Source organism: Novosphingobium sp. FSW06-99 (assembly GCF_001519065.1).
Classification (GTDB): Bacteria; Pseudomonadota; Alphaproteobacteria; order Sphingomonadales; family Sphingomonadaceae; genus Novosphingobium.
Genome location: NZ_KQ954258.1, coordinates 170,632 through 228,302, shown reverse-complemented (window position 1 = coordinate 228,302; position 57,671 = coordinate 170,632). Strand labels below are relative to the sequence as shown.

The 57,671-nt window shown below is 65.6% G+C and carries 47 protein-coding genes (2 of these 47 only partly in view); 21 read left to right on the top strand and 26 right to left on the bottom strand.

Features of this window, described 5'->3' with window-relative positions:
• Positions 1-968: the 5' portion of an ATP-binding cassette domain-containing protein gene (locus tag AQZ49_RS22930; RefSeq protein ID WP_067617095.1), read on the bottom strand. Its footprint begins 607 nt before the window's first position; the window shows 968 of its 1,575 coding nt (coding positions 1-968); it begins with the start codon at positions 966-968; its stop codon lies beyond the left edge, outside the window.
• On the bottom strand, positions 965-2,398 hold the full coding sequence (locus AQZ49_RS14915; RefSeq protein ID WP_231739251.1) for an ATP-binding cassette domain-containing protein: 1,434 nt from the start codon (positions 2,396-2,398) through the stop codon (positions 965-967). Before AQZ49_RS14915 ends, AQZ49_RS22930 begins: the two co-directional genes overlap by 4 nt.
• 325 nt (positions 2,399-2,723) lie before the next feature.
• Between AQZ49_RS14915 and AQZ49_RS14910 the strand changes: the two genes are divergently transcribed.
• Genes AQZ49_RS14910 through cydX form a run of 3 tightly spaced genes read left to right on the top strand, consistent with a single transcriptional unit; the run spans position 2,724 to position 5,590 of the window.
• Positions 2,724-4,301: a cytochrome ubiquinol oxidase subunit I gene (locus AQZ49_RS14910; protein ID WP_067617092.1), complete on the top strand. Its 1,578-nt coding sequence runs from the start codon at positions 2,724-2,726 to the stop codon at positions 4,299-4,301.
• A gap of 14 nt (positions 4,302-4,315) precedes the next feature.
• The gene (cydB, locus tag AQZ49_RS14905) at positions 4,316-5,464 is read left to right on the top strand and encodes a cytochrome d ubiquinol oxidase subunit II (protein ID WP_067617089.1); all 1,149 of its coding nucleotides are present in this window, start codon (positions 4,316-4,318) and stop codon (positions 5,462-5,464) included.
• 15 nt (positions 5,465-5,479) lie between these two features.
• Positions 5,480-5,590, top strand: coding sequence for a cytochrome bd-I oxidase subunit CydX (cydX, locus tag AQZ49_RS21910; protein WP_082701806.1), 111 nt, complete (start codon positions 5,480-5,482; stop codon positions 5,588-5,590).
• Positions 5,591-5,922: 332 nt separating this feature from the next.
• On the opposite strand, the gene AQZ49_RS14900 is transcribed toward cydX, so the two are convergent.
• The 5 genes from AQZ49_RS14900 to AQZ49_RS14880 all read right to left on the bottom strand — a co-directional run bounded on the left by AQZ49_RS14900 (position 5,923) and on the right by AQZ49_RS14880 (position 14,764).
• Positions 5,923-7,482, bottom strand: a complete 1,560-nt coding sequence (locus tag AQZ49_RS14900; RefSeq protein ID WP_067617086.1) for a tryptophan halogenase family protein — start codon at positions 7,480-7,482, stop codon at positions 5,923-5,925.
• Complete coding sequence (locus AQZ49_RS14895) at positions 7,479-8,198, bottom strand: SapC family protein (RefSeq protein ID WP_067617083.1); 720 nt, start codon at positions 8,196-8,198, stop codon at positions 7,479-7,481. Before AQZ49_RS14895 ends, AQZ49_RS14900 begins: the two co-directional genes overlap by 4 nt.
• The gene (locus AQZ49_RS14890) at positions 8,195-9,250 is read right to left on the bottom strand and encodes a cupin-like domain-containing protein (protein ID WP_067617080.1); all 1,056 of its coding nucleotides are present in this window, start codon (positions 9,248-9,250) and stop codon (positions 8,195-8,197) included. The genes AQZ49_RS14895 and AQZ49_RS14890 overlap by 4 nt, the downstream gene beginning before the upstream one ends.
• A gap of 63 nt (positions 9,251-9,313) precedes the next feature.
• Positions 9,314-12,262 (bottom strand): TonB-dependent receptor, encoded by a 2,949-nt coding sequence (locus tag AQZ49_RS14885; RefSeq protein ID WP_067617077.1) that lies wholly within the window; start codon positions 12,260-12,262, stop codon positions 9,314-9,316.
• Between the two features lie 69 nt (positions 12,263-12,331).
• Positions 12,332-14,764 carry a glycoside hydrolase family 3 protein gene (locus AQZ49_RS14880; RefSeq protein WP_067617074.1) on the bottom strand — a complete coding sequence of 811 codons (2,433 nt, stop codon included), beginning with the start codon at positions 14,762-14,764 and terminating at the stop codon, positions 12,332-12,334.
• Between the two features lie 162 nt (positions 14,765-14,926).
• Between AQZ49_RS14880 and AQZ49_RS14875 the strand changes: the two genes are divergently transcribed.
• From AQZ49_RS14875 to thiS, 4 genes are read left to right on the top strand one after another with little or no spacing between them, the layout of a single operon-like run.
• The gene (locus tag AQZ49_RS14875) at positions 14,927-15,970 is read left to right on the top strand and encodes a LacI family DNA-binding transcriptional regulator (protein ID WP_067617071.1); all 1,044 of its coding nucleotides are present in this window, start codon (positions 14,927-14,929) and stop codon (positions 15,968-15,970) included.
• Positions 15,967-17,193: an MFS transporter gene (locus AQZ49_RS14870; protein WP_067617068.1), complete on the top strand. Its 1,227-nt coding sequence runs from the start codon at positions 15,967-15,969 to the stop codon at positions 17,191-17,193. Before AQZ49_RS14875 ends, AQZ49_RS14870 begins: the two co-directional genes overlap by 4 nt.
• A 44-nt stretch (positions 17,194-17,237) precedes the next feature.
• Positions 17,238-18,989 (top strand): chloride channel protein, encoded by a 1,752-nt coding sequence (locus AQZ49_RS14865; protein ID WP_067617066.1) that lies wholly within the window; start codon positions 17,238-17,240, stop codon positions 18,987-18,989.
• 45 nt (positions 18,990-19,034) lie between these two features.
• A complete protein-coding gene (gene thiS / locus AQZ49_RS14860; RefSeq protein WP_082701805.1) occupies positions 19,035-20,021 on the top strand; it encodes a sulfur carrier protein ThiS in 987 nt (328 codons plus the stop codon).
• On the opposite strand, the gene AQZ49_RS14855 is transcribed toward thiS, so the two are convergent.
• The 12 genes from AQZ49_RS14855 to AQZ49_RS14800 all read right to left on the bottom strand — a co-directional run bounded on the left by AQZ49_RS14855 (position 20,018) and on the right by AQZ49_RS14800 (position 32,224).
• Positions 20,018-21,031 carry a hypothetical protein gene (locus AQZ49_RS14855; protein ID WP_156428322.1) on the bottom strand — a complete coding sequence of 338 codons (1,014 nt, stop codon included), beginning with the start codon at positions 21,029-21,031 and terminating at the stop codon, positions 20,018-20,020. The genes thiS and AQZ49_RS14855 overlap by 4 nt on opposite strands.
• A 27-nt stretch (positions 21,032-21,058) precedes the next feature.
• A complete protein-coding gene (locus AQZ49_RS14850; protein ID WP_067617061.1) occupies positions 21,059-22,465 on the bottom strand; it encodes an MBOAT family O-acyltransferase in 1,407 nt (468 codons plus the stop codon).
• A 3-nt stretch (positions 22,466-22,468) separates the two neighbouring features.
• On the bottom strand, positions 22,469-22,714 hold the full coding sequence (locus tag AQZ49_RS14845; RefSeq protein ID WP_067617058.1) for an acyl carrier protein: 246 nt from the start codon (positions 22,712-22,714) through the stop codon (positions 22,469-22,471).
• Positions 22,715-22,725: 11 nt separating this feature from the next.
• Complete coding sequence (locus tag AQZ49_RS14840; protein ID WP_067617055.1) at positions 22,726-24,492, bottom strand: HAD-IIIC family phosphatase; 1,767 nt, start codon at positions 24,490-24,492, stop codon at positions 22,726-22,728.
• A 356-nt stretch (positions 24,493-24,848) separates the two neighbouring features.
• Complete coding sequence (gene rfbA, locus AQZ49_RS14835) at positions 24,849-25,727, bottom strand: glucose-1-phosphate thymidylyltransferase RfbA (protein WP_067617052.1); 879 nt, start codon at positions 25,725-25,727, stop codon at positions 24,849-24,851.
• Complete coding sequence (gene rfbD, locus AQZ49_RS14830; protein ID WP_067617049.1) at positions 25,724-26,620, bottom strand: dTDP-4-dehydrorhamnose reductase; 897 nt, start codon at positions 26,618-26,620, stop codon at positions 25,724-25,726. Before rfbD ends, rfbA begins: the two co-directional genes overlap by 4 nt.
• Positions 26,617-27,672, bottom strand: coding sequence for a dTDP-glucose 4,6-dehydratase (gene rfbB, locus AQZ49_RS14825; protein WP_067617046.1), 1,056 nt, complete (start codon positions 27,670-27,672; stop codon positions 26,617-26,619). The genes rfbD and rfbB overlap by 4 nt, the downstream gene beginning before the upstream one ends.
• A 4-nt stretch (positions 27,673-27,676) precedes the next feature.
• Positions 27,677-28,240: a dTDP-4-dehydrorhamnose 3,5-epimerase gene (gene rfbC / locus AQZ49_RS14820; RefSeq protein ID WP_067617043.1), complete on the bottom strand. Its 564-nt coding sequence runs from the start codon at positions 28,238-28,240 to the stop codon at positions 27,677-27,679.
• A gap of 220 nt (positions 28,241-28,460) precedes the next feature.
• Positions 28,461-29,282 carry a class I SAM-dependent methyltransferase gene (locus AQZ49_RS14815; RefSeq protein WP_156428321.1) on the bottom strand — a complete coding sequence of 274 codons (822 nt, stop codon included), beginning with the start codon at positions 29,280-29,282 and terminating at the stop codon, positions 28,461-28,463.
• A gap of 112 nt (positions 29,283-29,394) precedes the next feature.
• Positions 29,395-30,501, bottom strand: a complete 1,107-nt coding sequence (locus AQZ49_RS14810; RefSeq protein WP_067617037.1) for an ABC transporter ATP-binding protein — start codon at positions 30,499-30,501, stop codon at positions 29,395-29,397.
• A complete protein-coding gene (locus AQZ49_RS14805) occupies positions 30,501-31,355 on the bottom strand; it encodes an ABC transporter permease (protein WP_067617034.1) in 855 nt (284 codons plus the stop codon). The genes AQZ49_RS14810 and AQZ49_RS14805 overlap by 1 nt, the downstream gene beginning before the upstream one ends.
• Positions 31,355-32,224 carry an ABC transporter permease gene (locus AQZ49_RS14800; protein ID WP_067617031.1) on the bottom strand — a complete coding sequence of 290 codons (870 nt, stop codon included), beginning with the start codon at positions 32,222-32,224 and terminating at the stop codon, positions 31,355-31,357. The genes AQZ49_RS14805 and AQZ49_RS14800 overlap by 1 nt, the downstream gene beginning before the upstream one ends.
• A 164-nt stretch (positions 32,225-32,388) precedes the next feature.
• On the opposite strand from AQZ49_RS14800, the gene AQZ49_RS14795 reads away from it, so the two are divergent.
• The 4 genes from AQZ49_RS14795 (at position 32,389) to AQZ49_RS14780 (ending at position 36,311) form a co-directional block, all read left to right on the top strand.
• Entirely contained in the window at positions 32,389-33,759 is a 1,371-nt protein-coding gene (locus tag AQZ49_RS14795) for a glutamine synthetase family protein (protein WP_067617028.1), read from the top strand.
• Between the two features lie 25 nt (positions 33,760-33,784).
• Entirely contained in the window at positions 33,785-34,141 is a 357-nt protein-coding gene (locus tag AQZ49_RS14790; protein ID WP_156428320.1) for a c-type cytochrome, read from the top strand.
• Between the two features lie 13 nt (positions 34,142-34,154).
• On the top strand, positions 34,155-35,063 hold the full coding sequence (locus tag AQZ49_RS14785) for a LysR substrate-binding domain-containing protein (protein WP_082701804.1): 909 nt from the start codon (positions 34,155-34,157) through the stop codon (positions 35,061-35,063).
• Positions 35,064-35,285: 222 nt separating this feature from the next.
• Positions 35,286-36,311, top strand: a complete 1,026-nt coding sequence (locus tag AQZ49_RS14780) for an aspartate-semialdehyde dehydrogenase (protein ID WP_067617025.1) — start codon at positions 35,286-35,288, stop codon at positions 36,309-36,311.
• 17 nt (positions 36,312-36,328) lie between these two features.
• On the opposite strand, the gene AQZ49_RS14775 is transcribed toward AQZ49_RS14780, so the two are convergent.
• Both AQZ49_RS14775 and AQZ49_RS14770 read right to left on the bottom strand, forming a co-directional pair.
• On the bottom strand, positions 36,329-37,690 hold the full coding sequence (locus AQZ49_RS14775; protein WP_067617022.1) for an omega-aminotransferase AptA: 1,362 nt from the start codon (positions 37,688-37,690) through the stop codon (positions 36,329-36,331).
• Positions 37,691-37,792: 102 nt separating this feature from the next.
• Positions 37,793-38,749 (bottom strand): LysR substrate-binding domain-containing protein, encoded by a 957-nt coding sequence (locus AQZ49_RS14770; protein WP_231739250.1) that lies wholly within the window; start codon positions 38,747-38,749, stop codon positions 37,793-37,795.
• 100 nt (positions 38,750-38,849) lie between these two features.
• Here AQZ49_RS14770 and gabT point away from each other — a divergent pair, with 100 nt between their 5' ends.
• Positions 38,850-40,166, top strand: a complete 1,317-nt coding sequence (gene gabT, locus AQZ49_RS14765) for a 4-aminobutyrate--2-oxoglutarate transaminase (RefSeq protein ID WP_067617019.1) — start codon at positions 38,850-38,852, stop codon at positions 40,164-40,166.
• A complete protein-coding gene (locus AQZ49_RS14760; RefSeq protein WP_067617016.1) occupies positions 40,163-41,638 on the top strand; it encodes an NAD-dependent succinate-semialdehyde dehydrogenase in 1,476 nt (491 codons plus the stop codon). Before gabT ends, AQZ49_RS14760 begins: the two co-directional genes overlap by 4 nt.
• Before the next feature lie 60 nt (positions 41,639-41,698).
• On the opposite strand, the gene AQZ49_RS14755 is transcribed toward AQZ49_RS14760, so the two are convergent.
• On the bottom strand, positions 41,699-42,034 hold the full coding sequence (locus AQZ49_RS14755; RefSeq protein ID WP_067617013.1) for a hypothetical protein: 336 nt from the start codon (positions 42,032-42,034) through the stop codon (positions 41,699-41,701).
• Positions 42,035-42,042: 8 nt separating this feature from the next.
• Complete coding sequence (locus AQZ49_RS14750) at positions 42,043-42,648, bottom strand: TetR/AcrR family transcriptional regulator (RefSeq protein WP_067617010.1); 606 nt, start codon at positions 42,646-42,648, stop codon at positions 42,043-42,045.
• Positions 42,649-42,765: 117 nt separating this feature from the next.
• On the opposite strand from AQZ49_RS14750, the gene AQZ49_RS14745 reads away from it, so the two are divergent.
• The 3 genes from AQZ49_RS14745 to aguA are packed head-to-tail and all read left to right on the top strand — an operon-like array spanning position 42,766 to position 46,207.
• On the top strand, positions 42,766-44,211 hold the full coding sequence (locus AQZ49_RS14745) for a purine-cytosine permease family protein (protein WP_197411061.1): 1,446 nt from the start codon (positions 42,766-42,768) through the stop codon (positions 44,209-44,211).
• Positions 44,199-45,089 carry an N-carbamoylputrescine amidase gene (gene aguB, locus AQZ49_RS14740; protein WP_067617006.1) on the top strand — a complete coding sequence of 297 codons (891 nt, stop codon included), beginning with the start codon at positions 44,199-44,201 and terminating at the stop codon, positions 45,087-45,089. The genes AQZ49_RS14745 and aguB overlap by 13 nt, the downstream gene beginning before the upstream one ends.
• A gap of 2 nt (positions 45,090-45,091) precedes the next feature.
• The gene (aguA, locus tag AQZ49_RS14735; protein ID WP_197411060.1) at positions 45,092-46,207 is read left to right on the top strand and encodes an agmatine deiminase; all 1,116 of its coding nucleotides are present in this window, start codon (positions 45,092-45,094) and stop codon (positions 46,205-46,207) included.
• A gap of 78 nt (positions 46,208-46,285) precedes the next feature.
• Here aguA and AQZ49_RS14730 read toward each other — a convergent pair whose 3' ends face one another.
• The gene (locus tag AQZ49_RS14730) at positions 46,286-48,742 is read right to left on the bottom strand and encodes a TonB-dependent receptor (protein ID WP_082701814.1); all 2,457 of its coding nucleotides are present in this window, start codon (positions 48,740-48,742) and stop codon (positions 46,286-46,288) included.
• A 250-nt stretch (positions 48,743-48,992) separates the two neighbouring features.
• On the opposite strand from AQZ49_RS14730, the gene AQZ49_RS14725 reads away from it, so the two are divergent.
• Positions 48,993-51,023, top strand: a complete 2,031-nt coding sequence (locus tag AQZ49_RS14725; RefSeq protein ID WP_156428328.1) for a tetratricopeptide repeat-containing sulfotransferase family protein — start codon at positions 48,993-48,995, stop codon at positions 51,021-51,023.
• Here AQZ49_RS14725 and AQZ49_RS14720 read toward each other — a convergent pair whose 3' ends face one another.
• Positions 51,024-53,012 carry an NAD(P)/FAD-dependent oxidoreductase gene (locus tag AQZ49_RS14720; RefSeq protein WP_067617202.1) on the bottom strand — a complete coding sequence of 663 codons (1,989 nt, stop codon included), beginning with the start codon at positions 53,010-53,012 and terminating at the stop codon, positions 51,024-51,026.
• Positions 53,013-53,184: 172 nt separating this feature from the next.
• Between AQZ49_RS14720 and AQZ49_RS14715 the strand changes: the two genes are divergently transcribed.
• The 3 genes from AQZ49_RS14715 to AQZ49_RS14705 all read left to right on the top strand — a co-directional run bounded on the left by AQZ49_RS14715 (position 53,185) and on the right by AQZ49_RS14705 (position 56,006).
• Positions 53,185-55,095 (top strand): NAD(P)-binding protein, encoded by a 1,911-nt coding sequence (locus AQZ49_RS14715; protein ID WP_067617002.1) that lies wholly within the window; start codon positions 53,185-53,187, stop codon positions 55,093-55,095.
• A 12-nt stretch (positions 55,096-55,107) separates the two neighbouring features.
• On the top strand, positions 55,108-55,569 hold the full coding sequence (locus AQZ49_RS14710; RefSeq protein WP_067616999.1) for an SOS response-associated peptidase family protein: 462 nt from the start codon (positions 55,108-55,110) through the stop codon (positions 55,567-55,569).
• Positions 55,570-55,820: 251 nt separating this feature from the next.
• Positions 55,821-56,006: an SOS response-associated peptidase family protein gene (locus AQZ49_RS14705; RefSeq protein ID WP_067616996.1), complete on the top strand. Its 186-nt coding sequence runs from the start codon at positions 55,821-55,823 to the stop codon at positions 56,004-56,006.
• Between the two features lie 17 nt (positions 56,007-56,023).
• On the opposite strand, the gene AQZ49_RS22600 is transcribed toward AQZ49_RS14705, so the two are convergent.
• Positions 56,024-56,284, bottom strand: coding sequence for a hypothetical protein (locus AQZ49_RS22600; RefSeq protein WP_197411071.1), 261 nt, complete (start codon positions 56,282-56,284; stop codon positions 56,024-56,026).
• On the opposite strand from AQZ49_RS22600, the gene AQZ49_RS14700 reads away from it, so the two are divergent.
• Positions 56,262-57,671, top strand: the 5' portion of a protein-coding gene (locus tag AQZ49_RS14700; RefSeq protein WP_231739249.1) for a DegT/DnrJ/EryC1/StrS family aminotransferase. 1,038 nt of this gene lie beyond the right edge of the window; only the first 1,410 of its 2,448 coding nucleotides appear in the window; it begins with the start codon at positions 56,262-56,264; the stop codon falls past the right edge of the window. The two genes, AQZ49_RS22600 and AQZ49_RS14700, sit on opposite strands and share 23 nt — an antisense overlap.

Here is a 57,671-nt window from a genome sequence, read left to right as displayed (position 1 = left end):
GCGGCGATCGCGGTCACGGCGCGCGGGGCATGATCGCCCAGCGCGGTCAGCCGCGCCTGCGCCTGCACGATACGGTGCCGGGCAAAGTCGGTCTGCACCAGCCCGCCCCAGATTTCCAACGCCGCGCTTGCCCCCAACAGGCCGAGCGCCAGCGGCGGCAGCGCCACCGGTGCCAGCCAGACCATCGCGGCGAGAGTCAGCCCGGTCATCATCGCCTGCGCCGCCAGCATCGCGCCTTCGGCCCGCGCCAGCGCGATCATCGCGGCATCGCGCGGCGCAGCCGCGGCGGCAAAGGCGGTAGCCATCGGCCCGGCCAGATCATAGATCGCGATATCGGCGGCAGGCCCGGCCATTTCGGCATAGTCGGCCTGCATCGCCGCCTGCGCCGCCGCCGCGCGGGCCTGCGCCGCCGGCAGCAGCCGCGCCGCCATCGCGCGCAGCACCAGCCGCATCACCACCAGCGCCACCGCCATCACCAGCGCCGCAGGCCAACCCAGCATCAGCGCCCCGGCCAATCCCGCGCCCGCGCCCGCCAGCGCGCCGGTGTGGCCAATGCGGCGGATCACCGCGTCTTCCAGCACATCGACATCGTGGCCCAGACTGTGCGCGATCAGCCCGCTGCGGCCCGGCTCGCGCCCATGGAGCGCGGCGCGTGCCACTTGCACGAACACCGCGGTGCGCAGATCGGCCAGTGCGAACAGCGCGCCACGATGGCCCAGCAGGCGCTCGCCATGGCGCGCCAGCGTGCGCACGATTGCCGCCGCGCGCACGGTGGCGCTGGGCAACAGGTAATTGAACGCCTGCACTGCGGCCACGCCCGACACCCCGGCGACGCCCGCTCCGGCAAGAAACCAGCCCGATACCGCCAGCAGCACCACCGCTGCCAGCGCGGCGCACATGGCGCAGACCATCGCCAGCCGCAGGCTGCGGCGCTGTGCGCGCAAGGGCTCGATCAGCAAGGGGATCATGCGACGGGGGTGACCGACCGGGCCAGCGCGACCAGATCGGCGTCGTGCGTGGCCGCCACGATCAGGTGCCGCGTGGCAAGATCGGCCAGCAGCGCGCGCACGGCCTGTGCCGTGGCGGCATCAAGGTCGGCGGTCGGTTCGTCGAGCACCAGCACCGCGCGCCCGGACAGCACCGCGCGTGCCAGCCCGATCCGCCGCCGTTCGCCGCCCGACAGGCCCGCGCCCTTGTGGTCGATCGCGCAATCGAGCCCGCCGCGCGCATCCAGCAAGGGCCCCAGCCCAAGTTGATCGAGGCAGGCGCGCATCGCGGTATCACCGGCCCCGCCATGCGCCAGATTGCTGCGCAAGGTTCCGGGCAACAGCGCGACCTGCTGCCCGGCCCAGCCGATCGCATGGTTGGCGCTGCCCGGCGCAAACGGCGCCTCATCGGCCATGATCGTGCCGCTTTCGAGCGGAATCTGGCCGATCAGCGCGCGCAGCAGCGATGTCTTGCCACCACCGGTCGGCCCGGTCACCACATGGAGCCCGGCGCCGTGCCAGTCCCAGCCCAGCGGGCCGATCAGCGTGCCGTCGGCATGGCGCACCACCACCGCGCGCCCGCTCCAGCGTGTGGGCGCCGGGGCGGGCGGGGGCAGTACGGGCATGCGCGCGGCGGCCTGCGCCATGGCCGCCAGCGCGGCTTCGCCCTGTTGGCGTTCGTGATAGGCGCCGGCCAGACGGCGCAGGCCGAGATAGAATTCGGGTGCCAGCGCCAGCACATAGAACGCGCGCGGCAAAGTCAGGTGCCGGCCCAGGTGAAACGGCAACAGCCCGAGCAGCGCAAACCCGCACCACACCGCGACCAGCGCGACCGCCAGCGCGGCCATGAATTCCAGCACCGCCGAAGACACGAACGCCACCGTCAGCACCGCCATGGTGCGCCGCGCCACCGCCTGTGCCGCCTCGCCCAGATGGCGCGCCACGCGCTGTTCGGCGCCAAACAGCAGGATCGTCGGCAAAGTGCCGAGCCGGTCGACAAACAGCCCCGACAGCCGCGCCAGCGCGCGATGCTGTGCCTCGGCCCGGCGCGCGGCCGCGCCGCCCGCCACGATCATCCCCAGCACGAACGGCACCAGCGTGGCCAGCATGATCGCCGCCGCGACCGGGCTGGCCGGCGCGGCGGCCAGCGCGATCAGCAGCGGCGAGACACCGGCCGCCATGCGCAAGGGCAGGAACCGCGCGATATGCCCCTCGGTCGCGGCGATCGCATCGACCGCCAGATGCATGTCTTCACCCACCAGCGCGCCGCGCATCAGGCGACTGGGCAGCAGGCGCGGCAGCAGATCCTGGCGCAAGCGGCGGTGCACGGCGGCGGCGGCGATGGCGCCGCGCGCGCGGGCGGCGCCCTGTGCCGCGCCGCGCCACAGCGCCCCGCCGACAATCAGCACCATTCCTGCATGAACAGTTTGATACGTATCAATGTTTCGCGCTATGATGAGGCCTAGCCCGCCAGCGAACACAATGGCCCCGATACTGTCCGCGCTCCACCACAGCGACGCGCGCAAATCGGGCCGCACCATGCGGGACCACATGGCTGTACCGGTCATACGGATGAAGACATAAGGTTTCGCGGCATAGCTTTGATATCGGCCCCGGCACAATGCCGGACTGAATGCGCTCCTAGACCATCGGGCAGAAAAGCAGGCAACGGTTTTTCGGCGAACACAGCGATGATCCGGGCAGCACGGTTTCGCAAAGGCAAAGGGATCCCACCCAATGGATATGGCTGTCGTAGAACTGTCGCGGCTGCAATTTGCGCTGACCGCGATGTATCATTTCCTGTTCGTGCCGCTGACGCTGGGCCTGTCGTTCATGCTGGTGATCATGGAGAGCATCTATGTCATCACCGGTCGGCCGATCTGGCGGGTGATCACCCGGTTCTGGGGGCGCCTGTTCGGAATCAATTTCGTGCTCGGCGTGGCCACCGGGCTGACCATGGAATTCGAGTTCGGCACCAACTGGGCCTATTACGCGCACTATGTCGGCGATATTTTCGGGGCGCCGCTGGCGATCGAAGGGCTGATGGCGTTTTTCCTCGAAGCGACGATGGTCGGGCTGATGTTCTTTGGCTGGGACAAGCTCAGCCGGGTGCAGCATCTGGGGGTCACGTTCCTGACCGCGCTCGGCACCAATCTGTCGGCGCTGTGGATCCTGATCGCCAACGGCTGGATGCAGAACCCGGTGGGGGCGGTGTTCAACCCCGAAACGATGCGGATGGAAGTCACCGATTTCAAGGCGGTGCTGTTCAATCCGGTGGCACAGGCGAAATTCGTCCATACCGTCAGCGCGGGTTACGTTTGCGCGGCGACGTTCGTGGTGGGGGTCTCGGCCTGGTACTTGCTGCAGGGCAAATGGACCAATGTCGCGCGCCGCTCGATGATGGTTGCGGCTGCCTTCGGTCTGGCCTCGTCGCTGTCGGTGGTCGTGCTGGGCGATGAAAGCGGTTATACGCTGACCGACAACCAGAAGATGAAACTCGCCGCGATCGAGGCGATGTGGCAGACCGAGCCGGCACCCGCCGGGCTGACCGTGTTCGGCCTGCCCGATGTGGCGACGCGCCAGACCCGCTTTGCGATTCGTGTGCCCTATGTGCTGGGCCTGATCGCCACGCGCAGCCTGTCGGGCCAGGTGACCGGGATCGACGATCTTGTGCTTAAGGCTGATGAGCGTATCCGCCACGGCATCGTCGCCTATGACGCGGTCGAAAAGCTGAAGGTCAACCGGTTCGATCCGGCGGCGCGCGCCACGTTCGAACGCTATAAGGACGATATCGGCTTTGCGCTGCTGCTCAAACGCTATGTCGCCGATCCCCGCCAGGCCAGCAATGACCAGATCCTGCATGCGGCCGCCGATACGGTGCCCAATGTGCCGGTGGTGTTCTGGTTGTTCCGTGTCATGGCCGGGTTCGGGTTTGCGCTGATCGCGTTCTTTGCCACCGCGTTCTGGCTGGCCTCCACCCATCGCCTGTCTACCCGCTGGTTCCTGCGGCTGGCGCTGGTGGCGATGCCGCTGCCGTGGCTGGCGATCGAAGCGGGCTGGATGCTGGCCGAAATCGGACGCCAGCCCTGGGCGGTCGACGGGGTCTTGCCGACCTTCCTCGGCGCCTCGTCGCTGACCGTGCCGCAAGTGTGGACGACGATCATCGGTTTCACTGCGCTCTATGGCGCGCTGGCGGTGATCGAGGTGCGGCTGATGCTGGCCTCGATCGGCAAAGGGCCGATCGAACACGCGCACGACCACGATGTCCACGGCCACGATTCCGTCGACGGGCTTGCCCCGTTGCCGGCCGAATAAGGGAGTATCGCAGCATGACTGTCCCGCTCGATTATGAAACCCTGCGCCTGATCTGGTGGGCGCTGGTGGGGGTGCTGCTGATCGGCTTTGCGCTGCTCGACGGCTATGACCTTGGCGTTGCCGCGCTGTTGCCGTTTGTCGCGCATAGTGATGACGAACGGCGCCAGACCATCAACACCGTGGCCGCGCAATGGGAAGGGCACCAAGTCTGGCTGATCCTGGGTGCCGGCGCGATCTTCGCCGCCTGGCCATTTGTCTATGCGGTCAGCTTTTCGGGGTTTTACCTGGCGATGTTTCTGGTGCTGGCGGCGCTGATCGTGCGCCCGGTGTCGTTCAAGTACCGCTCCAAACGGCCCGATCCGCGCTGGCGCGCACGGTGGGACTGGGCGCTGTTTGTCAGCGGATTTGTCCCCTCGCTGGTGTTCGGTGTGGCGGTGGGCAATGTGCTGGTGGGCGCGCCGTTCGCGTTCGACAGCGATCTGCGGATGACCTACCACGGCTCGCTGCTCGGGCTGTTCACGCCGTTCACGCTGCTGACCGGGCTGTTGTCGGTGGCGATGATCGCGCTGCACGGCGCGGGCTGGCTGTCGGTCAAGGCCGAAGAGGGCCCGGTACTGGCGCGTGCGCGCACGATCGGGCGGATTGCGGCGATTGCCAGTCTGGTGCTGTTTGCGCTGGGCGGCGTGATGGTGGCCAAGGCGGGTATCGGCATGCGGTTGGTCAGCGCGGTCGATGTGGCCGGGCCGTCGAACCCGCTCGATTCGACCAGCGTGGCGGCGCCGGGCGCGTGGCTCGACAATTTCGCCGCGCACCCCTGGATGCTGATCGCGCCACTGGCCGGGTTTGTCGGGCCATTGCTGGCGCTGGCCGGGATTGCGACGCGGCGCGGGGGGGCAACCTTTGCCGGAACCGCGCTGGCGACAGTCGGGATCATCGCCACGGTCGGTTTGTCGATGTTCCCCTATATCCTGCCCAGCACGATCGATCCGCGATCGAGCCTGACGGTATGGAACGCCTCGTCCAGTCAGTTGACGCTGTTCAACATGCTGGTGGTGACGGTGCTGCTGCTGCCGATCGTGGTGGGTTACACCGCCTGGGTGTTCCGCGTGCTGGCCGGGCGCATCACGCTGGCCGAAGTGCGCACCAATCCTGACTTTTATTGATCGAAAGGGCCGGCAATGTGGTATTTTACATGGGTTCTGGGCCTGGGGTTTGCCGTGGCCTTCGGGGTGATCAACGGGCTGTGGCACGAATTCAACTCGCCGATCGACGACGACCCGGCGCTTTAGGGTCTTTCTGACATAGATTGAGGCACCGTGATTGCCCTGAGAAGCTCCTTGGGGAGAAGCAGCACGCAGCGCGGGCTGGTTGCCCCGTGAAAGTGCTGCGACGCTGCCAAGGGGCTTCTCAGGGCAACCCCTTCGGGGCGGGCCGCTTTTGGCCCATTGCTACGTCGAGATGGCTTGAGCCAAAGGCCAGCGCAGCTAAATATTCCCGATATTCCTGCGCCATCCCTCCAGACAAGGAACGCTTTGCGTTCCGCAAAGCTAGGGGCACTGGGCCAAAATCGGCTCCGTCACGGTGCCTCAATCTATGTCAGAAAGACCCTAACCCGCGCCGCTCAGATCGCCTTCAGGCCATAGCGCGCGATCGTCTGCAGGGTTTCGCGATTGGGGCGCAACGTGGTCGCCAGGCCATCGGCCATCCGCGCGCAGGCCGCCACGCGCTCGGCCACCAGCGCGTCGGTGGCGCCATCGAGGCGCGGCGGCGGCGCGCTCCATGCGCCCATGCCATAAAGGACATATTGATAGCTGGCCGCCGGGAACAGTTCCTCGCGGTGCGCGAAATCGACCGGGGCGGGGCACTGGTGGTGCCATGCGGCCAGCGCCTCGGCCAGCGAGGCGGGGATTGAGGCGGCGCGGCGGTTGTCGCGCCAGAAATCCGAACCCTCACGGCGATTGAGGACATAATGCAGTTTCAGGAAATCGATGATCCGCGCCCAGCGGTATTCGAAACAGGCGTTGTATTGCCGTGCGGCGCGCGCCAGCCCGTCGCGCGTGGCCGGCAGCACATCGCCGATCATGCGCGCGCCCATCTCGATCAGCGCGATCGCGGTCGCCTCCATCGGTTCGATGAAACCGGCCGACAGCCCGACCGCGATGCAATTGCCCTGCCAGAACCGCTGGCGATGGCCGGGCTCGAACGCAATTCGGCGATAGGTCAGCGCATCGGCATCGCCGCCTGCCGCGCGCACATAGGCGTGCAGCGCCGCCAGCGCATCGTCGTCGGACTGATGCGCATCGGAATAAACATGGCCAAGCCCCCGGCGCGACTGCAGGCCGATATCCCAGATCCATCCTGCCGCCTGCGCGGTGGCATTGGTGGTGGACGCGATCGGCGCATCGGGGGCGGGATAGGGCAATTGGGTGGTCCATGCGCGATTGGCGAACAGCACGTCGCGGCAACTGGTGAACGGCACCTGGCAATGCCCCGCAATCAACCGGGCGGCCAGGCCCGAGCAATCGATGAACAGATCGCCCGCAAACCGCCGCCCGTCTGTGGCGATCAGTGCGGCGATATCGCCATCGGGCCGTGCCTCGACCGAGGCGATCGCGGCGTCATGGTGTTCGACGCCCAGCCGGGTGGTGACATGGCGCGCCAGCATCTGCGCAAATTTGCCCGCGTCGAAGTGATAGGCATAGCTGACCGCGCCTGCATATTCGGGATGGGTCATCGCCTTTGGCGCCAGCCCGGCGCCGCACGCCGCGCTCTGGAACGACAGCGCATCGGCAAACGTGCGACCCTGATGCGGCTGACCCATCCACCGGGTCAGCGCATCGCCGTCAAGCACCGGCAGCGTGAAGGGATGCAGATAGGCGTCCTGCGGCGCACCATCGACCCATCCGACAAAGCGCGAACCCTGCTTGAAACCGGCATCGCAAGTGCGCAGGAATTCGGTTTCCGACAGGCCGATCTGCCGCAGCGTTTCGCGGATCGACGGCCAGGTGCCTTCGCCCACGCCGATCGTGCCCAGCGCGACCGATTCGACCAGCGCGATCTGCAAGCCATCGTCGCCGCGCTGCCGATAGCGCGCGGCGATCAGCCCGGCGGTGATCCACCCGGCAGTGCCGCCGCCCAGAATGACGATGCGGCGGATGCGCGAATCTGGCGTGCCGGTCATTGCGCGCCTTCGAGCAGGCGCTTGTTCTTGCGCGCGATCAGCGCCTGCATCTGCACCAGCGAGGCGATCTGGTACCATGCCAGTTCCAGATAGCCGCGCGCATGCAGATCGCCCAGCGCGCTGTCGCGCAATTGGCGCAGGCCATCGGCGCGGATCGCATAGAGCCCGTCGAGCGTGGCGCTGGTGCCGTCGATAAAGCCCACTTCCACCCGCACCGGCTCGATCAGGTCGAGCGCTTCAAGATGGGCGGCATAAGCATGGGCGACTTTGCTGCCGCTGCGCAAGGCGTCGATCATCGCCGCGATCCGGGTCAGATAGGCCGATGGCTCGCCATTTTCGAGAAACAGAATCTCGCCCTCGCTGTCCGAAACGCGCGGGCTGGCCGGATCGATCGCCAGCGCCGGGCCCGCCGAAACCTCGTCCGGCACCAGTGTGAACGGCTGGGTCAGGCGTTGCAGCGGGACATAGGCGGCATCCCAGGTCTCGCCGTGGAGAAACAGGTTCTCGTGGGTGGCAAAGCCGAGCACGGCGCAGGGCTCGAACTGGCCGGTGCGGCCATTCTTGCGCAGGAACAGCGGGTACGTCGCCAGCAGCGAGCCGAATTCGGCCGGGACCACCCCGACCACCCCCACATTGTCGCCAAACCGGTCGCCCGGCGTGGTGATCACGCGGGTGCGGGCGTGGGCGGCGGGGGACAGGATAACAGGTGCGGTCATGGCAGTTTTCCTTGCAGGCCCTGGATCAGAAATGTCCGCAACGCCTGCGCCTTGTCGGGGGTCAGCGTGCCGAACATGCCGCGCGCGGCCTCGGGCAGATGGTCCTGACCCTGATGTTCGGGCTGAAACACCAGCAGATCGAACAGCGCGCGCCAGCGCTGGCGTTCCGCATCGGGCAGCGACTTGATGCTGAGCAATGCATGCAACAGCGTGTTGAACGGGTTTTCGAAATAGCCCGGCGTGGTCTTCCACCAGAAATTGATCAGCGCATTGACCGGATCGAGCGCCTCGACCCCGTGCAGCCACAAGGCGGGCAAATAGATCGCATCGCCCGGTTCCAGCTCTGCCACCTGACACTGTGCCAGCGCCGCGCGATAGCGGGGAAAGCGGTCGAAATCGGGCGCGGCGGTATCGACCAGGCTGACCGGCTGGCCCGCCGGGGTCAGATCGATCGGGCCGAGATAGAGATCGGCCACGCATTGCATCGGAAACAGCGTGAAGCGGCGCCGACCGGCGACCACCACGGCCAGATTTTCGGCCTGATCATAATGCACCGCCACGCGCGTGCGATTGCCGATCCACAGCGATTGCAGCACGTTTTCGGCATGGATGAACCCGTCGAGCCGATGGCTGCGCGCCATCTCGGGCGCGATCACCGGCAAGGGCAGCGATCCGGCATAGAGCGCGTCGGGCGCTTCACATGGCGCCAGCGCGCACAGATCGTCGAGCAGGCGATTGAGCCGGGTCTGCTGACGTGTGAAATTGAACCCGTCGAGCCCGTCGGTGTAATGGAGGCGCCCGCCGGTTGCCGGTGGCGCGCGAAAGGCCTGGATCGGGGCGCCCGAATAGAGCGGGCGCAGGCATGCGGCAAAGGCCTCGGGGCCTTGCCGTCCGGCCTGTACGCCCGGCCAGGATGCGGCCACGCCTTTCAGGATGGCGGGCCGTTGCAGCGGGCGGATATCGGTGCAGAACCGGTCTGCGGTAACGTCGTGATATGCCTCTACCGGTTGCGGGGCAGGGGGGGCGGGCGGGGTCTTGTTGATCGAATGCATGTCTCTGCCGCTCGTCCGCCGTGGCGCGGGCCTGCCCTGGAGGCAGGCCCGCGCCGTGGTCGATCAGAACTTCGCGCGCACGCCGAATTGCAGGCGCGGTGCCCCCTTGTAGTACCCCAGGAACTGATCCTCGAACCGGCCATATTGGCGGACCGAGGCCCCTGTCATGTTGGTCGCATCGATAAACACGACGAAGGCTTTGCTCAACTCATAGCTGATGCTGCCGTCAAGCTGGCCATAGGCCGCCGTGTTGACCGGTTCGTTGGCGCCCTGCGACTGGCTGAGCCCCGCCAGATAGGCGCTGCGCCAAGTGTAGGCGAGGCGACCCTGGAAGCCGAACTTTTCGAAGATGCCGACGATGTTGTACGATTTCGACAGACCGGGAACCGCGAACTGCGTACCGATTTCCAGCGGATTGAAGTGCACGTTGCTCCACGGCAGCGACACGTTGGCCTGAATGCCGAACCCGCTCTGGCCGAACATGTGCTGGCCCGACATTTCGATGCCCCACACGTTCACCGCGTTGGCATTGGTCGGCTGGGTGATTTCCCAGATGACGGCCGGATCGTTCGGCTGGCCAATGAACGCGGTCTGGCCGGTGTCGGCTTCCATCTGCGCAAACACCGCCGATGGCACCGGGGTGACGCCCTTGGCCTGCAGCTCGGCGACCGCCTGTTGTTCGATCGCACCCGCGCCGGGGTCGGTGATCGGTTTGCCATTGGCGCCGTTGATGGTGCCCGGGGTGGTCGTTTCGGTCAGGAAATTGCTGACCCGCTTGAAGAAGGCGTTGAACGAGATGTAGCTGTCACGCTTGTAATACCATTCCGAGCTGAAATCGAAATTCTGCGAGGAATAGGGCAACAGGCCCGGATTGCCTTCGGTTGCGGTGCGCGCGCCCGGCTTTGGCGTGGTGGACACCGACGTGGTGCCGATCAACTGCGTCAGATCGGACCGCGTGATGGTCTTGCTGTACGATGCACGCAGCTTGAAGTTGCTGGTGACATCGAGGTTGAGATCGACGTTGGGCAGGAATTCGTTGTAGCTCGACCCCACATTGCTGAACGCGGCGTTGTTGGCAAAGTTGGTCGAATATTCGGTCGGGTTTTCCCAGGTGATGCCGGTCGGCACTTGCTGCAGGCTGTTGGCGACCACGCTGGTGTGTTCAAACCGCCCGCCGACGAAGGCGCGCAGCACTTTGTCGCCGATATCCCACTGCAGGTGCGCCTCGACATAGCCGGCATAGGTCTTTTCATCGATGCGGTCATCGCTGAGCGGGGTGCTGGGCAGGACATAGGCATTGCCCGGATATTGCCCGGCAAAGGCATTGGCCACCTGGGCCGGGTTGAACGTGTAGAAATAGGGCACCTGCTGCTGGCAGCCGCCGCCCGACACGCCCTGCAGGATGCTGCACGTGCTGATCTTGGTGAAGGCCGAGGGCGGCAACACGCCGTCGTTCGACGAGGCATAGAATCCGTCGTTGAGCGTGCCGCTGCTGTAGGCGGCGGCGCGGGTCTGGAAATTCTTGTACTGGAACCCGGCCTCGACGCTGCGGAACCAGCTGTCGGACTGGTTGGTCCAGCGGCCGCGCATGCGCCATTCGTCGATCTGGTTGCGATAGATGTTGTTGTTCACCTGCGAAAACAGCGGTGTAACCGTCGAGGTGTTCATGTTGCCCGACGTATAGGGCGCCTGATAGGTCCAGTTGACCAGTGGGATCACCGTGCCGGTGCCGTTGAACGTCTTGGTCAGCGACAGGGCGGGGTCCTGGCCGACGATGGCAAAATCGTTGTCACCGGCCGCGCCGCCGCCGCTGTTGGCGATCGAATGGTGGCCATCGACTTCAAACTCGAACGCCGCCGAGGGCTTCCACTTGAGGTTGACCCCGGTCGAACCCATCGTGTCCTTGATCTGGTCGTCGAACGCGTCATAGGCCAGATCGTTGCCGACCGCGGTGAAGTTGTTGAGCGTGCCGTCGGGCGAAATCGTGCCGTTGTAAAGGCTTGCCCCATAACCGTACCATGCGCTGTATTCGCTGCGCTGCATGTGATCCTTGTACAGCGCATAAGTATAATCGGTGGTGATCACCAGGGTGTCGGTGGGCTTGAACTGGATCACCGCCTGGCCGTTGACGCGGGTGCGATGGTGGGTGTCGATGCCCCATTGCATCGATTGCGGTTCATAGTTGTGCGTGCCGGTGGTCTGGTTGCTGGTCACGCCCGCAGGCAGCGCGCCCATGCCGTTTTGCGGGGTGGGCACCTGATCTTCCAGCCAGCCGCCGACAAAGGCGAATTCCTGGTTGCTGTCGCGTTCGGAATAGGACCCGTTCAGCATCACGCCGATCTTGCCGTCGGCAAACACGTCGGACACCATGCCCGACACTTCTGGCGTGATCTTGGTGCCGCTGCGCCACGACGTGTCGTCGGTGCCCTTGATCTGGAACGCCGCCTTGAACCCGTTGTAATCGAACGGCCGCGCGGTGGTCACATCGACCGTCGCGCCGATCCCGCCGCTGGGCAGATCGGCCCGGCCGGTCTTCGACACCGACACGCCCGAGATCGCATCGGCGGATAGTTCCTCGAAATTGAACGACCGGCTGGCGGATTCCTGGTTGCCCAGGATGATCCCCGGCATCGAACGGCCGTTGAGCGTGATCAGGTTGTATTCGGGGCCGAACCCGCGCACGGTGATCTTCGACCCTTCGTTGTTGTCGCGGTCGATGGTCACGCCGGGAATGCGCTGGATCGCCTCGGCCAGGTTGGTGTCGGGGAACTTGCCGATATCAGACGCGGTGATCGCATCGACGATCCCGTCGGCGCGCTTCTTGATCGCTTCGGCATCGGCCAGCGACCGGCGCAGGCCGGTCACGACGATCCCGGCGGTCGGGTCGATGCCGGTGTCGGCGGCCGCAGGCGCGGGCTGTGCCGGTTGGGCGGTTTGCGCGACCGCAGGTGCGGTGAACATCGCCACCGACAGTCCCAGGCACGACACCGCCGACTTCAATTCAAACTTCATATACCCCTCCCCGGTTGGTTTTGGCAGTCTTGACTAAATTTGTCGCGCCGATTGGGCGCGGGGCCCCCCTCAGAACGGGCCCGTACAGGCCCGATCGGTGTTGTTCTGGGTCAGCAGCGAGATGCTGGCGAAATCGATTTCCAGCCGCGCGCGCGATTGCAGACGCAGCCCGCTGAACGGCGCGGTGGCCAGACACGACACCGGAATGTCGATCGTGCGCCAGCCTTTGCCCGCCGCCAGCGCAAAGCTCGACGTCAGATCGACGGTGCGGTGACAGTCGGCGCAATCGGTGCCGAGCGTGACCGGGCCGACCGGCGCAGACGGCACCATCACGCGCAGGCGAACCTGGCCATGCGCGGGCCATTGTTCGGTCACCGACCAATGCAGCGTCAGATCGGCAGGACCGCTCCACACCACGCGCCGGGCGTCTTCCTGCGCGGTCAGGTCGAACGGCGTGACGCACAAGGCATTGCTGGTGCCGGCCCCGGCAAAGCGTGGCAGATCGCGCGATCCGGTGGCATCGGTGGCATTGGCGATCACCCCCTGGCGCAGGAACCGGTCGAACAGCACGGTCTGTCCCAGTGCCTCGGGCGCGATCAGGTCGCAGCTCTGTGCGGCGGTGCGCAAGGCGGGCGGACGGGCATAGGACCCGCCTTCGCCGATCGCGAACAAGGGGGCATCGCCGCTGCGGCACGATGCGGGCCAGGCGAACGCCAACGTGCCGGTGAAATCGTGCACCGGATGGCCTTGCGCATCGCCGACCAGCACATCGGCCAGCCCTTCGCCCTCGCTGCCGGGCAACCAGCCTGCGACAAAGGCATCGGCGTCGGCCATTTCACGCCCGGTCCACAGCGGGCGCCCGGACAGCAACACCGCCACGGTCGGGATATGCGCCGCGCGCAGCTTGCCGATCAGGCGCAGCCCTTCCTCGTCGCGAAAGGCCAGATCGGGCACGTCACCGGCATATTCGGCATAAGGTTTTTCGCCGAACACCACCACCGCGACATCGGGCCGGGTCTGGAAACTGCCATCGGGTGACAGCACCGCATCGCCCCCGCCCGCACGCGCCGCCGCCGCGATCCCGGCATAGACCGAGGTGGCGCCGGGGAAATCGGCATTGGTGAACTCGGTCCCGCCCTGCCAGTTGATTGTCCAGCCGCCCGACTGGCGGGCAATCGAATCCGCCGCGCTGCCGGCCACCAGAATGTGTGCGCCTGACCGGATCGGCAGGACGCCGTCGTTCTTGAGCAGCACCAGCGACCGGGCGACCGCTTCGCGCGCCAGGGTGCGGTGTTCGGCCGATCCCAGCAAGGCCCAATCACCCGCCAGCGCGCGGTGTGAAGGTTCCGGTTTGTCGAACAGGCCATAGCGCAGCTTGACCCGGAGGATCCGGCGCACTGCTTCGTCGAGCCGGGCCTGCGGGATCGTGCCATCATGCACTTCGCGCAGCAGTGCGGCATAGAGCGCGCGCCAGTCGTCGGGCACCATATAGATGTCGAGCCCGGCCAGCAGCGCCTGCGGACAATCGGCATTGGTGCATCCGGGCACCTGGCCGTGCGCGTTCCAGTCGCCCACCACCAGCCCGTCAAAACCCAGCCTGTCGCGCAGCAGTCCGGTCAGCAGGGCCTTGTTGCCGTGCATCTTCTGGCCGTTGATGCTGGAGAACGAGGCCATCACGGTCTGTCCACCAGCGGCGATCGTGGCGACATAGGGCGGCGCGTGCAGCGCGATCAACTGGTCGAGATCGCCGCGCGTGTCGCCTTCGTCCTTGCCGCCGGTACCGCCATCGCCGATGAAATGCTTGAGCGTGGCAAGCACGTGGCGCTGATCGAGAAACCCGTCGGTGCCTTTGTCGCCCTGCAAGCCGTCGACCATCGCGACGCCCATGCGCGATACCAGCGCCGGATCGGCGCCAAACGATTCATACGACCGGCCCCAGCGTACATCCTGCACCACCGCCAAAGTCGGCGCGAACGTCCAGTCGACCCCGGTGACGGCAATCTCGGCAGCGGTGGCTTCGCCGATGCGGCGCACCAGCGCGGTGTCGTGCGTGGCACCCAGCGCGATATTGTGCGGAAAGATCGTTGCCCCGCCGAGATGGCTGTGCCCGTGCACCGCATCGGTGGCCCACAGCGTCGGGATCACCGGTTCGCCATCGGGCAGGGGCGCGCGCGATGCGGCCCACATGGCATCGGCCAGCGCCAGCCAGGCCGCGGGTTTGGCCTTGATATCATGGCCCGGCCCGCTGTTGGCGCCGTTGAGATAGGACCCGAACCGATAGGCCTGCATGTCGGCGGGGGTGATCGAGGCAATGTCGGGCTGAATCAGTTGCGCGACTTTGTGCGGCAGCGACATATGCGCCAGCAGCGTGTCGATCCGCGCCTCGATCGCACGATCGGTGGTGTCTGGGGGGGTCGCCTGGGCCTGCACGCCGACCGGCGCGCCCAGTCCGGACGCGGCAATGCAGAGCAACAACCAGCAACGCAATTTGGCCCCAACCATCAACTCTTCCCTGTGGATGCACGATTCGTATCGTGTCGCGACCTCCCTTAGGCCGGTTTGTGAACGTTCACAATACCAAATTGTGATCGTTCACAAAACTGTTGTGAGCGATCACGCGTGCAGCCCCTCGTCAAGCGCGGGGCGAGCGGTTATGCAGGCCCCATGATCCGACGCAGCGGCGTGACAATCGAAGACGTGGCAGCAGCCGTCGGTGTTTCGCGCCAGACGGTGTCGCGCGTGATCAACGGCAGCCCCAATGTAAAACCGGCGGTGCGCGAACGCATCGATGCCGCGATCGAGGCGCTGGGCTATGTCCCCAACCTGAGCGCGCGGCGCATGGGCGGGGGCCGGTCCTATGTCGTGCTGGCGATCAACGACCGCGCGCGCACGATCGAAAACTGGCAGGCGCGGCGCGGCAACGACTATGTCGACCAGATGCTGTTTGGCGGCATGACCGCGTGCGAAGCGCAAGGCTGGCACCTGGTGTTCGAACTGGTCGATACCCTGGCGGTTCCGGCGCGGCGCGGGCTGGCCAATGCACTGGCGTCGCTGCGCCCCGACGGCGTGATCCTGACCCCGCCGCATTGCGACAATCCGGCGCTGGTCGATCTGCTGGCCGAACGGGGCATTCCCTGCGCACGCATCGGCCATCGCGACGGGGCCGACACGGTCGATGTCTATATGGATGAAACCGGCGCGGCGGCGGCGGCCACGCGTCATCTCGTTGCACTGGGCCACCGGCGCATCGCGTTTATCGCGGGCGCGGCCAATTATGGCGGGTCGGCCTTGCGCATCGCCGGCTATCGCGCGGCGCTGGCCGAGGCGGGGATCGCCGAGGATCTGGTTGGCGACGGCGATTTCCATTTCGAAACCGCCGAACGGGTGATCGGCGCCTTGCTGTCGGGCGATGCACCGCCGACCGCGGTGATTGCCGACAATGACGAAATGGCGTTTGCCGCCCTGCATATGGCCAGCGCCAGGGGCCTGCGCGTGCCCGAAGACCTGGCCGTGGTCAGTTTCGAGGATACCCCCGGCGTGCGCTTTGCGGTGCCGCCGCTGACCGCAATCCGTCAGCCGGTGGCCGAGATGATCGCGCATGCCTGCAATCGCCTGATCGCGATTGTCGAAGGCAAAGGCGGGCCGGGGCGCCACGAAATTCCGTTCGAACTGGTCTGCCGCGCCAGCACCGGCCGGGTCGGCGATTGAACCGATCGGCACGAACTGCCGGGCGGGGCGCCACGGTCTATGCGCTGGCCGCGTTCGGCGCGCATGTCGCCTATGCGCCGTTGCTGTCGTTGCTGGTGCCCCGGCGGATTGTTGCGCTGGCGCCCGATCGGGCGGCGGCGATCGCCTCGCTGGTGATGCTGGTGGGGGCGATCACCGCCAGTCTGGCGCATATCGGTGCCGGGCGGATCAGCGACCATTGGCGCCGGCGCCATGGCAACCGGCGCGTGCCGATCGCGCTGGGCCTGGTGCTCACCGTGCTGGCGCTGGCGGCGCTTGGGTGTGCGCACACGATCGCGGCGGTGGCGGCGGGTGTGGTGGTGTTTCAGGCCGTGCTCAACCTGATGTTCGCTCCCATCGGCGCGGTGCTGGTCGATCATTTCGCCGATCATGCCAAAGGCCGGGTGGCCGCGCTGATCCATCTGGCGATGCCGCTGGCGGCACTGGGGACGGGGGCCGTGGCGCTGCTGTTTCCGCATGACGGGGCGACGCCGTTCGTGGCGGTGGCGGTGCTGGTGGGTCTCAGCGTCACGCCGCTGGTGGCGATCTGGCCGTTTGGGCGCGCGGGGCCGCTGCCCGCGCGGGGCAATTTCCCGGTGCGCGACAACACCGTCGCGCCGGCTTGGGCGGATTGGGCGCGGGTCGGTCTGGCGCGATTGCTGATGCAAAGCGGCGCTGCGTTCATGATGACCTATTTCTATCTGTTCCTGGTGCGCCATCCGGGGCGTGCGGGGATCGTGCCGGGGCAGGCGGTCGATCCGGTCTATGGTCGGCTGGTGCTGGCAACCACCGTGGCGGTGCTGATCGTGACGGTCTGTGCCGGGCATTGGTCGGATCGGCGCGGGCGACGGCGCGCGCCGATGATGCTGGCCGCGCTGGCGGCGGCGGCGGCGCTGGGGCTGGTGCAAATTGGCAGCGGCTGGGTGCTGCTGGCCGGCTATGGCCTATTCCAGGTCGGCCTGATCGCCTATCTGGCGCTCGATACCGCGCTGGTTGCGCAATTGCTGGGTGATTCGGGACGTCCGGGAGAGATGCTGGGCTATCTCAATCTTGCCAACACCGTGCCGTCGATTCTGGTGCCTTCGCTGGTCCTGGTGCTGTCGCGCAGTTCGGCCGAGGCGATCTGGACGCCGGGATTTGTGGGCACGGCAATTGCCTGCCTGGTTGCGGCAGGATTGGTGGGGCGAATTCGTGCGGTGGCCTGAAAGCGCTTGACGGACCGGGTCGATTGGGGCTGCGACAGATACCGATGGGGCATGCAAAAAGTCTTACCCGTACCGCGGTCCGGATCCAGCGCTGGCTGCGTCAGAGCGAGGCGGTGTTCATCGCGCTGGCGGCGCTGGTGGGCGCAACCGCCGGGCTGACCACGCTGGCCCAGGCCTGGCTGGCGCATGCCATGCAGACGGTGATCTATGGCCTGACCATCACCCGATTGAGCGCGCTGATCTCGATCGAGCATCCCTGGCGGCTGATCGCGCTGCCGTTGGGCGGGTCTGTGGTGGTCGCGCTCGGGCGGTATCGGGGCGCGCGGCGTGGCGGCGCACCGGTCGACGTGGTGGAGGCCAATGCCCTGCACGGCGGACGTATTCCGACCGCCGACAATTTCCTGATCGCCGCACAAACCATCGTGTCGAACGGCTGCGGTGCCTCCGTCGGGCTGGAAGCGACCTATGCGCAGATGGGCGGCGGGCTGGCCTCGTGGCTGGGCCAGCGGCTGCGGCTGCGCCGCGCCGATCTGCGCCGGCTGGTCGGTGCGGGCGCCGGGGCCGGGGTGGGCGCTGCGTTCGGCACGCCGCTGGCGGGCGCGTTCTACGCCTTTGAAATCGTCATCGGGTCCTATTCGATTGCCGAAGTCGCACCGGTGATCGCCGCCTCGCTGGCAGGTGTGCTGGTACAGCGGTGGCTCGGCAGCGAACCCTATCTGATGGTCTATACCTCGAACGATCCGCGCGGTCTGGGCTATTACGGTGCGGCGGTGTTGCTGGGGCTGCTCTGTGCGGGGCTGGGCATCGTGATGATGCGCCTGGTCACCGCGACCGAGCGCGTGATGCAGGCGGTGACACGCGGCAGCGCGTGGCGCCCGGTGCTGGGCGGGGCGCTGCTGGTGCCGATCGCGCTGATTTCGCCGCAGGCGCTGTCGGCGGGCCACGGGGCGATGCATCTCGATCTGGTGGCGCGTCCGGCGGTGCTGTTTCTGCTGGTCATTCTTGCGCTCAAGATTCTGGCTTCGGTCATCTCGCTGGCCAGCGGGTTTCGCGGCGGGCTGTTCTTTGCCTCGTTGTTCATCGGTTCGCTGGCCGGGCAGGCCTTTGCCCAGATGCTGAATCTGGCCGGGTGGGGCGTGCTGTTCGATCCCGCCGATTTTGCGCTGGTGGGCATGGCGGCGCTGTGCGTGTCGGTGGTGGGCGGGCCGATGACGCTGGCGCTGCTGACTTTGGAAACGACGCACGATTTTCCGCTGATGGGGGTGGTGCTGACCGCCGCGCTGATTTCGAGCGCGGTTACGCGCGAAGCCTTCGGCTATTCGTTCTCGACCTGGCGCCTGCACGTGCGCGGGTCGGATATCCGCTCGCCGCGCGATATCGGCTGGATCCTCAACCTGACCGCCGAACGCATGATGCGGCGCGATTTCGTAACCGTGCCACAGGACGCCACGATCGCCGAATTTCGCGAACGGTTGCCGCTTGGCGCGGCCAGCAAGGCGTTGTTGATCGACCATCACCAGGCCTATCGCGGGATTGTGCAAAGCGCGGCGGCGCATGCGCCAACGCTCGATCCGTCGCAACCGGTGGCGCCGCTGGCCTGCCATGCCGACAGTGCGGTGGCACCCGATACCGGGATCAAGGCGATCCTGGCGCTGTTCGATGCCGAAGGGGCCGACGAACTGGCGGTGGTCGATGCCGATCACCGCGTGCTGGGCGTGCTGGGCGAAGCGCATGTGCGCCGCCGCTATCTTGAAGAAATCGAGGCGGCGCAGCGGCGCATGTTCGGCGAAGGCTGATATCACTGGCTTGATCGCCTCGGCCACTCCTCTAAGGCGCTGCGCATGACCGAAACCTTGCAGATTGTCGTCAATGGCGAGGCGCGCCGCGCCGCCCCCGGTTCCATCGCAGACCTTGTCCGGTCGCTGGACCTTGATCCCGCCAAAGTCGCGGTGGAGCGCAACGCGCTGATCGTGCCGCGTTCGACCCTGGCACAGGTCGCGCTGGCCGAGGGCGACGTGCTGGAAATCGTCCATTTCGTTGGCGGCGGCGATCATGCCGCAGCCGATACCTGGACGGTGGCCGGTCGCACATTCGCGTCGCGTCTGATCGTGGGTACCGGCAAATACAAGGATTTTGCCCAGAACGCGGCCGCCGTCGAAGCGTCGGGCGCGCAGATCGTCACGGTCGCGGTGCGGCGGGTCAATGTGTCGGACCCCGGGGCGCCGATGCTGACCGACTTCATCGATCCCAAAAAGATCACCTATCTGCCCAACACGGCGGGCTGTTTCACGGCCGAAGACGCGATCCGCACGTTGCGGCTGGCGCGCGAGGCCGGCGGTTGGGATCTGGTCAAGCTGGAAGTGCTGGGCGAAGCGCGCACGCTCTATCCCAACATGATCGAAACCATCCGTGCGACCGAAGTGCTGGCCAGGGAAGGCTTTTTGCCGATGGTCTATTGCACCGACGACCCGATCGCGGCGAAGCAACTGGAGGATGCCGGTGCGGTCGCGGTCATGCCGCTGGGCGCGCCGATCGGATCGGGGCTGGGCATCCAGAACCGCGTGACGATCCGCCTGATTGTCGAAGGGGCCCGCGTGCCGGTGCTCGTCGATGCCGGGGTCGGCACGGCCAGCGACGCGGCGGTGGCGCTCGAACTGGGCTGCGACGGCGTGTTGATGAACACCGCCATCGCCGAAGCCAAAGACCCGATCCGCATGGCCCGCGCGATGAAACTGGCAGTCGAGGCAGGCCGCGATGCCTATCTGGCAGGCCGCATGGGCACCCGCAAATACGCCGATCCGTCAAGCCCGCTGGCGGGCTTGATCTAGGATTTTGCCGGTTCGCTCAGCAGCTTTGCCACCGCCTTGGCCACCCGGTCGCTCAGGATGGTGGCGCCGGTGTGGTTGAGGTGTTCCCAGTTTTCGAAATATTCTGCGTGATCGGAGATATCGGCATTGTCCAGCAGCGTGCCATGCGCCATCAGCCGTGCGCGGTCGGCCAGTTCGCCCTTGCGATTATACACCGGCATGAACACGAACAGGATGCGGCTGTGGTGCGCATCGGCTTCGCGCACGATCTGATCCATATAGACCGCTTCATCGCCACGGTTGACAAAGCGTCGGGTCAGGCGTTCCAGCAGCGTGGCTTTCTGTTCGACGACGGTCTGCCCGGCCAGCACGGCGGCCGGAACAGTCAGTGCCATGTTGATCGTCTTGCCTTCCATGACAAAGCTGCCGGTGGTGAAATCGGCGCGCGTATTGGCATAGGTGGCCGGATCGAAATGGTCGCGCAGCCCGGTCAGGCCCGGCGCGACGCGCGCAAAGGCCAGCAGCACCTGCCGCGCAGGAAGATAGGCCAAGTCCTTGAAATAATTGTGCAACAGCGGGGCGGGCTGAATGGCCAGGTCCCGGGCCGGGGCAACGAACCGAAACGACGGATGGCCATAGAACGAGGGTGAATCATAGACCCCGACCACAATCACCCTGGGCGATTTGATCTTGTAGGCTTCGTGCAGCATCAGCCATTCGACATTCCGGCCAGAAGCGGGAACCGAGAAATTGGCGACATGCGCGGTCTGCCCGGCCTGGTTCAGGGTATGCTCGATGCCCGGTGCGCTCAGGCCCAGCAAGGTCTTTGACGGGCCGATGATCGCCACATCGATCGGTGCTGGGTCGAAATGAATTCGCTCATAGCCGCGCCGCAACGGTTCGAACAGCGTACCGTCGACAAGCTGAAACCGCTGATAGGGGTTGTCGGGCAGAAGACAGGCGAGCGCGCTCAGCACCAGCGCCGCAGCCAGGCTGGCCAGGATCGTTCCGATACTTCTGGGAATGATCACGTGTTCATCCTCTTGCCGCACGCGTCCTCAAAACTGGCCATAGACAAAGCTGCCTGCGCTGTCGGGGGTAAGGGTGGCCAGCAGGAACAGGCCGACCCCGTATTGCAGCCAACGGGGTGCCACCGGCGCGATGCGGTCGGACAGCCGCCGGGCGCCTGGTGCGCCGCATCCGGCCCACACGGTGATCAGCGCGCAGATTACAAAGGTTTCAGCCGCACCGGGGCCGATATCGCCGATCGACCGGGCGCCGCTGGGGATCAGGCCGAACACCTGGCGCAGGATGCCGATGGCCTGGTCGAACCGGGCCGAGTGGAAAAAGATCTGGGTGCTGCTCATCAGTGCAAACGTCAGGACCATGCCGAACGCCGTCCTGACGATGCGGCGCAGACGCGGTTCGGGCGGCGCCTTCTTGCCCCTGGGTGGGGAGATATAGCGCAGATAGAGCATCGTCAGGCTGAAATAGACCGCATGCATCAGGCCGAAGATCAGATAGTTGAGCGTAAAGCCATGCCACACCCCGATCAGCGCCATGTTGATGGTGATGCACAGCAACAACCCTGCCAGGCCATAGCGCCGCATCGTCATCGTCAACGGGATAAACAGGTAATCGGTCAGCCAGGTGGTCAGGCTCATGTGCCAGCGGCGCCACATTTCCTGGATATTGGTGGCCAGAAATGGCGCGTTGAAGTTGGGCGGACCGTCGATGCCCAGCATCTTGCCGATACCCAGCGCGATATTGGTATAGCCTGCAAAATCGGCATAGAGCTGCAAGGTATACCCGGCGATCGTGACCAACAGATCGATCCGGCCGAAACTGCCCGGCGCCGCATCGACCCCGGCAATCAGCGTGGCCAGCCGGTCACCAACCAACAGCTTGAGCATCAGCCCGGTGACGATCAGGCGAAAGCCTTCCTCGATCTGCGCCGAATCGAGCCGCCGCGCGGCGAGCGCGCGCACTTGTTGGAAATAAGGTTCGGACCGCTGGATCGGACCACTGATGATTTGCGGAAAGAAGGCCGGATAGCTGAGGAACAGCGTCAGATCGCGCTCCACGCTGTCTTCGTCCCAATAGACTTCGATGACATACGAAATCAGTTTGAACGAATAATACGACAGGCCCAGCGGCAACAGCCAGCCATGCCAGGCGCCACCGATCTTGAACACCACAATACCGCCGAGCAGGCCGCCCACGCCGAGCAGCATCAGGCGCACCCTGGCGCTGTCGCTGCGGGCATTGGCAATGCCGATGCCGATGCCATAGGCCAGCAGCGATCCCGCCACCATCAGCGCCAGAAACCGCACGCTGACCATGGCATAGAAGCCATAGGACAGCACCAGCAGATAGGCGGCGCGCCACCGACCGGGAAGGATGTAGAGCCCGCACGCGACCAGCGCGAGCGCCACAAAGAACAGCGGCGAGGTAAAATTCAGCATGCGCTAGTTTGCGCGCTTCTTGGCGATGGCCTGGACCAGTTCGCCGACATTGCGCATCGCCCGTACATCCTTGATCGAGAACCTGATCCCGAAGCCCTGCTCGACCCCCAGGATCATGTTGATATGCGTCAGCGAATCCCAGCCATCGACATCATCGGCGGTCATCTCGTCGGTGATTTCCAGCGTGGGGTCGTTGAACACGTCGCGAAAGATGTCGGTCAGTTGGTGCTTGATGGCATCTGCAGTCATGTCGGGTCCTGTCAAATCTCGTTCACGGCAACGGTCATGATCGCCTCGCGCGGTTCATAGCGATCGACATCCAGCGCCCAGCGCACGCCCGCGGTACCTTCGTCGGCTTCGATTTCAAACCCGAAAGTACCGAAGAAATTCTTGACCATGGCGTTCTTTGCGGTGGGAATATAACGGCCCGTCACCCGCTTTGCGCCGATCCGGGCAGCATAGGAAAAGATCGCGTTCATGGCGAAATTCTCCACCCCGCGCTGCAACACGCGGCAGCTCATCAGATATTCGTCGATCGCCAGATCATCGCCGTCATGTTTGAGCACGATCACCGAAATCAGGCCGTAATCGCCGAACTTGTCGCCCAGTTTCAGCGTGAACGGCACGGCGTCGGGCGCATGCATCAGCGCCTCGCACGCCGCCTCGCCATAGCGGCGGGTCATCAGGTTGAACTGGTTCGAGCGCTGGATCAATTGGGCGATGCGCGGCAGGTTGAAGCTGCTGAACCGTTCCAGCCGGATTTCCATGTCGAGCGAGGCCAGATAGTCGGTGATGCTGCCATAGCGCGCCTTGGTCAGTTCGCGCTGCGCCTCTTCGCGATACTGGTCGGCGCGGCTGAGATCGGCCTTGGAATAGGACGCCGTCTCGAACAAGTTGAGCCGGGCGATCGCATCGATATAGAGCGAGGGATCTTCGGGCAGTTCGGGTACGATCACATCGGGCAGATAAGTCCGCACGATATTGCGCTCGAACGGGTTGTCGTCAAGGAACACGAACGAATCAAACCCGATGTTCAGCGTCTTCTGGATCAGCCGGATATTGTCGGCCTTGTTTTCCCAATTGGCCACGAACACCGAAATATCGTCTTCACGCAGCACCATGTAGGGATGTTCGGCAAACGGCAGGATGGCATTGGCGTGGTCGTTCTTGCTGACCACGGCCAGGATCACGCCGCGCCGTTTCAGTTCCTTGGCAAACTTCTGCAGGCCGACAAAGGCCTCGCCCTCGTCGAATTCGCCAAGCTGGATGCCGTCGAGCCCGTCGTCGCCGATCACCCCGCCCCACAGCGTGTTGTCCAGATCGAGCACCACGCATTTGGTGAACAGGCCGCTGGCGGCGAGCAGTACGTCGAGCAGCGATTGCGCCAGCGCGGGCAGGTGGTCGAGCCGGCAGGGGATCTTGGCCATGTTCCACATGCGCGGGTCGCGCCATTGCAGACGACCGATCCCCGCCGCCAGAAAATCGACATCGGCGAGCAGCACGTTCTTTGCCTCGCGGCTTTGCACGGCCAACTGGTGATTGATTTCGGCCACGATCGCGCCAACCGAATCCGCTGCCTTCAGCTCGTAATTGCCAAAGGCGCGCTCTGTCGGCAGCACAAAGGTCGACTGGATCAGGGTGGCGCCGCTGCGCTCGGCAAAGGCCTGCCACAGGCCACGGATACGCGCGATGGTGTCGCCCGCAAAGGCGCTGCGATCGGCCGCTTCGTACAACCGGGATTTCAGCTTTTCCTCGGTCATCAGCACGATGACATAAGCCGGGTCGAACGCGTAGAGGTCTGACGCTGGGTTCAGGATGTCGAGATCGATGGCGTCATAGCCGCCCTCGTAAATCTCCAGCCGCACCCCGTTGCGCGCGGCCAGTGTCTTGAGGAATGTGCCGAGTTGCTGCGTTGCACAATCGGCGAGAATGGCCAGGCGAATCGTCCGGGCGGATTCGGGCAAGGCGATTGTCTTGCCTTCCTTGAGCAAAGCGAAATAATCGAGCGTTGCAGCTTCATAGCGCATGATACAGATCGATCTCCGAACTACTCGTCAATGTGCGCTGATCCGTGTGGGGCCTGGCACCCTGTGGATCAGTATTGGGCGGCTGTGACAAATTATCAGCTACGAAGTGTCACACCTGTCGTCGCCGCAATCCTGTTATCATCCGTTCCGAATACGGGTGTTCCCATGTCCGTCGAATAGCAACTGGGCTGGTTCAAATCCCGATCGAAATGCCTTGCAGCATTATCGCACAGTCCTGCCAAATTTCCATGAGACCGTTTCCCCCGGCAGGCGCGTGATCGATACCTGGCAGACCCCGTTTGCAGCGGCCTGTTTCTACCGCATGGCAACATAATCGCAACCGCCGTTTTGCCGGCCTAGCGTGCGCCACCCGCGATGCGCCGCAAGTACCTGGCGTAATCGCCCTTGCCCAATCGGTCGATCGCACGCCCCAGCGTGGCATCGTCGATCAGGCCGGTACGCCAGGCGATCTCCTCGGGGCAGGCGATCTTCATGCCCTGGCGCTTTTCGAGCGTGGCGACAAATTGCGCGGCATCGAGCAGGCTGTCGGGCGTGCCGGTGTCCAACCAGGCAAAGCCGCGCCCCATCACTTCGACATTCAGCTTGCCCGCAGCAAGATAGGCGCGGTTGACGTCGGTGATTTCCAGCTCGCCCCGCGCCGAAGGCTGGATGTTCGCGGCAATATTGACCACTTCGGCGTCATAGAAATAGAGCCCGGTGACCGCCCAGTCGGATTTGGGCACGGCGGGCTTTTCCTCGATGCTGATCGCGCGGCGTTCGCTGTCGAATTCCACCACGCCATACCGTTCGGGATCGGCCACCTGATAGGCAAACACCGTGGCGCCGCCATTGGCGAGCCCGGCGCGGGCATGCTGCAGTGCATCGGGCAGCCCGTGGCCGAAAAAGATGTTGTCGCCCAGCACCAGACAACTGGGCGAGGTGCCGATGAAATCTGCGCCGATGGTATAGGCCTGCGCCAGCCCTTTGGGTTCGGGCTGTTCGGCATAGCGGATGTCCAGCCCCCACTGGCTGCCGTCGCCCAGCAGATTGCGGAACATCGGCGCGTCGTGCGGGGTGGTGATGATCAGGATCTCGCGGATCCCCGCCAGCATCAGCGTGGTCAGCGGATAATAGATCATCGGCTTGTCATAGACCGGCATCAGTTGTTTCGACAGCGCGATGGTCATCGGATAGAGGCGGGTGCCGCTGCCTCCGGCCAGAATGATGCCCTTCATGCGATAGTCTCCTCAGCAGCAAGCAGCCGCGCGACGATTTGTTCAACCGATCCGCGCCAATCGGGCAGACGCACGCCGTGCACCGTGGCCAGCCGCGTGCAATCGAGCCGCGAATTGGCGGGGCGCCGGGCGGGGGTAGGGTATTGCGTGGTAGCAATCGGGTTGACCCGCGCGACCGGCCCGCCATGGGCGGCGCTGGCGGCAAACACCGCTTCGGCAAACCCGGCCCAGCTCGCTTCGCCGCTGCCCGTCATGTGAAACAGACCGGCCAGCGCCGGGTCGGCCGGGCGTGCCTGCAGATTGGCGGCGATCTGCAACAGGCCATCGGCGATATCGAGCGCGCTGGTCGGATTGCCGACCTGATCGGCCACCACGCCAAGCTCTTCGCGCGTCGCCGCCAGCCGCAGCATGGTCTTGACGAAATTGGCACCGAACGGGCTGTAGACCCAGGCCGTGCGCGCGATCACCGCGCCGGGATGCGCGGCCATCACCGCCGCTTCGCCCGCCAGCTTTGATGCGCCATAGACGCCGGTCGGGCCGGTCGGATCGGTTTCGACATATGGCGCGGGCTTTGCTCCGTCGAACACATAGTCGGTGGACACGTGGATCAGCGGCACGCCCAGCCCATGCGCGGCGGCGGCTACTGCCCCGGCACCGGTGGCGTTGATGGCAAAGGCCGCGTCGCGCTCGGTTTCGGCCTTGTCGACCGCGGTATAGGCCGCCGCGTTGATCACCACATCGGCGCCGACGGCGGCAAGTGCGGGGGCAATCGCGGGCGCATCGGCCAGATCGAGATCGGGGCGACCCAGCGCCACCACGGTCACCCCGGCAGGCGCGCGTTCGACCAGCGCGCGCACGACCTGGCCGTGCACGCCTGTCACCACCAGTCTCACTGCGCGGCATCCTTGACCAGGCCCAGACGTTGCCCGTCATAGCGTTCGCGCAAGGGTTGCCACCACCAGGCGTTGTCGAGATACCAGCGCACCGTCTTGGCAATCCCGGTGTCAAAGGTTTCCTGCGCGCGCCAGCCCAGCTCGGTTTCCAGCTTGGTGGCGTCGATCGCATAGCGTTCGTCATGCCCGGGCCGGTCGGCGACAAACCGGATCAGGCTTTCGCGTGGGGCATTGGCGGGCACGATCTCGTCGAGCAGGGTGCAGATGCGGCGCACCACATCGATGTTGCGGCGTTCATTGCGCCCGCCGACGTTGTAGGTTTCGCCGATCCGCCCGCGCGCGGCAATGATGTCCAGCGCGCGTGCATGGTCTTCGACATAGAGCCAGTCGCGAATGTTGTCGCCCGCGCCATAGACCGGCAGGTCGCGGCCCTGCAGCGCGTTGAGAATGATCAGCGGGATCAGCTTTTCGGGGAAATGATATGGCCCGTAATTGTTCGAGCAATTGCTGACCACCACCGGCAGGCCATAAGTGCGCGCCCAGGCCTTGGCGAGATGGTCCGACGCCGCCTTCGATGCTGAATAAGGGCTCGACGGGTCATAAGGCGTGTCTTCGCGGAACAGGCCCTGATCGCCCAGCGAGCCATAGACTTCGTCGGTCGAGACATGCAGGAACCGGAACGCCTCGGCGGCGTCGGCAGGCAGTTGCGACCAGAACGCGCGCGCCACTTCGAGCAGGGTGAACGTACCCACGACATTGGTCTGGACGAAATCGGCGGCACCGCTGATCGAGCGATCGACGTGGCTTTCGGCGGCCAGATGCATCACGCGCTCGGGCTTGAAGGCGGCAAAGGCCTGTTCCATCGCGGCGCGGTCGCAGATGTCGGCGTGAACAAAGCGGTGGCGCGCATTGGCCTCGACATCGCGCAGCGACGCGCGGTTGCCGGCATAAGTCAGCGCATCGATGGTCAGTACCTCGTGCCCTTCGCCGACCAGATGGCGCACCAGCGCCGAACCGATGAAACCCGCCCCGCCGGTTACGATAATCCGCATGCCGTCAATCCTTTACGCTGAAGACCGGGGGCAAGTCGGCCAGGTGCGGCTGCACCCGGTCCTTGCCCGACAGCGTTGCGGCATCGGCCAGTGCGGGCCACACGATGCCAAGCGCCGGATCGTCCCAGGCGATCCCCCGGTCGTGTTCGGGGCTGTAATAGGCGGATACTTTGTAGGCGACCACGGTATCGGGAACCAGCGTGCAGAACCCGTGCGCAAAACCCGCCGGGACCCACAGTTGATGGCCGTTGTCGGCGGTCAGTTCGGCCGACACCCATTGGCCGAACGTGGACGAATCATGCCGGATGTCGACCGCGACATCGAAAATTGCGCCCGCCACACAGCGTACCAGCTTGCCCTGGGCGGCCGGGGGAAGCTGAAAGTGCAAGCCGCGGATGGTGCCTGCCTGCGCGCTGAGCGACTGGTTTTCCTGCACCAGTTCGACAGGGCCCGCAGCCTGCACAAAACGGTCGGCACGAAAGATCTCGGAGAAATACCCGCGCGCATCGCCATGGCGGACCGGCAGGACGGCAAATGGCCCCGGAATTGGAAAAGTCTTGAATTCCATGCGCTTGCCGTATGCCCCTCGGTCGATGGCAAAAGTCGCACTGCGCGGTCGGGCACAGGCCAGACAACAGCCGACGAGAGCCCGCAATTGATTTGCCGCCCCGACATACCCCGACAAAACCGCTTTGGGCAAGTCTCTGTTTGCACTGCAGCAAAAACAGCGTTGAGGCCGGTGCCGTCTTCACAAAATTATGGCAACGCCGGAATTTGCAGTCAGACTTTCAGCCCTGGTTGGCGTTGAGAAAGCGCCGCATCAGCCGCCACAGCACCGGGTTGGTGCGCACCAGACGCTGCACCGTGGCGCTGCGCTTGAGCGGCAGTATCAGCCGGGCAAGGCCGCTGGCCTTGAACGCGCTTTCCAGATCGAGCTTGGCGCTGCCGGCCTCGACCAGTTGCGGTTCTTCGACTGCCGCCTTTTCGAACACGACGATGCTGTAATAGAACGCGATGGATTTGATCGAGCGGGTGGCCGCATCGACCACCAGATTGCGGCTTTCCGAACTCCACGCATTCTGCTGGTCGCACAGACGCTTGGCATATTCGATGAACGTGCCCTTTTTGCGCAGGCCGCCGCCATAGCGCGGCCAGTACGAGGTGTGACAATCCTCGCAGATATAGACGCCACCGTCCTTGAGCAGCTTGTAGAACAGCACTTCGAACGTCTTGATCTGATGATAGGGAATGTGGCTGCCATCATCGATAATGATATCGGCCTGCCCGACGGCGGCGATCACGTCGTCGAGGAATGCCGGGTCGGACTGGTCGCCGATGAAAATGCGCACATTGCCACCGGCAAACTTCCGGCAATCGGCCAGGATGTCGAGCCCGACAATATCGACATCGCCGTCAAAAAATCTCTCCCAGATCAGCAGCGATCCGCCATGCTGCACGCCGATTTCGACAACGGTGGGGCGCTTGCCGCGAAATTTGTCGAGATAGCGGTCGTAGACTTCAAAATAGCTCGAATGCTTTTGAGCATATCGGTCGGCGGAAATGGTGTCGAACAAGTCCTTGGTTGAAGAAGTACCTTCAGAAAGCGACATTTTCAGATCCCGTCCCGGTGCGCGTGATTTTTGTGCGTAGCACCATTTTGCAGCGCGCGAAACGATCCGCCGTGCCGTGTGCGTGCGGTCGAATGGCGATCGGGGGCGGCCTTTATGCCAGCAGCATCACCGGCGCATCGGGTTCCCAGTGCAACCACACTTGGGTGCCGGCGGGCAGGGCCGGGCTGGCGGAGCGGGTGCCATTGGGCGCGGTGACCTTGATCAGCGTGCCGCCGCTGGTGTGGATATCATAGAGCGTGACCGCGCCGAGATAGGCACTGGTCATGATCGTGCCGGGCGTCCGGTTGGCGTGGGGCATCGCGGCGGGGCCTGCCGGGCGGGGCGCGTCGGCCGGGGTCATGGTGATCTTTTCGGGCCGGATGCCCACCCACACTTGCGCGCCGGTGGCGCCGGTAACCCCGTGGCCGAGATAGACCGGCGCGTCGAGCGCGGGGGTGCGGACAATGGCATGGTCGGTTTCATCGACCGCCAGCGTGGCTTCGAACAAGTTGATGGTCCCGATAAAGTCGGCGACGAAGCGGTTGGCGGGAAATTCATAAAGATCGCCGGGGCTGGCCACTTGCTGCAATGTGCCCCGGTTCATCAGCGCGCAGCGACTGGCCATGGCCAGTGCTTCGTCCTGATCGTGGGTGACCATCACAAACGTCACCCCGACCTCGCGCTGGATCGCCGCCAGTTCGCCGCGCATCGCATCGCGCAATTTGGCATCGAGCGCCGACAACGGCTCGTCGAGCAGCAGCACTTTGGGCCGTTTGACCAACGCGCGCGCCAGCGCCACGCGCTGGCGCTGGCCGCCCGACAACTGGTCGGGGCGGCGGTGGGCAAAATCGTCGAGCTTGACCAGCGCCAGCGCCTCGGCCACGCGGCTGTCGCGCTCGGCACGGGGCACGCGGTCAATCTTCAACCCATAGGCGACGTTGTCGGCAACGGTCATATGCGGAAACACCGCATAGGACTGGAACACCATGTTGACCGGGCGGCGGTTGGGTGGGACCCCGGCCATATCCACCCCGTCGATCAGGATGCGGCCTGCGCTGGGCGTTTCCAGCCCCGCCAGCATGCGCAGCAGCGTGGTCTTGCCGCAACCCGACGGGCCGAGCAGCGAGAAGAATTCACCCACCGCAATATCCAGGCTGACATTGTCGACCGCGATGAAGCTGCCAAAGCGCTTGGTGACGTTTTCAAAGCGGATGAGCATCACGGGCTTTCTGTCGAGGCAATGTCGGTACCCTGCATTTTCATGCCCACCAGCGTGAGCGCAATGGTGATCGCCATCAGCACGGTCGAGGCGGCGTTGACTTCGGGGGTGACGGAAAAGCGCACCATCGAATAGATCTTCACCGGAAAAGTCACGGTGTTCGGCCCGGCGGTGAAGAAGGTGATGACGAAATCGTCGAGGCTGCTGGCAAAGGCAAGCAGCGCCCCGGCAATCAGTGCCGGCCGTAGATGCGGCAGCAGCACGTCGCGCATCGCCCGCAATTCGCTGGCACCCAGATCGCGCGCCGCCTCTTCCATCTCGCGGTTGAACGAGGCCAGCCGCGCGCGCACCACCACCGTGACGAACGGAAAGCTGAACGTGATATGCGCGATCGTGATCGCCCCCAGGTCGAGCGGCCAGACCAGATCGCGCGGCCAGGGCGCGACCGTGCCAAAGAACACCAGCATCGCCACGCCCATGCAGATTTCGGGGATCACGATGGGCAGTGTGATCACACCGTCGAACACGCCTTTGCCTGGAAAACGGAACCGCCACAGCGCAATCGCCGCCATCGTGCCGAGCAGCACGCTGAACACGGTCGAGATTGCCGCGATCGTCAGCGAATTGGCAAAGGCGCCGATCAGCGCATCATCACTGGCCAGCCGGCCATACCAGTCGAACGTGAACCCTTCCCAGCGGATGGTCCGTTTGGAATTGTTGAAGCTGAACAGCACCAGGCTGGCGAGCGGCAGATACTGGAACACCAGGACCACCGCGACCCAGCTTCGCAGCGACCAGCGGCCGGCATAATCGAGCGGTCCTGCGTCACCGCGTTTGCGCGCGAACAGGCGCATCAGCGCAGATCTCGCACTGCGGCGCGGCGTTCGGCCAGCGCGCGCCAGGCCATGGCCGCCAGGGTCAGGTACATCAGCATGAACGACAGCGCGGCGCCAAACGGCCAGTCATTGGCACGCTTGAACTGGCGTTCGATCACGCTGGCGATCATCTGGCTGTCGGGCCCGCCCAGCAAGTCGGGCGTCAGGTACGAGCCGAGTGCGGGGATGAAGCACAACAGCACTGCCGACAGAATGCCCGGCCAGACCACCGGGATGACCACCTGAAAAATCGTGCGCAGATGGCCCGCGCCCAGATCGAGGCTGGCCTCGATCAGCGACCGGTCTAGCCGGTCGAGCGTGGAAAACAGCGGCAGGACAATGAACGGCAAGTGGACATAGACCAACCCGGTCACCACCGCGAAATTGGTGTGCAGCATCTCGAACGGCCCCAGGCCGATCACGCCGAACGCTTCGTTGACCCAGCCTTCGGTGCGCATCACCGCCATCAGCGCATAAGTGCGCACCAGCAGGTTGGTCCAGAACGGCAACATGATCGCCAGCAGCAACAGAATCTTGGCGCGTGTCGAGGCAAACGTCATGACCAGCGCATAGGGAAACCCGATGATCAGGCAGATCGCCGTGGTGGCGCCGGCAAAGACCAGCGATTTGGCAAAGATATACAGATAGACCGGGTCGAACACGCGCGCATAATTGTCGGGCGTGCCGGTTACCACCACCTCGGTCAGCCCCAGCGTGCGGCCAAAGCTGTAGGCCCAGATGATCGACAGAGGCACCACGAAAAACGCCAGCATCCACACCGCCGGGATCGCGAACACCGTCCAGAACGCCGCGCGACTGCCGCCCGATATGCCTCTTGCCGTGGTCATCCGTGCCGATTGCCCCTGTGCGCCGGGGTTGCGTCGATCCGACCGGCTGCGATCACAATTAGGTTCGGGCTCCGGGGTGGTCAATCACCTTCGTTGGCGGTCCCGCAACAAGGCGGGCGCACGTGTCTGGACACATTTCCGACCATGCCATATGTGATCACACCATGGCACAGGATGAACAGGCATCGCTGGCGGCGTTTCTGGCCGCGCATCCCGAAGTCGACAGCGTCGAGGCCTTTGTGTTCGATGTGGCGGGTGCCGCCAAAGGCAAATGGCTGGCGCGCGACAAGGCGCTGGGCATCGATGCCAAGGGGCTGCCGATCCCCCTGTCGGTGTTTGCGCAAGACGCCTGGGGCTGCGACGTGATGGAGGCCGGGCTGGCGTTCGGCACCGGCGATCCGGATGGTACCGGCTATCCGATACCGGGCCGGCTGGCGCGCGTGCCATGGTTGGCGGGCAACGTGGCACAGGCCTTTCTGACTTTGCGCGACCCTGCCGGCGGGCCCGCGCAGGCCGATCCGCGCGGCGCGCTGGAAGCGATCGTGGCACGCTATGCCGCGCGCGGCCTGACCCCGGTGGTGGCGGTCGAACTGGAATTCTATCTCTATCGCCTGGCCGATGGCGTGCCGGTGCCGCCCGATGGCGCGCGTGCAGCGAACTGGCGGCGTAACGACACGCTGTCGACCGGCGCGCTGGCGGCGCACCAGGCATTGATCGAGGCGATCATGGCGGCGGCCCGCGCGATCGGCATTCCCGCCGACGGGGTGATCAGCGAGGCCGGGCCGGGCCAGTTCGAACTGAACATCCTGCACCGCGCCGATGCGCTGGCGATGGCCGATGATGCCATGCTGATGCGCCGCATCGTGCGCGGTCTGGCGCACCAGCACGGGCTGGGCGCGACATTCATGGCCAAGCCCTATGGCGATGCGTCCGGCAGCGGAATGCATATCCACGCCAGCGTCAACGATGCGGCGGGCGCCAATGTGCTGGCCGATGCCGCGACCGGCGCGCCTTCGCCCACGCTGTTTCACGCGGTGGCCGGGCTGGTCGCGGCCATGCCCGACTGCATGCTGGCATTCGCGCCCAACGCCAATTCGTTTCGCCGGTTTCGCCCTGATGCCCATGCGCCGGTTTCGGCCGGGTGGGGCCACGATGACCGCTCTGCCGCGATCCGCGTGATCGACGGGGCAAAGGCGGGCGGCGGGGCCAAGGCCACGCGGATCGAACACCGCATTTCGGGCGCCGATGCCAATGCCTATCTGGCGCTGGGCGCGATGCTGGGCGCGATGTTGCAGGGGATCGAGGCGGGGGCCATGCCGCCGCCGCCGCAAGACCCGCGCGACCCCGGCGCGGGCGAGCGCCTGCCGGTCGAATGGGGCGCGGCGATCGACCGGTTTGCCGCCTCGGACCGCGTTGCGGGCATTTTCGGGCCGCGGCTGCGTGATATCGTGGTGGCGTGCAAGCGGCAGGACCGCGCCGCGTTCATGTCGCATATCGATCGTTTCGAATATGATACATATCTGAGCTTGCTGTAATCCCCTTGGACTGGAGTCGTTGCTGATGAAAATGCTTGCAATTGCCGCGCTTGCCCTGGCCGCTCCGGTCGCCGCGCAGGCGCAGGATGCCACCGCGGGCAAGGCCGTGTTCAACCAGTGCACCGCCTGCCATGTCTACAAGCCCGGCGCGGTCGGCGTTGCCGCGCCCAACCTTTATGGGGTGGTCGGGCGCAAGGCCGCGTCGACCGCGTTCAGTTATTCCGCCGCGCTCAAGGCGTCGAAACTGACCTGGACCCCTGAAACGCTCAACACTTTCCTGAAGGCGCCGGGCAAGCTGGTTCCGGGCACGCGCATGGTGATCATGGTCACCAACGACACCCAGCGCGCCAACCTGATCGCCTATCTCGCCACGCTGAAATAGGGGCCGGGCCCCGGTGGCCACCCCGCTGCCGCCGTTTGCCGCGCTGCGTGCGTTCGAGGTGCTCGGGCGCACCGGCGGCATCCGGCGCGCCGGGGTGGAACTTGGCATCGACCACACCGTGATCAGCCGCCATGTCCGCGCGCTGGAAGACTGGCTGGGCGTGGCCCTGGTCGATCGTGTTGGCGGGCGGCTGGTGCTCACCGAAGCGGGCCGCACCTATCACGCGCGGGTGTCCGCATCGCTACACGATCTGATCGCGGCGACGCGCGACGTGCAGGCGGCCGGCGCCAGCGATGGGGTGCGGCTGTGGGCGGTGCCGGGCTTTGCCACGCAATGGCTGTCGGACCAACTTGCCGACTATGAACGCAGCGAGCCTGGTATTGCGGTCGAGCTGCGCCCGACCGATGCCTGCGCCAATCTCGGCCAGTTCGAGGCCGATGCCGATATCCGCTTTTATGGCGACGACTGGCTGCCGCGCCCCGGCGGGCCGGGGTTGCAGGCGCTCGAACTGGCGCGCCCGCCGCTGATGATCGTCGCCAGCCCGGCGCTGGCGGCGACGCTGCGGCTGACCGGGGTGCAGGATCTGCTGACCGCACCGCTGTTGCACGAGGAACACCACGAACAGTGGCGCGCCTGGCTGATGCACAACGGGGTACAACCGGGCACGCATCGGCTGGGCGGGCCGCTGTTGTGGCACGCCCATCTGGCCATCGCCGCCGCGCGGCAGGGGCGCGGGCTGGCGCTGGCCAACCGCTTTCTGGTCGGGCGCGATCTGGCCCAAGGCGCATTGGTCGAACTGGCGGTGCCGGGTACGCGGGCGGTGCCGGTCGGCAGTTACTGGTTTGTCGCGCGTGCAGACAGGTGGAGCAGCACCGGTATCGCCCGCCTGCGCAAGTTTCTACGCGAACGTGCGTTGATTTAAGCAATTGCATTGCGCGCTGGTTGCCGTTAATCGGCGCCCCCATGTTCGCAAAGCCGATCATTACCATTACCCCGAAACCGACCGCCGATGCGCGGTTGGTGGCGGGGGCGTGCGCGATCTGACGGCACCCCACCCGAACACCAACCCCGCACACGGACGCAGCGGGGTTCTTCAGACAAAACCGGCCCCGCTCTGATCCCTGACCTGACAGGAGATAGACGCATGGTTCCCCAATTTGCCCCCGGACAGCAGCTCAATGTCGGGATCGTCGGCGCGACCGGGCTGGTCGGCACGATGATTCGCGAAATCCTGGTCGAGCGCCGGTTTCCGGTGGCCTGCCTGCGGCTGTTTGCCTCGGCCCGGTCGGCGGGCAAAGTGCTTGACGGCGTGGTCGTCGAAGATGCCGAAACGGCCGATTTTGGCGGGCTCGATGTGGTGCTGTTTTCGGCCGGGGGGTCCACTTCGCGCGCGCTGGCGCCAAAGGCCGCCGCCGCCGGCGCGGTGGTGATCGACAACAGTTCGGCCTGGCGGTCAGACCCGCGCGTGCCGCTGGTGGTCGCCGAAGTGAACCCGCATGCGCTGGCCGACCTGCCGTTGGGGATCATCGCCAACCCCAATTGCACGACGATGGCGGCAATGCCGGTGCTGCGCCCGTTGCATGACGAGGCCGGGCTTAAGCGGCTGGTGGTATCGACTTATCAGGCGGTGTCGGGCGGCGGCCTTGCCGGGATCGACGTGCTGGCGCGCCAGCTTGATCACGTGGGCGACCAGGTGCGCGCGCTGGCCACCGGCGGGCACGAATTGCTGCCCCCGGCGGAAAAGTGGGCGGTGCCGATCGCGCACAATGTCGTGCCGCTGAACTATGTGCTGGGCGAAGACGACTATACCGAAGAAGAGCTGAAACTGCGCGACGAAACGCGCAAGATCCTGGAAATTCCCGGCCTGCCGGTGTCGGGCACATGCGTGCGCGTGCCGGTGTTCACCGGCCATTCGCTGTCGATCAACGCCGAATTCGATCGCCCGATCAGCCCCGCGCGCGCGCTCGAACTGCTGGCCCGCGCGCCCGGCGTGGTGATCAGCGAAGTGCCCAACCCGCTCGAAGCGACCGGGCAGGACCCCGTGTTCGTCGGCCGCGTACGCCACGATCCGACCGTCGCCCACGGCCTGGCGCTGTTTGTCGTCGGCGACAACTTGCGCAAGGGCGCCGCGCTCAACGCGGTGCAGATCGCCGAAGTGCTGTTGGGTTGAGGCCTGGGGCCGAAGTGCTACGCCGTCTGGCGCAGCACTTCGGCCAGGGTGTCGTAGATTTCGCGAATCTGCGCCTCCGACACGATCAGCGGGGGCGACAGGGCGATGATATCGCCGGTCACGCGGATCAGCAGCCCGGCATCGAATGCGCGATGGAACACCTCCATCGCGCGCGCGCCGGGCGCGCCGTCGCGCGGCGCCAGTTCGATCCCGGCGACCAGCCCCAGATTGCGGATGTCGATCACGTGGGGGGCATCGCGCAAGCCATGCGCCGCGTCTTCCCAGACGCTCGCCAGGCCTGCCGCATGGGCAAAGATGCCCTCGTCTTCATAAAGCCGGATCGTGGCCACCGCCGCCGCCGCCGCCAGCGGATGGCCCGAGTAGGTATAGCCGTGAAAGAATTCGATGCCCGCCGGGGACCGGTCAACCACGGTATCATAGACCGCGCGATCGACCGCCACCGCGCCCATCGGCACCGCGCCGTTGGTCAGTCCCTTGGCCAGCGTCAGGATATCGGGGGTCACGCCGAAATATTCCGCCGCCGTCGCCGTGCCCAGCCGGCCGAACCCGGTGATCACTTCGTCAAAAATCAGCAGGATGCCATATTTGCGCGTGATATCGCGCAGCCGTTGCAGATAGCCCTGCGGCGGCACCAGCACGCCGGTCGATCCCGCCACCGGCTCGACGATCACCGCCGCGATCGTTTCGGCGCCGTGCAGAGCGACCAGTTCTTCCAGTTCGTCGGCCAGATTGCCGTTCGATGGCTGCATCCCGCGCTGAAACCGCACCGCGTCGCCATGGGTGTGGGCCAGATGATCGACCCCCCACACCTGGCTGACATGGCGGCGGCGGTTGCCGCCGATCCCGCCGACCGACATGCCGCCGAAATTGGTGCCGTGATAGCCGCGCTGCCGCCCGATCAGCCGGAAGCGCGTGCCTTCGCCGCGCGCATGGTGATAGGCCAGCGCGATCTTCAGCGCGGTATCGGCGCTTTCGCCGCCCGAATCGGTAAAGAACACGCGGTCGAGCCCGGCCGGCATCAGCCCGGCCACCGCGCTGGCCGCCTGAAACGCCAGCGGATGGCCAAGCTGAAAGGTCGGGGCGAAATCCAGCGTGCGCGCCGCCTCGGCAATCGCCTCGACCACCGGCGCGCGGCCATGCCCGGCATTGACGCACCACAGCCCGGCGGTGCCGTCGAGCAGGCGCAGCCCGTCGGTGGTGACATAATGCATGTCGCGCGCGCCTGCGAACAGGCGCGGATTGGCCTTGAAATGGCGGTTGTTGGTGAACGGCATCCAGAAATGCGACAGATCGATATCACCGGCGGCGGCGACCAGTTCATCGGCGCTGCGGATCGCGAATTTGGGAAGCGTGGCCATGCAGTTGCTCTTTCGGGGTATGCGACGAGCTTAGCCTGATGCGGCCAAACGCGGCCGATCAACAGGCGCCATGCGCGCGCCGATGGTGCGCGCAGTGCACCATCAGGCCTGCCAGTCGGGCGGCGCTTCGCCAACCATGTCGACCAGCCACGCGGCAAACTGGCGCAAGGGCCGGGTCTGGCCGCTGTCGCGCGGGGTGGTCAGGTAATAGGCGCCCAGCGACACCGCGTGAAAGGCGGCATTGCCGGCGCCCAGTTCGACCACGCGCCCGGCGGCAAGGTCTTCGCCCGCCAGAAAGGCATTGGTCAGCGCGACGCCCTGGCCCTCGCGCGCGGCAACCAGCGTCATGTGTGCCTGCCACAGCCGCGCCACCGGCGGCGGTAGTGCAGCCGCACCCAGTCCGTGCGCGGCAAACCACACCAGCCATTCGACATCGTCGTCCTCGTGCAGCAACGGCAATGTCAGCAGATCGGCGGGGTGGTCGATCGCGCGTCCGGCCAGCCAGGGCGCATCGGGCCGCGCGACCGGGAACACGCGCGGGCGGATCACCGGGACCCGCGCGATTCCGACTTGTTCGCTGCCGGTGAAATCGCTGTCGCGCCACCAGCGCAGATCGGCATGCGCCTCGTGCCGGTTGAGATCGGGGGGCGCGTCCGACGGGCGCAGCGTGACCGCCAGGCCGGGGTGGCGGCGTCCGAAATCGGGCAGGCGGCTGGTCAGCCAGTGATAGGCCAGGCCCGGCATCGACCAGACGTGCAACCGCGCGCCCGCATCGCCGCGCACACGTTCGGTCGCGCTGCACAACTGATCGAACGCCGGGCCGATCAGTGCGTGGTAATCCGCGCCCGCCGGGGTCAGCCCGCCATGCACGCGGTCGACCAGCATCGTGCCCAGCCAGTCTTCGAGTGCCGACAGATGGCGGCTGACAATGGCATGGCTGACCCCCAGCGCGACCGCAGTGCGGCGCACTTTGCCATGGCGGCCAAACGCTTCGAATGCGCGCAGCGCGGCAAACGGGGGCAAGTGCGGGCGATCCGACAAATGGTAACTCCTGATCACCACATCGCTACCATTTGTCGGCTTAACGGCGCAAGTGGGTGGTGTCATAGTGTCGCCAGCCCTTTTTATGCGCCAGCCCTTCTTATGCGAAAGTCCCGCCATGAGTGACCCTGCAAAGTCCGTCGCAGCCAAGTCTGACAACGCCTCGCTTGCCGCCCGCCGTGACCGTGCCGTTCCGCGCGGCGTTGCCTCGTCGACGGCGGTCTATGCCGATCGCGCCGACAACGCCGAACTGTGGGATGTCGAGGGCCGTCGCTATATCGATTTTGCAGGTGGTATCGCGGTGCTCAACACCGGCCATCGCCACCCGCGCGTAATCGCTGCGGTCGAGGCGCAACTGGCGCGGTTCAGCCATACCGCGTTCCAGGTCAGCCCTTATGAAAGCTATATCGAGCTGGCCGAAAAGCTGAACGCGCGGGCGCCGTTTTCGGGCGATGCCAAGACGATCCTGCTGACCACCGGGTCCGAAGCGACCGAAAACGCGGTGAAGATCGCGCGCGCCGCCACCGGGCGCTCGGCGGTGATCGCGTTCACCGGCGCATTTCATGGCCGCACCCTGCTGGCCAGCGCGATGACCGGCAAAGTCGCGCCCTACAAGCGCAAGATCGGCCCGATGCCGCCCGAAGTGTTCCACGCTCCGTTCCCGACCGGGATCGACGGCAACACCGTCGAAAAGAGCCTGGCCGCGATCCAGTACCTGTTTGCCGCCGATGTCGATCCCGAACGCGTCGCCGCGGTGATTGTCGAGCCGGTGCAGGGCGAAGGCGGGTTCCATGTCGCGCCGACCGAATTCCTCGAAGCGCTGCGCGCGCTGGCAGACCAGCACGGCTTTCTGCTGATCGCCGATGAAGTGCAGGCCGGGTTTGCCCGCACCGGCAAACTGTTCGGCATCGAACACAGCGGGGTCGAACCCGATCTGGTCTGCGTCGCCAAGTCGCTGGCCGGCGGGTTCCCGCTGTCGGGGCTGATCGGCCGCGCGCAACTGATGGATTCGCTCGATCCGGGTGGCCTTGGTGGCACCTATGGCGGATCGCCAATCGGTTGCGCCGCCGCGCTGGCGGTGATCGACGTGATCGAGGAAGAAGGCTTGCTCGATCGCGCCACCGCGATCGGCGAGCGGCTGCGCGCGCGGATCACTGGGTTTGCTGCCGCCGGGCTGCCGGTTGCCAATCTGCGCGGGCTGGGCGCGATGATCGGCTTTGATGTCACCAATGCGCAAGGCCAGACCGATGGTGCGCTGGCCAAGGCAGTAACCGTCGCCGCGCTCGAAGCCGGGCTGATCCTGCTGTCGTGCGGGACCAAGGGCGAAACCATCCGCATTCTGGTGCCGTTGACCGCGTCGGACGCGCTGATCGACGAAGGGCTCGACGTGGTCGAAGCCGCGCTCGCCAAAGTCGCGGGGAAAGTCGACGCATGAACGCCACGGACCTGCTGGTAAAATCGCGTCCCGATCTCGCCCGCGCCGACTTGTGGCGCGAGGCCGCGTTTGTCGGCGGCGCCTGGCGCACCTCTGACCGTACCATCGCGGTGGACAATCCGGCGACGGGCGCGGTGATCGGCCATGTGCCCGATTTCGGTGCGGCCGAGACCGACGAGGCGGTCACTGCCGCCAAGGCCGCGTTTGCCGGATGGAAAGCCCGCACCGGCAAGGAACGCGGCGCCATTGTGCGCCGCTGGGCCGAGCTGATGCTGGCCCACGCCGACGATCTGGCGCTGATCATGACTGCCGAACAGGGCAAGCCGCTGGCCGAGGCCAAGGGCGAAGTGGCCTATGCCGCCGCGTTCCTCGAATGGTTTGCCGAAGAGGCGCGGCGGGTACGCGGCGAAGTGCTGACCCCGCATGCCGCCGACCGGCGGCTGGTGGTCACGCGCCAGCCGGTGGGCGTGGTGGGCGCGATCACGCCATGGAATTTCCCGCTGGCGATGATCACGCGCAAGGCTGGCCCGGCGCTGGCAGTGGGTTGCCCGTTCGTGGTCAAGCCATCCGAACTGACGCCGTTTTCGGCGCTGGCGCTGGCGGTGCTGGCAGAGGAAGCGGGCGTTCCGGCGGGCGTGTTCAGCGTGATCACCGGTGATGCCAAGGCGATCGGGGGCGTGCTGACGGGCGATCCGCGCGTCGCCAAGTTCACCTTCACCGGATCGACCCCGGTGGGCAAACTGCTGGCCGCGCAATGCGCCACCACGGTCAAGCGGGTCAGCCTGGAACTGGGCGGCAACGCGCCGTTCATTGTGTTCGAGGATGCCGATATCGATGCCGCGGTCGAAGGCGCGCTGGCATCGAAGTTCCGCAACACCGGGCAGACCTGCGTCTGTGCCAACCGGCTCTATGTCCACGATGCGGTCTATGATGCGTTTGCGCAAAAGCTGGCGGCGCGCGTGGGGCAGTTCCGCATCGGCCATGGACTGGAAGGGCCGACCGAACAGGGCCCGTTGATCGATGGCCGCGCGGTCACCAAGATTGCGGCGCATGTGGCCGATGCGGTGGCGCATGGCGCGCATGTGCTGACCGGTGGCGAACCGCATTCGGCAGGCGCGCGGTTTTTCCAGCCAACCGTGCTGGTCGATGTCCGCCCCGATGCATTGCTGGCGCGCGAAGAAACGTTCGGTCCGCTGGCGGGGCTGATCCGGTTCCAGGACGAAGCCGAAGCGGTGCATCTGGCCAACGACACCCGCGCGGGGCTGGCCGCCTATGTCTATACCGCCAACGCATCGCGCCAGTGGCGGCTGATGGATGCGCTCGAATATGGCATGGTCGGGTTCAACACCGGGTTGATCTCGACCGAAGTCGCCCCGTTCGGCGGGGTCAAGGAATCGGGTCAGGGCCGCGAGGGATCGCACCTTGGCGTTGACGACTATCTCGAAATCAAGCTGGCCTGCCTCGCGGTTTGAGCCCCTCGGGCGGTCTGCTTGCGATTGCCCCGGAGCCGCCTTGCGGTTCCGGGGCTTTCTTTATGGTGTCAGCCGCGCCAACCAGGCCTGCGCCTGCTTGGGTTCGCCGACCGCCTGTGGGCTGACCGGGCCGCGCGCGGCGAGAAATTCCTGGTGCAGTGCGAACGGTTCCATGCCGAGCTGATCGCGCGCGTCATCAATGGCTTCGCCCAGATCGGTCAGGTTGGCGATCACCGGGGCCACGGCGGCGCGCGCAACGCGGTCGGGTTTGTGGTCGAACAGGCCCCAGCGACCCGCCGCCGTGGCGCGCAGCGCCTCGATCAGCGCGGCGGTATAATCCGCTTCCAGATCGATGCGGCGAGTGTCGAGACGTTCAAGACGATCAGCTTTGGCCATGCGCGCGCTTACACCAGGCCGAGCGCGATGCCCAGTTCGCGTTCGACACCGGTGATCACCATGCCGCGCAAAATGGCGTGCCCCGGCGCGTCGGGTTCGTCGATCACCGCCTGGATGCTCAATCCGTCGATCAGCGCCAGGATGCGGGTAGCCGACGCCGCTGGATCGGGGGTGGCAAAACCGCCGTTCGCGATCAGCGTGCTCAGGCGGTCTTGCCACAGGTCCATCGCGGTGATCACCGCGCCACGCAATTGCGCGCGGTTGCGGCTGGCTTGCCAGGCGTCTAGCCACAGCAGGCTGACCCCGCGCCGATGCGGTTCGAGCAAGTCGACAATCAGCCGGGTGATCTGCGCCGTGGGCGTGGGCTCGGCCAGCGCGGCGTCGAACAGCGCGGTGACTTCGCTTTCGGCAATCGCGGCAAAGGCTTCGGCGGCCAGGGCCTCGATTTCAGGGAAGTAGTGGTTCACCAGCCCCGGCACGACACCCAGCCGCGCGGCCAGATGGCGCAAGGTCAGCGCGCCGATGCCGTCTTCGAGCAGGACCTCGCAGGCCTTGGCCAGCATGTCGGCGCGGCGCTCGTCAGGCTTCAGGCGTTTGCGGTTGGGATTGATCATTGTCGCCAAAGTATGGTCACTCCCGCTCAAAAAGGCAATTGATCATTTGGCCAATAGAGCGTAAGGGCATTGTTGTCCACCCGGTCAACAATGCTTTTTTCGGAAATCGACTCGCCCATGTCCGTCGCCGCTGCCGCGCATGATCCGACCACAGACCAGCCACGCGGCGGGGACCGTTTCGGGCACGTTGAAGTGCGCGGGATCGACTGGATTCCCGATGACGAACGCCATGGCGCCCCGCGCGAACTGCTGATGCTGTGGGCGTCTTCGAACGTGACCTATCTCTATGTCGTGCTCGGCGCGGTGGCGGTCGGACTGGGGCTGACGCTGGCGCAGGCGGCGCTGGCGATCGTGCTTGGCAATCTGTGGTGGTTTGCCGTCGGACTGATCGCGGCAAGCGGGCCCGCATCGGGCCGACCCAGCTATGTGGTGATGCGCGCGCTGTTCGGGCCGCGTGCCAATCGGGTCAATGTCATACTGTCGGGCTGGGGAGTGTGCGTCGGCTATGGCGCGATCAACTTGTCGGTGGGGTCGCTGGCGACCGACCAGTTGCTGGTGTGGGCGGGGATCACGCCGTCGATTGCGCTGCGGCTGGCGGTGGTGGTGATCACCGCCGCGCTGACGCTGACGGTCAGCATCTATGGCCATGCCACGATGGTACGCTGTGCACAGCCGTTCACCGCGGTGCTGGCGCTGTGCATGGTGGTGCTGGCGACGGCAATCGTGCCGCATGTCAATTGGGCCTGGCATCCGGTGCACCGGCTGACCGGCTGGGCCGGGCTGGGCGCGGTGATTACGGCCTCTGCCGTGATCGCGTCGAACCCGCTGTCGTGGACGTCATCGGCGGATTTTGCGCGCTATCTGCCGGCCGATGTGTCGATCGGTGCGGTGGCACTGTGGACCGCGCTGGGCGGGTTCGTGCCCGCCGTGCTGCTGGCCATGCTGGGGGCGCTGGCGGCCACGGCGGCCGACATGACCGATCCACAGGCGGGGCTGACCACGCTGCTGCCACACTGGCTGGTGCCGGTGTTCCTGGTGTTCATCGCGCTGAGTTCGATCACCAACAATATCATGACCGCGTACAGTTCGGGGATTTCGCTGCAGGCGGCAGGCGTGCGGCTGCGCCGGTCGCTCACCGTGCTGGCCGACGGCCTGCTGGCGTTTTCGGGCACCGTCTATGCCTTGTTCGTCAGTGATTTCCTGACCGCGCTGCAGGATTTTCTGGCGCTGTCGGTGGCCGTGCTGGCGCCGGGCATGGCGATTTATGCCACCGATCTCGTGCTGCGGCGCAACCGCTATGACGGCGCCGCGCTGGGCAATGAAACCGCCACCGGCGCCTATTGGTACTGGCACGGCGTCAACCCTGCGGGGGTGGTGGCGCAACTGGCCGGGACCACCGCCGCGCTGCTGGCGATCGTGGGAAAGCTGTGGACCGGGCCGATCGCCGTGCTGGCCGGGGGAACCGATCTGTCGTGCCTGATCGGGCCGCTGGTCGCGAGTGTTGTCTATGCCCTGCTGATGCAGGCGCTGTGGAGTGGGAGAATGGTGCAATGCGCAGCGTAACGCTGGCGGCCACGCAAATGGCCTGTTCGTGGGATCGTGCTGCCAATATCGCGGCCGCCGAAGCGCTGGTGCGCGAGGCGGCTGCCGCCGGCGCGCAGATCATCCTGTTGCCCGAACTGTTTGAAACGCCCTATTTCTGTCAGGATCGGCTGGGGCGGTTCCTCGATCTGGCGACGCCGATCGCGGACAACCTGGCGGTGCGCCATTTTCAGGGTGTGGCGCGCGAACTGGGGGTGGTGCTGCCGATTTCGGTGTTTGAACGCGCCGGGCAGAATTTCTTCAACACCGTGGCGATCATCGATGCCGACGGGGCGCTGCTGGGCACGTACCGCAAATCGCACATCCCGGATTCGCCCGGCTATTCGGAAAAGTTCTATTTCTCGCCCGGCGATACCGGGTTTCGCGTGTGGCGCACCGCGCATGCGGTGATCGGCGTGGGCATCTGCTGGGACCAGTGGTTTCCCGAAACGCACCGCGCGATGGCGCTGTTGGGGGCCGAAGTGCTGCTGTTTCCAACCGCGATCGGCAGCGAACCGAGCCTGCCCGAACTCGACTGTTCGGGTCATTGGCAGCGCACCATGCAGGGGCAGGCAGGCGCCAATGTCATGCCGCTGGTGGCCTCAAACCGGATCGGCACGGAAACGGGTCAGGAGGGGACCGAAATGACCTTTTTCGGCCATTCGTTCATTGCCGATCAGACCGGTGACAAGCTGTGCGATGCCGGGCGCGACAGCGCAGGCGCGCTGACCGCGACATTCGATCTCGACGCGATTGCCGGGCATCGTGCCTTTTGGGGCACGTTCCGCGACCGGCGTCCCGATCTCTATGGTCCGTTGATGACGTTTGACGGCGTCCACCGCCATGCCGGCGGAGCATGAACATGGCCGCACAAACGCTGATCGCGCCGACGCAAACCCCGCGCGCCGCGGGGTTTCGCATGCCTGCCGAATGGCATCGCCAGGCCGGTTGCTGGATGGCCTGGCCCGAACGGCCCGACACCTGGCGATTGGGGGCAAAGCCCGCGCAGGCGGCCTTTGCGCGTCTGGCCAACACGATCGCCCGGTTCGAACCGGTGACGATGCTGGTGTCGGCGCGGCAATGGGAAAACGCCGTGCGCCAGCTTGATCCCGCGGTGCGCGTGGTCGAAATGTCGACCAACGATGCCTGGTTGCGCGACACCGGGGCGACCTTCGTGATCGACGAGGCCGGGCATCTGGGCGGTGTCGACTGGCATTTCAACGGCTGGGGCGGGCTGTCCGACGGGCTCTATTTCCCGTGGGATGCCGATGACGTGGTGGCCGCCAAGATGTGCGATCTGGAACGTGCGCGGCACTTTCGCGCGCCGCTGGTGACCGAAGGCGGGGCAATCCATGTCGATGGCGAAGGCACCGTGCTGACCACCGAGGCCTGCGTGCTGAACCCCAACCGCAATCCCGGCCTGACGCGGGCCGATGCCGAGGCGATCTTGTGCGACCATCTTGGCGCGCAATGCGTGATCTGGCTGAACGATGGCGTGCCCGACGATATCACCGGCGGGCATATCGACAATCTGGCCTGCTTTGTCGCGCCGGGCGTGGTGCTGTTGTCATGGTGCGACGATCCTGCCGATCCGCATTACGCGATCTCGCGCGAGGCGGAGGCGCGGTTGCAGGGCGCGCGCGATGCCAAAGGGCGCCCGATCCGCGTCGAACGCATACCGATGCCCACCCCGATGTTCCTGACCGCCGAAGAAGCGAGCGGGCTCGACCGCACCAATCCCCGCCTGTCGTCGATGGCGGGCGACCGGCTGGCGGCCAGCTATATCAATTTTCTGATCGTCAACGGTGCGGTGATTGCCCCCGCGTTCGGCGTGCCGACCGATGCCACGGCCGCGGCGATCCTGACAGGTTTGTTTCCCACGCATGAGATTGTCATGCTGCCATCCCGCGAAATTCTGCTGGGCGGCGGCAACATCCATTGCGTGACTCAACAGCAACCGGCGGTGCGCGGGGCGTAAGTGTCTGTGGGGCGCACAGGCAGGTGCTGTTGATGGTCGCGGCGTCGGTATCGGGGGGTACCGGCGCCGCGATGGCTTTCACTGGAATTTCTGGCTGAACCGGATGCCGAAGTAGCGTGGCTTGATGGGATAGCTGCGGGTGCCTTCGTAACAGGTCTGGATTTCGCAGAAGGCGTTGCGGCTCAGCACGCCGCGTTCGTCGAACGCGTTCTGGATGAACGCTTCGACGCTGAACAGATCACGCTTGGCGCCTGCAGAGAAATCGAAACTGGTGAAGCCGGCAGGGTCGCCATAGAGCGCGTCGTTGGTGGTGTTGAGATCCGACGTGCTGCTCGACTGGTGCAGCACCACGCCTTGCAGGAACCCTTCATAGCGGCCCACCGGAACAGTATAGCGTGCGCTCATCTGCCCCTTGAATTTGGGCTGGCGCGGCAGGCGCGTGCCGCTGGCGGCGGCCAGATTGCCCGCCGTCACCGAACAGGTGCTGCTGGGAACCAGATCGGTCAGGCTGACCAGGTCGCAGAAATTGGTCGACAGCTTGGCATCGTTATAGGCGCCCGATCCCGACAGCGTGACCGGCCCCAGTTTCCAGTCGAAATCACCTTCGATGCCATAGACCCGCGCATCCCCGGCGTTGATCGTCGCGGTGCTGCCGAACGTGTTGGCGACGATGACCGAATATTGCACCCCTTTCCACTTTTCATAATAGATCGCGGTGTTGAACCGGATATTGGGCCCGAACCGCAGCTTTGCACCCAGTTCGTAATTGTCGAGCGTATCGGCCTTGTACGGCTGGCTTCCGGTCAGATTGTTGCCCCCGCCGGGGCGGAACCCGGTTGAATAAGTGGCATAGAGCAATTTGTCGGGCACGACCTGCCAGGCCAGGCTGACTTTGTGGGTTTCGCCGGTCTGGTGATAGGGTTCGTCGACATCGATGCAGCTCAGATGGCCGACCAGCGGGAACGTGCAATTGGCCGAATAGATCGTGCCGTTGAATCCATATGTGTTGTTGCTGGTGGAAAAATAGCGGATCCCGCCGGTCAGCTTCAGCGTGTCGAGGATCGGATACGTCGCCTCGCCATAGATCCCGAAATCCTTGTAGGTGCGATCTTCATCGGTGGAATAGAGCGAATTGCCGCGCACCACCGGCGCCGGATCGAGCGGCGTAAAGATGCCCGTCGACGGGTCGTAATCGGTGCCCGCATAGGCATTGGCGGAGCCCGGAAACACGAAATCTTCTTCGACCGTGTCCTTCTGGAACTGGTTGAACACACCCGCCGTCATCTGCAACCGCGATGACCGGGGCGTGGCCACGCGCAATTCCTCGGTGATCTTGTGCCCGGCGGTCGACGATGTGGCATATTGCGTGGGATCGAGCACGGCCCCCTGCGCGTCGCGGAAATAGTAGTATGATCCACCGTTCTTGTCGTAATCGATCGAATAATAGCTGTAATCCTGCAGGACATGGACGTCGCGGTGAAAATAGCCGAACACGCCGGTCACATCGAGACCGGCGATCTGCCCCTGCAGCGTCAGCGATGCCTGGTACCATTCGTCGTGGTCGCTGGTCGGCGTGTAGTCGTGGACTTGCAGCCCGGAAAAGCGCGGGTCATAGCCAAACCCGCCATAGCTGTGCTGGTCCTGATAAGTGATCGACGGGGTCAGCGACCAGTCGTCGGTCACTTGCGCCAGAATGCTGGCGCGCCCGCCCCAACTGGTGACCGGGTTGTAATTGTTGTGCACCACATTGGCGTTGGTGCGGGTATAGGATATCGCCGGATTGTAGGTGCCGCCGTTATACGTCGGGCTGTTCGGATTGAACTGGCCGAATGTGTAGGTGTAACTGCCCGGCGTGTTGTCGATATAACCGCCTTCGTGTTCATAGAACGCCATCACGCGCAAGGCCACGCGCTGCGCCAGCGGCAGGTTGATATAGCCCTGGATTTCCGCGCCCGCCGCGCCCGCGCCAAACTTGTCGACCTGCACATCGATCCCGGCCTCGACTTTGTCGAGTTTCGGTTTCTGGGTGATGATGCGCAAAGTGCCCGCCAGCGAGCTCGATCCGAACAGGGTGCCTTGCGGGCCCGACAGCGCCTCGACGCGTTCGACGTCATAGACATGCACTTCGGGCATGCCGCCGATCGAGGTGATCGGCACATCGTCGATATAAGTCGCGGCGGTCGGCAGGCCCCCCGCGTTGACCGAGATGCCACGAAAATAGAGATTGGTGCGCCCCGGCCCCAGCGAGTCGAAACTGACGCTGGGCAGCATTTCGACATAGTCGGAAAACACGCTCACCTGGCGCTGGTCGAGTTTGTCCATCGTCAGTGCCTGCACGCTGATCGGCACGCGTTGCACGCTTTCCTGCTTGCGCGTGGCGGTCACCACGATTTCGCCCAGCGCCGTGGCCGGGTCGGGCGGGGTCTCGTTACCGACCGCGGGGGTTTCGGCCTGCGCCGCCATCGGGGTCAGCATGGTTGCCGTGCCAAGCAGGGTTGCCAGACGCAAACAACAGGCACGCGATGCACGTGGCATGGTCGATTTCCCCCTGATATCTGGCGCACGCCGCCGGAACGCCAGGCGCAAGGGTGCGCCGCGCCTGACCGCCAAAGTCGCAATATGGATTGAAGTCACCGTCTGGACCGGCCTGGGATTGCCCCCGAACGCCGTCTTTCCAGGAAAAAAAGTATCTTCGCGGGACAGGGCAAGTCAAGCCGCACGGGCGCCCTTTTAAGCCGTTCCAAAGGCATGGATTTGCAACCTCGGTCGGGCCATGGTCGATGCCATGGACCAACTGCCGCCACCGCACCTGTCTCCGCCCGTCGCCGCGCAACTGGGCGCGGCGCAGGCTGCGCTGGCGGGCGATCCGGCGCGCGCGGCGTTGCTGGCGCGCGCGGTGGTCGCTGCTGCCCCAGACCATGCGCCCGCACGCCTGGTGCTGGCCTGTGCCTTGCGGCTGGCTGGGGATGCGGCGGGTGCGCTGGCGGTGATCGCGCCGGTGGCGCAGGCGCGCCCCGATGACCCGCAGGCAGCGGCGGAATGGGGGCAGGCGTTGCTTGCCGCAGGGGACGCGGCGGCGGCGATTGCCCCCTTGCGGCTGGCCACGCGCGCCCGTCCGGGCCTGGCCGTGGCCTGGCATGCGCTGGCCCGCGCCTTGCGCGCCACCGGGGACGAGCATGCGGCGTGGCATGCCGATGCGGGCGCGGTGGCCGCCGCCAGCCGCGACCCCCTGCTGGTGGCGGCAGCGCGCGCGATGGTGGCCGGGCAGGCAGACCGGTGCGAGGCGTTGATCCGGCGTTTTCTCGATGCCCTGCCCGACGATGCCGCCGCGATCCGGCTGCTGGGCGAGCTTGCCTGGCGGCGGGGGCGCGGCGATGAAGCGATTGCCCATGTGGCGCGTGCGGTGGCGCTGGCGCCGGGGTTCGAGGCGGCGCGGGTGTTCCTGACCCGGATGCTGGTCGAGGCCGACCGGCTGATCGAGGCGCGCGATCATGCCGATGTGCTGGTGGCGCGCGCGCCGGACGAGCCGGGGCTGCTGATGTTGCGGGCCTCGATCCTGGTGAAGCTGGGCGAACAGGACGAAGCCCGGCGGATCTATGAGGCGATGATTGCGACCGGCGGCGCGCCGCCACCGGTCTGGCTCAATCTGGGCCATGTGGCCAAGACGCTGGGGCTGCGCGATCGCGCGCAGAGCGCGTTTCGCGGCGCGATCGCCGCCGCACCGGGGCTGGGCGAGGCCTGGTGGAGCCTGGCGAACCTCAAGACGGTGCGGCTGGGCGAGCAGGATATCGCCGCAATGCGCGCGGCCTTGCCCGGGGCGCAGGGCGAGGATGCGTTTCATCTCCAGTTCGCGCTGGGCAAGGCGCTGGAGGATGCCGGGCGCGACGAGGCGGCATTTGCGGCCTATGAGACGGGCAACCGCTTGCGCCGGGCCACATTGCCATGGGATGCCGATGCCGCGCATGCCCGGGTGGCGGCGCAGGCGCGGCTGTTGTCCGCCGGGGTGCCCGATACCGGCGGTACGCTGGGCGACGATGCGATCTTTGTGGTCGGGCTGCCCCGCGCCGGATCGACGCTGGTCGAACAGATCCTTGGCAGCCATTCACTGGTCGAAGGCACGCACGAATTGCCCGCGATGATGATGCTGGCTGACCGGCTGGCGCAGCGGGCCCGCGCGGCGGGGCAAACTCCGGAAGCGGCGATGGCGGCGCTGTCGCCCGACGAACGGCGCGCGCTGGGCGAGGACTATCTGGCGCGCGCGGCGGTGCACCGGCGCAGCGGGCGGCCCCGGTTCATCGACAAGATGCCCAACAATTGGCAGCACCTTGCGCTGATCCGCCTGATCGTGCCGCGCGCGCGGATCGTCGATGTGCGCCGTCATCCCATGGCCTGCGGATTTTCGGTTTGGAAACAGCATTTTGCACGCGGGCAGGCGTTCAGTTATGACCTGGGGGACATCGGGCGCCATTATCGCGATTATGTCGCGATGATGGCGCAGGCCGATGCCGTGGCACCGGGCATGGTGCACCGCGTGATCTATGAAGCGCTGGTCGCCGATACCGAGGCGCACGTACGCACACTGTTGACCGCGCTCGATCTGCCGTTCGAGCCAGGATGTCTGGCGTTCTGGCAGAACGACCGGGCGGTGCGTACTGCCAGCGCCGAGCAGGTGCGTCAGCCGATCTTTACCGACGGCCTCGACCATTGGCAGCGGTTCGCCGCATGGCTGGGCCCCTTGCAGCAGGCGCTGGGGCCGGTAGTGGCGGCCTGGCCCGCCGCGCCGCCCGATTGGCGCGACTGGCTGGATATCGCCTGATCACCCCACCCGCCTGGGGGCGAACGGGTAAGTTTCGCGCTCGATCACTTCCTGCACCGCGCGATGGCCTTCGAGCATGGCGGCATCGGTGTGCGGGCTGGCGGCGGCATCGCTGTTGGCGATCGACACCAGCCCGAACGGCTGGCGGCCCACCACGCACGGGCGCGTCGGGGTTTCGCTGTAGACCCATTCGACCGGGTCATAGATGCTGTTGTAGGTATAGGCATAGCCGTGCGGCCAGCGGTTGACGGTGATCGCGGCAATGTCGCGGCGTGCGTCGAACCCGCCGGGGCCGAGCAGGCGCTGCAATTGCGCGCGGGTTTCGCGTTCAAAGGTTTCCCAGGTGGTTTCCAGCAAATCCTGCCGCGCGGCACGGTGCTGGTCGCGCCGTGGCAGGCCGGGTTTGGTGCAATATTTGACCAGATGCGCCACCACCGGTTCGTCGGGGCCGGCGGCATGGGTCAGTCCGCCCAGACTCGCCGCCTCGGTCAGGCCGACTTCATTGTGGAACATCGTCGGGCAATCGAACCGCACGACGCCCAGGTTTTTGAACGCGCGCCAGTTGGTCAGCGCGACGCTGGAATAGACCAGCGGGCCCTTGACGCCATAGGCCAGCGCCTCGCGCTGCGCCTCGGGCAGTTCGGGCATCATATAGGGGATCATCATGTTCCAGTTGGCCAGGATCACCGCCCGCCCGCGCACTTGGCGCAAGACATCGCCATGCATGTAGCGCACCGCGACTTCGCGCGCGGTGGCCGGATTGCCCTGATGTTCGACATGGACGACGATGCTCGACAGGCGGATGCGGGTCGGGTTGTCGGGCCGGTCGAGTGCGTCGTAATCGATCCGCGCGGTGCCGAAATCCTCCATCGCGCGCGCCGCTGTGGCCGCCGGGATCAGCTTTGCCACCAGCGCGCGGGCGATCGTGGCATTGCCATCGGGGAAATGGATATCCTCGGTGCCTTCCTTTTGTCGCCCGTGCTGCCCGCCGGGCAGGTCGGCGAACAGGCCATCGGGAATGGCGCCCAGCCCCATCCCCGAAAAGCCGGGATAGCCCTGGACCCAGCCGAACAGCGCGGGCGTGGCATCCGCACCAACGCAGAACGTGCCGCATCCCATGTGCTGGAAAAACCAGTAGGCTTCTTCGTTCAGCCCGGCCTTGTCGATCAGGAATTCGCGGAACGAGTGACGCGCCAGCCAATCCTTCTTGGCCTCGACCGACAGGCCGGGCAGATAGTCGGGCAGATCCTTGGCGGTGATCTTGCGCAAGGCGGCGCGCGCCGCCTCGCCGATCGGCGCGGTGTCGATCACTTCGGAGGAAAAGCCATAGAAATGGCCCTTTGGCAGGCGCACGAAAGTGTCCTTGCCGCCGGTCGCCTTGCCGAACGTTTCGCGATCAAAGGCAAACGCGGCGGCCAGCCCGAGATCGCCATAGAGCTTGCGATTGGCGGTGTTGGCGGTGCGATAGCGCGCCAGATCGAGCCCGATGTCGTCGAGCACGCTGCGCGCCCAGGCGTTGTATCGATCGGGACTTTCGATTTCGAGCGTGCCGCCGTTGCACACGATCAGTTTGCCGTTGACGACGAATTCGTTGCGTTTGGCATGGCCGCCGAAATCGTCGTGGTTGTCCAGCACCAGTACTTTGCGCGCACCACCCCACGCCTTTTGATAGAAATGCGCTGCGCTCAGCCCCGACAGGCCGCCGCCGACGATGACCAGATCGTAGACTTCGCCCTGATCGACCGCATCGCCCGGCTTCAGCGTGCCGTCGCGCAGCGCATGGGCCGCCTCGAACGCGCCCGGATGCGCGCCGCGCAGGCCCGTGCGGGCGGGCGGATAGGCCTCGATCGGGGCTGCCTGCGCGGGAAAGCCGCCGGCCAGCCCTGCCGCCAGCGCGCCCGATCCGACCAGCACGCCGTTGATGAAATCGCGCCGCTGGATTGGCATGTCCATGCCCAGCCGGCGATCGGCTTCGCTGTAATCGGTCATCGCGGTTTCCCCGTGGCTATCGTCCGAACGTGCAAAAAAGGCGGGCCAGGCCAACCGCTTCGGGATGGGCAAGGCCCACCGGTTGAGGCATTGTTGCGCGCGCCTGCCGCACAGTCCACCGGGCGACCGGACTGTGTCAACGCCCGCGCATAACCCTTTTTCGGGAAACACCATGGCTAGACCGACCGAGACCGACAGCCCCTTCCATGTTGCGCGGCGCGACTTTCTCGGCGGGGTGGGTGCGGGCACGATTTTGGGGCTGATCGGTGCCGAACCGGCGTTGGCGGCAGGCACCGGCGCGGCACCGGGTGGCACACCCGATCCGGCGGTCTATCCCCCGATGCGCAGCGGGTTGCGGGGGCAATATCCGGGCAGTTTCGAAGTGGCGCATGATGTGCGCGACGGACAGTTTTCCGGCCAGGTCAGCGCGGTCGATACCGGCGAACACTATGATCTGGTGGTGGTCGGCGGCGGGATTTCCGGGCTGTCGGCGGCGCATTTCTGGCGCCGCGCGCTCGGCGATCGGCAACGCGTGCTGGTGCTGGACAACCACGACGATTTCGGCGGCCATGCCAAGCGCAACGAATTCCACGTCGAGGGCAAGACGATCGTTTCCTACGGCGGGACGATGAGCATCGAAACGCCGTTTCCCTATAGCTATATCGCCAAAGGGCTGCTGGCCGAACTCGGCATCGATCCGACCACCCAGGCGCGCTATGACCGGTCGGCGACGGTGTTTGCCGGAATGGGGGCAGGGGTCTTTTTCGACAACGCGCATTTCGGTGCGGACAAGCTGGTGCCGGGGTTTCGCCAGCGCCCGTGGCCCGCGTTCTTTGCCGATGCGCCGCTGTCGCCCACCGCGCGCGCCGATCTTGTGCGGCTCTATACCGAAAACCGCGAATGGCTGCCCGGCCTGACCCCGCAAGCGCGGGCCCAGGCGCTCAAGCGGATCAGCTATCAGGACTTTTTGACGAAGCATGTCGGCCTTGGCGAAGAGGCGCTGCGGTTCTTTGCCGGGCAGGGCTATCGCAACAACATGCGCGTCGATACCTGCCCGGCCTGGTCGGCCATGCGCTATCGCGCGCCGGGCTTTGCCGGGATGGACATTGCCGAAACGATCGAGGCGGAAAGCGCCAATTTCCACTTTCCCGACGGCAATGCCTCGATCGCGCGGCTGCTGGTCAACCGGCTGGTGCCCGATGCGCTGCCCGGCGCGCACGACATGGACAGCGTGGTGGCGGCACGCGCCGATTATGCCCGGCTGGACCTGCCCGCCAATTCCACCCGTATCCGCCTGTCGAGCATCGTCGTGCGGGTCGAACATCTGACCGATGCCGCGCATGGCACCGTGCCGACATCGGTCGAAAAGGCGGTGCGTGTGGTCTATGCCCGCCCCGATGGCAGCCGCGCCAGCGTGACCGCGGCGGGCGTGGTACTGGCCTGTTTCAACAATATCATTCCGTTCATCGCGCCCGAATTGCCCGAACCGCAGCGTCAGGCGTTGCGCTATGCCAGCAAAGTGCCGATGCAATATACCAGCGTGCTGTTGCGCAACGCGCGCGCGATGCAGCGCGCGGGGGTGCGCCAGATCGAGGCGCCGTTCGGGTATCACAGCTATGCCTTTCTCGATCCGGCGATTACCATCGGCGACTATGCCGGGCCGACCGGCGTCGATGATCCGGTGGTGCTCAAGATGATCCGCAATCCCAATGCCCCCGGTCTGCCGCGCCGCGATCAGCACCGTGCCGGGCGCGCCGACATGCTGGCCACCCCGTGGGAGGCCAGCGAGCGCGCGGTGCGCGACCAGTTGCAGGCCATGCTGGGACCTTATGGTTTTGACCATCATCGCGATATTCTGGCGATCACGGTCAATCGCTGGCCGCATGGCTATGCCTATACTTACGATACGCTGGGCGATCCCGACTTGCCTGAGCGCGACCGCCCGCACGTGATCGGGCGGCAGCCGTGGGGGCGGATCACCATCGCCAATGCGGATTCGGCGGCGCAGGCCTATACCAATGCGGCGATCGACATGGCGCACCGCGCAGTCGGCGAATTGCTGGTGGCGCGCGGGCTGACCTGATCTTTACAGGCCATGTGCAACCTCTATCGCCTACACGCGGGGACGGCGGCGATCGCGCAACTGTTCGATGCGATCGCCGGGCCGGTTGGCAACCTGGCTGACGACGTCTATCCCGGCTATCCCGGCCTGGTGGTGGCAGACGGCACGGTGCGCGCGATGACCTGGGGCTTTCCCCTGGTGCGCAAGGGCCGCCAGGGGCAGCCGCTCAAGCCCAAGCCGGTGACCAATGCCCGCGAGGACAAGCTGGACGGCGCGTTCTGGCAAGCGAGCTTTGCCGCGCGCCGCTGCCTGATCCCGGTCAGCGCCTGGGCCGAACCCGAAGGCAACACGGGGCAGATGACCCGCACCTGGTATGGTTTGCCAGGCGATGCACCTTTTGCCGTGGCCGGGCTGTGGCGACCGACCGATGTGTGGGGCGATGTCTATGCCATGGTAATGGTTAGAGCGTCCTGCGATAAATCTGTAGCACCGTGATTGCTCTGGAAAGCCTCGTGGGGAGGCGCGGCGCGCAGCGCGGGCGGGTTGCCCCGTGCAAGCGACGCAACGCTGCCACGGGGCTTTCCAGAGCAACCCCTTCGGGGCGGGCCGCTTTTGGCCCATTGCTACGTCGAGATGGCTTGAAATATTCCCGATATTCCTGCGCCATCCCTCCTTGCACTGGGCCAAAATCGGCTCCGTCACGGTGCTACAGATTTATCGCAGGACGCTCTAACGCCGCCGCGCCGATGGCCGATGTGCATGACCGCATGCCGGTCATCCTGCGCGCCGCAGACCGGGCCGCGTGGCTCCACGCCGATCGCGACACGGCGTTCGGCCTGTGCCGCACCTGGGATGGCGATCTGGTGATCGATCGCACACGCGACCGCTGGGCGAGTGGGGGCGAAACTGCACAGGCACGTTTGTTCGACTGATTCGCCCCAAATCCCGGTCACTTCGGCCCGATCGGGTTAAGTTCCGCCAATTGGATTGTGTCAAAATCGCACGGCCGCGCCAATGAACCTGAAAATAACCAAATAATAACCATGCCGATGCTCAAATCGGAAGGAAGGGCAGACCTATGGTGAATGCGGCATGGCAGTTTGGTCATGTTGTCCATCACCAATTCAGGTTCCTGCCCAATGCCGCATCTGCCGTTGATCCAGCCTTGCCCACCCAGGCTCAGCACGATGGGCGAAGGTTTGCGTGCCATCGAACAGCGCCAGATCTACAGCAACGGCGGGCCGGTGGTGCGGCAATTCGAGCGCGATGTGACCGAGCGGCTGTTTGGCGGGCGCGGCGCGACGCTGGCGGTGTCGAATGCCACTGTCGGGCTGATGCTGGCGCTGCGCCATGGCATTGGCGCGCGCGCCAACCGGGGGATGTTTGCACTGGTTCCCGCGCTGACGTTTGCGGCGACCGCGCAGGCGGCGGTGTGGGCCGGCATGGTGCCGTTGATCCACGATGTCGATCCCGAAACCTGGGCCTCCGATCCGGTGGTGGAGGAAGAGCTGTTGCGCCGCCATGCCGGGCGGGTTGCCGCGCTGGTGCCTTATGCCACGTTCGGGCGCAGCATCGATATCGACCGCTATCAATGGCTGGCGCGCCGCCACGATGTGACGGTGGTGATCGATGCCGCCGCCTCGCTCGGCTCGCAAACCCCCGACGGGCTCAATTTCGGTGCGGGCGCCTCGCTGGCGGTGGTCTATTCGATGCATGCCACCAAGACGTTTGCCACGACCGAAGGCGGGCTGGTGCACAGCGGCGATACCGCGCTGATCGGCGCGCTGCGGCAGATGACCAATTTCGGGTTTGGCGACGCCCGCAGTGCGGAATTGCCGGGCCTGAACGCCAAACTGTCCGAAGTGGCCGGGTTGATGGCGGCGGCCAAGCTGGACGAGATCGACGCGATTGCGGCGCACCGGGCAAACCTCGGCGCCTGCTATCGCACCGAATTGCCCGAATTTGCGGTTCAGGCCGATGATGTTGGGCGCCAGTGCTATCAGTTTTGGTCGTTGCTGCTGCCGCCCGAAATGGCGCCGCAGCGCGCCGCGATCATCGCCAGCCTGGCCAAGGCGGGGATCGGCGCGGGGCATTATTTCAGCCCGCATCTGGGCCAGCAACCCTATTTCAAGGCCGCCGGACAGATCGAACCGACCCCGGTCAGCGATGATCTGACGCACCGTATCCTGTCGCTGCCGATCACCGATGCGATGACCACCGACCATGTCCGGCTGATCGCGGCCACGCTGCGCCTGGCGATTGCCCAGCAAATGTTCGATCACCGTGCGGTTGCCACCCTTGCGAAAACCCATTCCACGCTGGTGATCGGTGGCGGCCCGGCGGGTACCGCGCTGCTGACCGCTGCGGCCAAGGCCGACAAGCTGGGCGCGCTCGCCGCGACGGGGCTGGCCGTGGTGGAAAGCGCGGGCAGTCTGGGCGGCGGTGAACTGGGCCGCTATGCGATCCGTTCAGACACCACCGCCGAAACCTTTCTCAGCGCGATCAAGGACAATCCCGAGCCTGCGCTGGCCGCGTTGGTCGATCACCCCGCTGCCGTGACAGTGGCCGGGCATATCGGCGCGCTGGGCGCGCCACTG

What these genes read in the sequence shown, in the direction of transcription:
- AQZ49_RS14915 (WP_231739251.1), bottom strand. Translation starts at nt 2,398, where the DNA reads ATGGTGCTGATTGTCGGCGGGGCGCTGTGGCGCGGCGCGGCACAGGGC.
- AQZ49_RS14910 (WP_067617092.1), top strand. Translation starts at nt 2,724, where the DNA reads ATGGATATGGCTGTCGTAGAACTGTCGCGGCTGCAATTTGCGCTGACC.
- cydB (WP_067617089.1), top strand. Translation starts at nt 4,316, where the DNA reads ATGACTGTCCCGCTCGATTATGAAACCCTGCGCCTGATCTGGTGGGCG.
- cydX (WP_082701806.1), top strand. Translation starts at nt 5,480, where the DNA reads ATGTGGTATTTTACATGGGTTCTGGGCCTGGGGTTTGCCGTGGCCTTC.
- AQZ49_RS14900 (WP_067617086.1), bottom strand. Translation starts at nt 7,482, where the DNA reads ATGACCGGCACGCCAGATTCGCGCATCCGCCGCATCGTCATTCTGGGC.
- AQZ49_RS14895 (WP_067617083.1), bottom strand. Translation starts at nt 8,198, where the DNA reads ATGACCGCACCTGTTATCCTGTCCCCCGCCGCCCACGCCCGCACCCGC.
- AQZ49_RS14890 (WP_067617080.1), bottom strand. Translation starts at nt 9,250, where the DNA reads ATGCATTCGATCAACAAGACCCCGCCCGCCCCCCCTGCCCCGCAACCG.
- AQZ49_RS14885 (WP_067617077.1), bottom strand. Translation starts at nt 12,262, where the DNA reads ATGAAGTTTGAATTGAAGTCGGCGGTGTCGTGCCTGGGACTGTCGGTG.
- AQZ49_RS14880 (WP_067617074.1), bottom strand. Translation starts at nt 14,764, where the DNA reads ATGGTTGGGGCCAAATTGCGTTGCTGGTTGTTGCTCTGCATTGCCGCG.
- AQZ49_RS14875 (WP_067617071.1), top strand. Translation starts at nt 14,927, where the DNA reads ATGATCCGACGCAGCGGCGTGACAATCGAAGACGTGGCAGCAGCCGTC.
- AQZ49_RS14865 (WP_067617066.1), top strand. Translation starts at nt 17,238, where the DNA reads ATGGGGCATGCAAAAAGTCTTACCCGTACCGCGGTCCGGATCCAGCGC.
- thiS (WP_082701805.1), top strand. Translation starts at nt 19,035, where the DNA reads ATGACCGAAACCTTGCAGATTGTCGTCAATGGCGAGGCGCGCCGCGCC.
- AQZ49_RS14850 (WP_067617061.1), bottom strand. Translation starts at nt 22,465, where the DNA reads ATGCTGAATTTTACCTCGCCGCTGTTCTTTGTGGCGCTCGCGCTGGTC.
- AQZ49_RS14845 (WP_067617058.1), bottom strand. Translation starts at nt 22,714, where the DNA reads ATGACTGCAGATGCCATCAAGCACCAACTGACCGACATCTTTCGCGAC.
- AQZ49_RS14840 (WP_067617055.1), bottom strand. Translation starts at nt 24,492, where the DNA reads ATGCGCTATGAAGCTGCAACGCTCGATTATTTCGCTTTGCTCAAGGAA.
- rfbA (WP_067617052.1), bottom strand. Translation starts at nt 25,727, where the DNA reads ATGAAGGGCATCATTCTGGCCGGAGGCAGCGGCACCCGCCTCTATCCG.
- rfbB (WP_067617046.1), bottom strand. Translation starts at nt 27,672, where the DNA reads ATGCGGATTATCGTAACCGGCGGGGCGGGTTTCATCGGTTCGGCGCTG.
- rfbC (WP_067617043.1), bottom strand. Translation starts at nt 28,240, where the DNA reads ATGGAATTCAAGACTTTTCCAATTCCGGGGCCATTTGCCGTCCTGCCG.
- AQZ49_RS14815 (WP_156428321.1), bottom strand. Translation starts at nt 29,282, where the DNA reads ATGTCGCTTTCTGAAGGTACTTCTTCAACCAAGGACTTGTTCGACACC.
- AQZ49_RS14810 (WP_067617037.1), bottom strand. Translation starts at nt 30,501, where the DNA reads ATGCTCATCCGCTTTGAAAACGTCACCAAGCGCTTTGGCAGCTTCATC.
- AQZ49_RS14805 (WP_067617034.1), bottom strand. Translation starts at nt 31,355, where the DNA reads ATGCGCCTGTTCGCGCGCAAACGCGGTGACGCAGGACCGCTCGATTAT.
- AQZ49_RS14800 (WP_067617031.1), bottom strand. Translation starts at nt 32,224, where the DNA reads ATGACCACGGCAAGAGGCATATCGGGCGGCAGTCGCGCGGCGTTCTGG.
- AQZ49_RS14795 (WP_067617028.1), top strand. Translation starts at nt 32,389, where the DNA reads ATGGCACAGGATGAACAGGCATCGCTGGCGGCGTTTCTGGCCGCGCAT.
- AQZ49_RS14790 (WP_156428320.1), top strand. Translation starts at nt 33,785, where the DNA reads ATGAAAATGCTTGCAATTGCCGCGCTTGCCCTGGCCGCTCCGGTCGCC.
- AQZ49_RS14780 (WP_067617025.1), top strand. Translation starts at nt 35,286, where the DNA reads ATGGTTCCCCAATTTGCCCCCGGACAGCAGCTCAATGTCGGGATCGTC.
- AQZ49_RS14775 (WP_067617022.1), bottom strand. Translation starts at nt 37,690, where the DNA reads ATGGCCACGCTTCCCAAATTCGCGATCCGCAGCGCCGATGAACTGGTC.
- gabT (WP_067617019.1), top strand. Translation starts at nt 38,850, where the DNA reads ATGAGTGACCCTGCAAAGTCCGTCGCAGCCAAGTCTGACAACGCCTCG.
- AQZ49_RS14760 (WP_067617016.1), top strand. Translation starts at nt 40,163, where the DNA reads ATGAACGCCACGGACCTGCTGGTAAAATCGCGTCCCGATCTCGCCCGC.
- AQZ49_RS14755 (WP_067617013.1), bottom strand. Translation starts at nt 42,034, where the DNA reads ATGGCCAAAGCTGATCGTCTTGAACGTCTCGACACTCGCCGCATCGAT.
- AQZ49_RS14750 (WP_067617010.1), bottom strand. Translation starts at nt 42,648, where the DNA reads ATGATCAATCCCAACCGCAAACGCCTGAAGCCTGACGAGCGCCGCGCC.
- AQZ49_RS14745 (WP_197411061.1), top strand. Translation starts at nt 42,766, where the DNA reads ATGTCCGTCGCCGCTGCCGCGCATGATCCGACCACAGACCAGCCACGC.
- aguB (WP_067617006.1), top strand. Translation starts at nt 44,199, where the DNA reads ATGCGCAGCGTAACGCTGGCGGCCACGCAAATGGCCTGTTCGTGGGAT.
- aguA (WP_197411060.1), top strand. Translation starts at nt 45,092, where the DNA reads ATGGCCGCACAAACGCTGATCGCGCCGACGCAAACCCCGCGCGCCGCG.
- AQZ49_RS14730 (WP_082701814.1), bottom strand. Translation starts at nt 48,742, where the DNA reads ATGCCACGTGCATCGCGTGCCTGTTGTTTGCGTCTGGCAACCCTGCTT.
- AQZ49_RS14725 (WP_156428328.1), top strand. Translation starts at nt 48,993, where the DNA reads ATGGACCAACTGCCGCCACCGCACCTGTCTCCGCCCGTCGCCGCGCAA.
- AQZ49_RS14720 (WP_067617202.1), bottom strand. Translation starts at nt 53,012, where the DNA reads ATGACCGATTACAGCGAAGCCGATCGCCGGCTGGGCATGGACATGCCA.
- AQZ49_RS14715 (WP_067617002.1), top strand. Translation starts at nt 53,185, where the DNA reads ATGGCTAGACCGACCGAGACCGACAGCCCCTTCCATGTTGCGCGGCGC.
- AQZ49_RS14710 (WP_067616999.1), top strand. Translation starts at nt 55,108, where the DNA reads ATGTGCAACCTCTATCGCCTACACGCGGGGACGGCGGCGATCGCGCAA.
- AQZ49_RS14705 (WP_067616996.1), top strand. Translation starts at nt 55,821, where the DNA reads ATGGCCGATGTGCATGACCGCATGCCGGTCATCCTGCGCGCCGCAGAC.
- AQZ49_RS22600 (WP_197411071.1), bottom strand. Translation starts at nt 56,284, where the DNA reads ATGGCACGCAAACCTTCGCCCATCGTGCTGAGCCTGGGTGGGCAAGGC.